This window comes from Lacrimispora sp. 210928-DFI.3.58 (assembly GCF_020554865.1).
In the GTDB taxonomy this organism is placed as follows: domain Bacteria; phylum Bacillota; class Clostridia; order Lachnospirales; family Lachnospiraceae; genus Enterocloster.
This window is the reverse complement of the sequence record NZ_JAJCIC010000012.1, coordinates 1-57,671: the sequence shown is the minus strand read 5'-3', so window position 1 is coordinate 57,671 and position 57,671 is coordinate 1. Positions and strand designations below refer to the sequence as shown.

At 50.5% G+C, this 57,671-nt stretch carries 48 protein-coding genes and 2 pseudogenes (1 of these 50 running past the window's edge); 38 read left to right on the top strand and 12 right to left on the bottom strand.

The window, feature by feature from the left end; translation table 11 throughout:
- The 4 genes in view from pstC to phoU are tightly spaced (at most 21 nt apart) and all read left to right on the top strand, a layout consistent with a single transcriptional unit that may run on beyond the window.
- Positions 1-924: the 3' portion of a phosphate ABC transporter permease subunit PstC gene (gene pstC, locus LIZ87_RS09525; protein ID WP_178316468.1), read on the top strand. The gene continues 15 nt to the left of window position 1, outside the view; the window shows 924 of its 939 coding nt (coding positions 16-939); the start codon falls outside the window, past its left edge; the stop codon is at positions 922-924.
- Entirely contained in the window at positions 914-1,816 is a 903-nt protein-coding gene (pstA, locus tag LIZ87_RS09520; protein ID WP_227146592.1) for a phosphate ABC transporter permease PstA, read from the top strand. The genes pstC and pstA overlap by 11 nt, the downstream gene beginning before the upstream one ends.
- A 14-nt stretch (positions 1,817-1,830) precedes the next feature.
- Complete coding sequence (pstB, locus tag LIZ87_RS09515; protein ID WP_178314363.1) at positions 1,831-2,592, top strand: phosphate ABC transporter ATP-binding protein PstB; 762 nt, start codon at positions 1,831-1,833, stop codon at positions 2,590-2,592.
- Positions 2,593-2,613: 21 nt separating this feature from the next.
- Positions 2,614-3,276: a phosphate signaling complex protein PhoU gene (gene phoU, locus LIZ87_RS09510; RefSeq protein WP_178314365.1), complete on the top strand. Its 663-nt coding sequence runs from the start codon at positions 2,614-2,616 to the stop codon at positions 3,274-3,276.
- Between the two features lie 193 nt (positions 3,277-3,469).
- Here the strand turns inward: phoU and LIZ87_RS09505 are convergent, their stop codons facing one another.
- The 5 genes from LIZ87_RS09505 to LIZ87_RS09485 form a co-directional block, all read right to left on the bottom strand.
- The gene (locus LIZ87_RS09505) at positions 3,470-5,068 is read right to left on the bottom strand and encodes an N-acyl-D-amino-acid deacylase family protein (RefSeq protein WP_178314367.1); all 1,599 of its coding nucleotides are present in this window, start codon (positions 5,066-5,068) and stop codon (positions 3,470-3,472) included.
- Between the two features lie 28 nt (positions 5,069-5,096).
- Positions 5,097-5,936 (bottom strand): carbohydrate ABC transporter permease, encoded by an 840-nt coding sequence (locus tag LIZ87_RS09500; protein WP_178314369.1) that lies wholly within the window; start codon positions 5,934-5,936, stop codon positions 5,097-5,099.
- Positions 5,923-6,792 carry a carbohydrate ABC transporter permease gene (locus tag LIZ87_RS09495; protein WP_178314371.1) on the bottom strand — a complete coding sequence of 290 codons (870 nt, stop codon included), beginning with the start codon at positions 6,790-6,792 and terminating at the stop codon, positions 5,923-5,925. The genes LIZ87_RS09500 and LIZ87_RS09495 overlap by 14 nt, the downstream gene beginning before the upstream one ends.
- 68 nt (positions 6,793-6,860) lie before the next feature.
- On the bottom strand, positions 6,861-8,189 hold the full coding sequence (locus tag LIZ87_RS09490) for an ABC transporter substrate-binding protein (RefSeq protein WP_178314373.1): 1,329 nt from the start codon (positions 8,187-8,189) through the stop codon (positions 6,861-6,863).
- Positions 8,190-8,228: 39 nt separating this feature from the next.
- Positions 8,229-9,371, bottom strand: coding sequence for a mandelate racemase/muconate lactonizing enzyme family protein (locus LIZ87_RS09485; protein WP_178314375.1), 1,143 nt, complete (start codon positions 9,369-9,371; stop codon positions 8,229-8,231).
- 235 nt (positions 9,372-9,606) lie between these two features.
- Between LIZ87_RS09485 and LIZ87_RS09480 the strand changes: the two genes are divergently transcribed.
- Both LIZ87_RS09480 and msrB read left to right on the top strand, forming a co-directional pair.
- Positions 9,607-10,242: a GntR family transcriptional regulator gene (locus LIZ87_RS09480; RefSeq protein ID WP_178314377.1), complete on the top strand. Its 636-nt coding sequence runs from the start codon at positions 9,607-9,609 to the stop codon at positions 10,240-10,242.
- A 368-nt stretch (positions 10,243-10,610) separates the two neighbouring features.
- Entirely contained in the window at positions 10,611-11,597 is a 987-nt protein-coding gene (gene msrB, locus LIZ87_RS09475) for a peptide-methionine (R)-S-oxide reductase MsrB (protein ID WP_227146658.1), read from the top strand.
- A 181-nt stretch (positions 11,598-11,778) separates the two neighbouring features.
- On the opposite strand, the gene fsa is transcribed toward msrB, so the two are convergent.
- From fsa to LIZ87_RS09455, 4 genes are all read right to left on the bottom strand, one after another.
- Entirely contained in the window at positions 11,779-12,432 is a 654-nt protein-coding gene (gene fsa / locus LIZ87_RS09470) for a fructose-6-phosphate aldolase (RefSeq protein ID WP_178315919.1), read from the bottom strand.
- A 235-nt stretch (positions 12,433-12,667) separates the two neighbouring features.
- Positions 12,668-13,417 (bottom strand): DeoR/GlpR family DNA-binding transcription regulator, encoded by a 750-nt coding sequence (locus LIZ87_RS09465; RefSeq protein ID WP_178315920.1) that lies wholly within the window; start codon positions 13,415-13,417, stop codon positions 12,668-12,670.
- A complete protein-coding gene (locus LIZ87_RS09460; protein ID WP_227146589.1) occupies positions 13,411-14,271 on the bottom strand; it encodes an alpha/beta hydrolase in 861 nt (286 codons plus the stop codon). The genes LIZ87_RS09465 and LIZ87_RS09460 overlap by 7 nt, the downstream gene beginning before the upstream one ends.
- A 159-nt stretch (positions 14,272-14,430) precedes the next feature.
- Positions 14,431-15,567: a glycoside hydrolase family 88/105 protein gene (locus LIZ87_RS09455; protein WP_178315922.1), complete on the bottom strand. Its 1,137-nt coding sequence runs from the start codon at positions 15,565-15,567 to the stop codon at positions 14,431-14,433.
- Between the two features lie 431 nt (positions 15,568-15,998).
- On the opposite strand from LIZ87_RS09455, the gene LIZ87_RS09450 reads away from it, so the two are divergent.
- The 32 genes from LIZ87_RS09450 to LIZ87_RS09295 all read left to right on the top strand — a co-directional run bounded on the left by LIZ87_RS09450 (position 15,999) and on the right by LIZ87_RS09295 (position 54,419).
- The gene (locus LIZ87_RS09450; RefSeq protein WP_227146586.1) at positions 15,999-17,390 is read left to right on the top strand and encodes an ABC transporter substrate-binding protein; all 1,392 of its coding nucleotides are present in this window, start codon (positions 15,999-16,001) and stop codon (positions 17,388-17,390) included.
- A gap of 122 nt (positions 17,391-17,512) precedes the next feature.
- The gene (locus LIZ87_RS09445) at positions 17,513-18,031 is read left to right on the top strand and encodes a hypothetical protein (RefSeq protein ID WP_178317034.1); all 519 of its coding nucleotides are present in this window, start codon (positions 17,513-17,515) and stop codon (positions 18,029-18,031) included.
- 74 nt (positions 18,032-18,105) lie between these two features.
- Positions 18,106-19,008, top strand: a complete 903-nt coding sequence (locus LIZ87_RS09440; protein ID WP_178317035.1) for a carbohydrate ABC transporter permease — start codon at positions 18,106-18,108, stop codon at positions 19,006-19,008.
- Positions 19,009-19,014: 6 nt separating this feature from the next.
- Positions 19,015-19,872 carry a carbohydrate ABC transporter permease gene (locus LIZ87_RS09435; RefSeq protein WP_178317036.1) on the top strand — a complete coding sequence of 286 codons (858 nt, stop codon included), beginning with the start codon at positions 19,015-19,017 and terminating at the stop codon, positions 19,870-19,872.
- A 96-nt stretch (positions 19,873-19,968) separates the two neighbouring features.
- Positions 19,969-21,534 carry a glycoside hydrolase family 28 protein gene (locus tag LIZ87_RS09430; RefSeq protein ID WP_227146584.1) on the top strand — a complete coding sequence of 522 codons (1,566 nt, stop codon included), beginning with the start codon at positions 19,969-19,971 and terminating at the stop codon, positions 21,532-21,534.
- A gap of 155 nt (positions 21,535-21,689) precedes the next feature.
- Positions 21,690-22,682 carry a LacI family DNA-binding transcriptional regulator gene (locus LIZ87_RS09425; protein WP_178316953.1) on the top strand — a complete coding sequence of 331 codons (993 nt, stop codon included), beginning with the start codon at positions 21,690-21,692 and terminating at the stop codon, positions 22,680-22,682.
- 141 nt (positions 22,683-22,823) lie between these two features.
- Positions 22,824-23,348 (top strand): adenine phosphoribosyltransferase, encoded by a 525-nt coding sequence (locus LIZ87_RS09420; protein WP_178316952.1) that lies wholly within the window; start codon positions 22,824-22,826, stop codon positions 23,346-23,348.
- A gap of 203 nt (positions 23,349-23,551) precedes the next feature.
- Positions 23,552-23,716 carry a YezD family protein gene (locus LIZ87_RS09415; RefSeq protein ID WP_178316951.1) on the top strand — a complete coding sequence of 55 codons (165 nt, stop codon included), beginning with the start codon at positions 23,552-23,554 and terminating at the stop codon, positions 23,714-23,716.
- 118 nt (positions 23,717-23,834) lie between these two features.
- On the top strand, positions 23,835-24,782 hold the full coding sequence (locus tag LIZ87_RS09410) for an ABC transporter permease (RefSeq protein ID WP_227146581.1): 948 nt from the start codon (positions 23,835-23,837) through the stop codon (positions 24,780-24,782).
- Complete coding sequence (locus LIZ87_RS09405; RefSeq protein WP_227146578.1) at positions 24,755-25,555, top strand: ABC transporter ATP-binding protein; 801 nt, start codon at positions 24,755-24,757, stop codon at positions 25,553-25,555. The genes LIZ87_RS09410 and LIZ87_RS09405 overlap by 28 nt, the downstream gene beginning before the upstream one ends.
- A 36-nt stretch (positions 25,556-25,591) precedes the next feature.
- Positions 25,592-26,746: an ABC transporter substrate-binding protein gene (locus LIZ87_RS09400; RefSeq protein ID WP_227146575.1), complete on the top strand. Its 1,155-nt coding sequence runs from the start codon at positions 25,592-25,594 to the stop codon at positions 26,744-26,746.
- Between the two features lie 20 nt (positions 26,747-26,766).
- Complete coding sequence (locus tag LIZ87_RS09395) at positions 26,767-27,426, top strand: DUF1847 domain-containing protein (RefSeq protein ID WP_178316241.1); 660 nt, start codon at positions 26,767-26,769, stop codon at positions 27,424-27,426.
- 375 nt (positions 27,427-27,801) lie between these two features.
- A complete protein-coding gene (locus tag LIZ87_RS09390) occupies positions 27,802-30,087 on the top strand; it encodes a RelA/SpoT family protein (protein WP_227146572.1) in 2,286 nt (761 codons plus the stop codon).
- A gap of 87 nt (positions 30,088-30,174) precedes the next feature.
- Positions 30,175-30,825 carry an MBL fold metallo-hydrolase gene (locus LIZ87_RS09385; RefSeq protein WP_178316243.1) on the top strand — a complete coding sequence of 217 codons (651 nt, stop codon included), beginning with the start codon at positions 30,175-30,177 and terminating at the stop codon, positions 30,823-30,825.
- Between the two features lie 49 nt (positions 30,826-30,874).
- Complete coding sequence (gene hemZ / locus LIZ87_RS09380) at positions 30,875-32,419, top strand: coproporphyrinogen dehydrogenase HemZ (RefSeq protein ID WP_227146569.1); 1,545 nt, start codon at positions 30,875-30,877, stop codon at positions 32,417-32,419.
- Positions 32,420-32,542: 123 nt separating this feature from the next.
- Positions 32,543-33,631 (top strand): sugar kinase, encoded by a 1,089-nt coding sequence (locus LIZ87_RS09375; protein ID WP_178316245.1) that lies wholly within the window; start codon positions 32,543-32,545, stop codon positions 33,629-33,631.
- A gap of 324 nt (positions 33,632-33,955) precedes the next feature.
- Entirely contained in the window at positions 33,956-35,221 is a 1,266-nt protein-coding gene (hisS, locus tag LIZ87_RS09370) for a histidine--tRNA ligase (protein WP_227146567.1), read from the top strand.
- 148 nt (positions 35,222-35,369) lie between these two features.
- Positions 35,370-37,163 carry an aspartate--tRNA ligase gene (gene aspS / locus LIZ87_RS09365; protein ID WP_178317001.1) on the top strand — a complete coding sequence of 598 codons (1,794 nt, stop codon included), beginning with the start codon at positions 35,370-35,372 and terminating at the stop codon, positions 37,161-37,163.
- Positions 37,164-37,527: 364 nt separating this feature from the next.
- The gene (locus LIZ87_RS09360; protein WP_178317002.1) at positions 37,528-38,292 is read left to right on the top strand and encodes an alpha/beta hydrolase; all 765 of its coding nucleotides are present in this window, start codon (positions 37,528-37,530) and stop codon (positions 38,290-38,292) included.
- On the top strand, positions 38,282-38,419 hold the full coding sequence (locus LIZ87_RS09355; RefSeq protein WP_227146565.1) for a hypothetical protein: 138 nt from the start codon (positions 38,282-38,284) through the stop codon (positions 38,417-38,419). The genes LIZ87_RS09360 and LIZ87_RS09355 overlap by 11 nt, the downstream gene beginning before the upstream one ends.
- Before the next feature lie 81 nt (positions 38,420-38,500).
- Positions 38,501-39,250 (top strand): esterase family protein, encoded by a 750-nt coding sequence (locus LIZ87_RS09350; protein ID WP_178317003.1) that lies wholly within the window; start codon positions 38,501-38,503, stop codon positions 39,248-39,250.
- A gap of 117 nt (positions 39,251-39,367) precedes the next feature.
- Entirely contained in the window at positions 39,368-40,564 is a 1,197-nt protein-coding gene (locus LIZ87_RS09345; protein ID WP_178317004.1) for an ATP-grasp domain-containing protein, read from the top strand.
- Positions 40,565-40,733: 169 nt separating this feature from the next.
- Positions 40,734-42,113, top strand: coding sequence for an ABC transporter substrate-binding protein (locus LIZ87_RS09340; RefSeq protein WP_227146563.1), 1,380 nt, complete (start codon positions 40,734-40,736; stop codon positions 42,111-42,113).
- 126 nt (positions 42,114-42,239) lie between these two features.
- Complete coding sequence (locus LIZ87_RS09335) at positions 42,240-43,163, top strand: carbohydrate ABC transporter permease (RefSeq protein ID WP_178317014.1); 924 nt, start codon at positions 42,240-42,242, stop codon at positions 43,161-43,163.
- Positions 43,150-44,022 carry a carbohydrate ABC transporter permease gene (locus LIZ87_RS09330; RefSeq protein WP_227146561.1) on the top strand — a complete coding sequence of 291 codons (873 nt, stop codon included), beginning with the start codon at positions 43,150-43,152 and terminating at the stop codon, positions 44,020-44,022. The genes LIZ87_RS09335 and LIZ87_RS09330 overlap by 14 nt, the downstream gene beginning before the upstream one ends.
- Before the next feature lie 11 nt (positions 44,023-44,033).
- Positions 44,034-45,752: a glycoside hydrolase family 3 protein gene (locus LIZ87_RS09325; protein WP_178317006.1), complete on the top strand. Its 1,719-nt coding sequence runs from the start codon at positions 44,034-44,036 to the stop codon at positions 45,750-45,752.
- Entirely contained in the window at positions 45,730-47,451 is a 1,722-nt protein-coding gene (locus tag LIZ87_RS09320; RefSeq protein WP_227146559.1) for a hypothetical protein, read from the top strand. The genes LIZ87_RS09325 and LIZ87_RS09320 overlap by 23 nt, the downstream gene beginning before the upstream one ends.
- 42 nt (positions 47,452-47,493) lie before the next feature.
- On the top strand, positions 47,494-49,173 hold the full coding sequence (locus LIZ87_RS22575) for a sensor histidine kinase (protein WP_178317008.1): 1,680 nt from the start codon (positions 47,494-47,496) through the stop codon (positions 49,171-49,173).
- 44 nt (positions 49,174-49,217) lie between these two features.
- Positions 49,218-50,837, top strand: coding sequence for a response regulator (locus LIZ87_RS09310; RefSeq protein WP_227146557.1), 1,620 nt, complete (start codon positions 49,218-49,220; stop codon positions 50,835-50,837).
- Positions 50,834-51,946 (top strand): glycoside hydrolase family 88 protein, encoded by a 1,113-nt coding sequence (locus LIZ87_RS09305; RefSeq protein WP_178317010.1) that lies wholly within the window; start codon positions 50,834-50,836, stop codon positions 51,944-51,946. The genes LIZ87_RS09310 and LIZ87_RS09305 overlap by 4 nt, the downstream gene beginning before the upstream one ends.
- Positions 51,940-52,779, top strand: coding sequence for an HAD family hydrolase (locus LIZ87_RS09300; RefSeq protein ID WP_178317011.1), 840 nt, complete (start codon positions 51,940-51,942; stop codon positions 52,777-52,779). Before LIZ87_RS09305 ends, LIZ87_RS09300 begins: the two co-directional genes overlap by 7 nt.
- Before the next feature lie 236 nt (positions 52,780-53,015).
- Positions 53,016-54,419 carry an alanine/glycine:cation symporter family protein gene (locus LIZ87_RS09295; RefSeq protein WP_227146555.1) on the top strand — a complete coding sequence of 468 codons (1,404 nt, stop codon included), beginning with the start codon at positions 53,016-53,018 and terminating at the stop codon, positions 54,417-54,419.
- Positions 54,420-54,432: 13 nt separating this feature from the next.
- Here LIZ87_RS09295 and LIZ87_RS09290 read toward each other — a convergent pair.
- The 3 genes and pseudogenes from LIZ87_RS09290 to LIZ87_RS22865 all read right to left on the bottom strand — a co-directional run.
- Positions 54,433-55,755, bottom strand: a pseudogene (locus LIZ87_RS09290) (uracil-xanthine permease family protein).
- Positions 55,756-55,843: 88 nt separating this feature from the next.
- Complete coding sequence (locus LIZ87_RS09285) at positions 55,844-57,202, bottom strand: 8-oxoguanine deaminase (protein WP_227146553.1); 1,359 nt, start codon at positions 57,200-57,202, stop codon at positions 55,844-55,846.
- 341 nt (positions 57,203-57,543) lie between these two features.
- Positions 57,544-57,671, bottom strand: a pseudogene (locus LIZ87_RS22865) (electron transfer flavoprotein subunit alpha); the annotation flags it as partial.

Genomic DNA, 57,671 nt, shown 5'->3' with positions numbered 1-57,671 from the left:
ACTTCTATTTACTCCCACCATGGAAGCAAGTCTGCCGTTGAAAAAGCTGCACAAGTGATCTTCACCGCCTGCGGCTTTTTCGCTGTGCTGGCTGTGGGCTCTATCACACTGTACATGCTGATCAGCGGCACCCCGGCCCTGTTTAAAGTGGGAATACTGGAAATACTGTTCGGAAGCGTATGGCAGCCGGCAGCTGCTTCCCCAAGCTTCGGCATTCTGTATGTTATCCTCACATCCATTGTGGGCACCTTCCTGGCGATCCTGATCGGAGTTCCGGTGGGAGTGATGACAGCAGTCTTCCTGGCAGAGACAGCTCCGAAAAGGCTGGCAGATATCGTCCGTCCTGCAGTTGAACTTCTTGCAGGGATCCCTTCTGTTATATACGGGCTTTTGGGAATACTGGTTTTAAATCCCCTTATGTATAAGCTGGAGCTGATCATTTTCAAAGGCTCTGAGACACATCAGTTTACGGGAGGCGCTAATCTGATCTCTGCGGTCCTGGTGCTGGCTCTTATGATCCTTCCAACGGTTATCAATATCAGCGAATCCGCTCTCCGGGCTGTTCCGGCGCATTTAAAGAGCGCATCCCTGGCCCTGGGAGCTACAAAGATACAGACCATTTTCCAGGTGATCATCCCGGCTGCCAAATCCGGTATTATCACAGCCATTGTCCTGGGCACAGGGCGTGCCATCGGCGAGGCCATGGCCATCAGCCTGGTATCGGGAAGCTCTGTGAACCTGCCCCTTCCTTTCCACTCTGTCCGTTTCCTCACAACGGCCATTGTATCGGAAATGGGCTACGCCTCAGGCCTTCACAGGCAGGTACTGTTTACCATAGGCCTGGTGCTGTTCGCATTTATCATGCTTATCAATTTGAGCCTTACAAAAATTTTGAAGAAGGGAGGAGCCTTAAATGACAAGTGATCTGGCAGTACAGATAAACGGAAGCTCCATCGTAAAGGAGAGCATTTACGGAAAACGGGTGCGTACCCAGGATGTGATCCTGACAGGGATCATATATGGCTGCGCGGGCCTTTCCCTCCTTTTGCTGGTAGGGATCCTGGGCTATACCTTTGTCCGGGGTATTCCCAATGTGACGTGGACATTTTTAAGCACGGCATCCAGCGCTACAAAGGGAACCTTCGGCATCCTGGGAAATATGATCAATACCCTGTATATTGTGGCGATCACCCTGGTCATCGCTACTCCCATCGGCGTGGGCTCCGCTGTTTATCTAAACGAATATGCAAAGCCGGGCAAGGGAGTCCGCATCATTGAATTTACTACGGAGATCCTTTCCGGAATCCCGTCCATTATCTTCGGCCTTTTCGGAATGGTGTTTTTTGGAAATACCTTAGGCCTGGGCTATTCCATTCTCACAGGAGCCTTGACCTTGACTCTCATGATCCTGCCCCTGATCACGAGAACAACCCAGGAGGCCCTGAAAACGGTACCTGACAGCTACCGTCACGGAGCCCTGGGGATCGGGGCCACCAAATGGTATATGATACGCACCATCCTTCTTCCCAGCGCCATGCCCGGCATCCTCACGGGAGTGATCCTGGCCATCGGGCGTATTGTGGGAGAGTCGGCAGCCTTGCTGTTCACAGCCGGAAGCGGGTATTACCTGCCAAAGAACCTGCTCGCAAAGATATTCGAATCAGGAGGGACCCTGACGATCCAGCTCTATCTGTTCATGCAGAAGGCAAAATACAACGAGGCCTTTGGAACGGCTGTGGTGCTCCTTGTGATCGTGTTGGGCATCAACGGGCTTGCAAAATATCTTTCCCACAAATTTAATGTGGAGACGAAATAAAGAGGAGAACAAAAGTGGAAACAAGGATCAAGATCTCAACCCAGAACTTAAACCTGTATTATGGGGAGAATCACGCCTTAAAGAATATCAATCTGGACTTGTACGAGAATAAGATAACAGCATTCATTGGGCCTTCCGGCTGTGGAAAGTCTACCTACTTAAAGACCTTAAACCGCATGAACGATCTGGTGCCCAATGTGAAGATAGAGGGAAAGGTCCTGCTGGACGACGAGGATATCTACGATCCCCAGGTAGATACCACCCTGCTTCGCAAAAAGATAGGAATGGTCTTCCAGCAGCCCAATCCCTTCCCTATGAGCATTTACGATAATGTGGCCTACGGTCCCAGAATCCATGGAATGAAGAACCGGGCGGAACTGGATGAAATCGTAGAACGCAGCTTAAAGGGAGCCGCCCTCTGGGATGAGGTCTCCGACAGGCTGAAAAAATCAGCCCTGGGCTTATCGGGAGGCCAGCAGCAGAGGCTGTGTATCGCAAGGGCCCTGGCTGTGGAGCCGGAGATCCTTCTCATGGATGAGCCAACCTCTGCCCTGGATCCCATTTCTACCTTAAAAATAGAGGATCTGATGGACAGCTTAAAGGAAAAATATACTGTGGCCATCGTCACCCATAACATGCAGCAGGCTACCCGTATTGCGGACTATACGGCCTTTTTCCTGGTGGGAGAGGCGGTGGAGTACGGAACCACAGACGAACTGTTCACAATGCCAAAGGATAAGAGGACAGAGGACTATATCACAGGCAGATTCGGGTGATAAGAAAGGATTTAGGCGAAAATGAGAACACGCATAACATATGAACACGAGTTGGGGGAGTTAAACCGCGACTTAAAGGAAATGGCCCATATGGTGGAGCACGCCATCGAACAGACCTTTGTGGCCTTTGAAGACCAGGATTACACCCTGGCAGAGGATATTATCAAGGGAGACAGGACTGTCAATGATATGGAGCGTGCCATTGAGTCAAGGTGCCTGTCATTGATCCTGCGCCAGCAGCCCGTAGCAGGGGATCTGCGCCTGGTATCCACTGCCCTGAAGGTAGTAACTGACTTAGAGCGCATCGGCGACCATGCCTCCGATATCGCAGAGCTGATCCTGCGCATCAGGGCAGAGCATGCGTACCATATTGTAAAACACCTGCCCACCATGGCGGCAGCAGCCGGAAATATGGTGCATGAAGCTATTGAGGCTTTCATAGGCCAGGATCTCACCAGAGCAGAGGAGATCATCAAAAAGGATGATGAGGTTGACACCTTGTTTAACCAGGTAAAAATAGATGTTATCGAGCTCTTAAAAACCTCCCCGGACCAGGCCGACCAGGGCATCGACCTTTTGATGGTTGCCAAATACCTGGAACGCATCGGCGACCATGCCGTCAATGTCTGCGAGTGGACCCAGTTTTCGAAAACCGGGGCGCTTAAGAATGTGCGGATCATGTAGAAACTGTCTGCGGATTATTTTTACGTATTTTGAATAGCCAATGCAAGTCTATGGATGGATGATCTGGAAAAGGCAGCAGAAAATGAGGATTTCAGGAGCAGCTTGTATCGTGAATATGGGATAAAAGATTGATTTAAAAATGGCTGAAAACAGAAGGCTCTGTTCTCAGCCATTTGAAATTTGCATTGCCCCTTTATGGCTGCCGGCGGATATTCCTGCCAGGCGTTGTATAGAGATGCTTTCCATCGCGAAGCACCGGTACGCCGTTCACCAGCACATGCTGGACTCCTCGTGCGTACTGTGCGGGATGCTGCAGGTCAAATGGGGTTTCCATATGTTCAAAATCGAATATGGTAATGTCGGCGATAGCGCCTTCCCGCAGCAGGCCGCGGTCCTTAAGACCAAAGTGGGATGCAGGCATGCTGGTCATCTTGCGCACAGCCTCCTCTAGACTGAGAATATGATTCTCGCGTACATGATGAGTCAGGAACCAGTCCATGCCGATGTAGTGAAGGGGAAATTGTGTGTGCTTGGCCACTTCTCCCTCCGTAGAGGTGCTGTATCCGTCCACAACCAGCATATACAGAGGATTGGAAATAGTCTCTGCCAGATGCTCATCTGTGAAAAGGCGGGATACGAGCACAACACTGTCAAGATCAGGTGCAACAGCAGCCAGAATATCAAAATAGCAATCCCAGGGATCCTTGTTCCAGAGCTTTGCAATTTCGGGAAAGGTCATACCGTTGATTTCCGGGAATGCGTTATTATTCTGCATGCGCACCCGTTCCCATTCTCCTCCGGCAATAAAACGCCAATAGCGGTCGCAGTCCTTGCGCAGCCGGGCTCTTGTATCAGGATCCAAGAGAGCAGGCTTAAGCTGGTCAGAGGGCATTCCGGTAAGCCAGGCGGGCAGGATACCGGCCATCTGTCCGATGCCATAGTTGAGAGGTGTCATATCTGTCAGGACCTCATAGCCATCTGCCCGTGCCTGGCTGATCTTTTCCATGCATTTTTGTACAGCCTGTTCCGGTGCATGGGTGTGATAGCGGATATTCATATGGGATACCTCGCCGCGGATATGGTGGTGACGGATGACCGCCAGAAATTCATCCAGAGCCTCCAGCACATAGGCGTCACGGTTTCGTATATGGCTGGTATAGATGGCATCATATTCCTTTACTACCGCAGCCAGGCGCATGAGCTCCTCCGGGCGGCTGGTCCTGCCGGGTTCAAATTCCAGGCCGCTGCTCATGCCGATGGCACCATCTTCAAATGCCTGGCGAAGAGCATTTTCCATCATCTGATACTGTTCTTCGGTGACATCAGCGCCCTTGACACCGGCTAATGTGCGCAGAGAATTATGTCCCACCAGCCATGCAAGGTTGCCGGACATGCCAATGCGCTCCAGCTCCTTCATGTGTTCCCCTAAGGTACGCCCATAAGGGATGGGTCCATTGTCAAAGCGGCCAAATCCTCCGCCTGTGCCATTTCCCTCCGGGGGAAATGGCGCAGTGCTGTCACCGCAGTTTCCCACGATTTCCGTAGTGACGCCCTGTCGAATAGTGCTTTCACAGTAGGGATTTGATTCAATGGTAACGTCAGAGTGACTGTGTGCATCAATAAAACCGGGGCTTACGATCAAGCCCTCAGCGCAGATCGTTTCCCTTGCAGGCTCCGCAATGCAGCGTTCCATAGACACGATACGCCCATCGAGGATACCCACATCGCAGCGGCGGCGCGGGTTTCCGGTGCCGTCTACTATCCAGCCGCCGCGGATCAGAATATCTAACATAAAAACACCTCCTAAATTCATGTGCCGGTCAGCCCTTTACTGCGCCGGATGTAAGCGTTGCAATAAATTGTTTCTGAAGGAAGAGGAAAACAATGATAAGAGGCAGGCTTGTCAATACGCTGGCTGCCATCATGTCATTCCACAATGTGCGGTATTCACCTACCATCTGGGCAATGCCGACAGTTAAGGTTTTCGAGGTCTCCGTCTTCATCAGAGTCTGTGAAAACATGTACTCATTCCATACCTGTATAAAGGAATAGATCGCAGTGGCAGCAACACCGGGCATTGTTAAGGGACAGATGACCCTGGCAAAGCTCTGGTATTTGTTGCAGCCGTCAATCTGGGCAGCCTGCTCCAGCTCGGAAGGGATCGTATTGAAATATCCCATCATCATCCAGGTGCAGAAGGGCATGGTGAAAGCAATATTTGGCAGGATCAGTCCGGGCAGTGTATCCACAAGGCGGTAGGCAGTGAGCATCTTATAGTAAGGTACCAGCAGCATGACTGCCGGGAACATCTGCAGTACCAGCAGGAAGGTCATAAAGGGTTTTTTAAACCTTGAACGGCTTCGGGAGGCAGCATAGCCTGCCAGACAGGAGACGATCACAGAAACAGCTGTTGTGACCACCACTACAATGACACTGTTCCGGAAATAGGCTGCAATGGGATATTTTACAAAAATATCTCCATAGGTTTTAAGAGACGGATGTTCAGGGAGCCATACGGGAGGGATCACAAAGGTTTCCTCCAGGGTCTTCAGGGATGTCAGGACCATCCAGGCAAGGGGATACAGCACAATGAGGGAGAAGAGTACCAGCACAATATAAGAGAGGATACTCACCTGATTGTGTTTTTTAATCTTTTTCATCGGTCAGCCTCCTATAAATCCAGCTCATCAGGTAGCAGATGAAGAATACGATCACAGCCATAGCTCCGGCTACTCCGAATTTGAATGAACCAAAGGCAGTTTTATAAATCGTAACGCTGACAAGGCTGGTGGAATTGGCAGGTCCTCCTCCTGTGAGGATATTCACCATTGTATAGTGCTTGAACCAGTTGACAGTATCAAGAATGAATGCAACAGTGAGAACCGGAAGGATAGAGGGAACGGTAATGCGCCAGAATGCCTTCATATCACTGCATCCGTCAACCTGTGCAGCCTCATAGATCTCTTCCGGCACTGTCTGCAGTGCAGATAACACCATGATCATCACAAACGGATAGCCTTTTATGATGCAGATAGCAGCTACGACAGGAAGCGCCAGATTTACATTTCCCAGCCAGGAGACAGTGTCTGACAGAAGCCCCATATCAATGAGGGAAAAGTTGATGATACCATACTGTGGGTTGAGGATCCATTTAAACAGCACTGCAAAGACAACCTCAGGGATCAGCCATGGCAGCATCAGGATGCAGCGGAAAAATACACGTCCCTTGATATTTTTATTTAAGATTGTCGCTAACATCGTGCCGATCATAAAATGACCGGCTACGACGATAAGAATAAACTTAAGATTTACAACAAGGCTGTTGCAAAAAGCCGTATTGGACAGCAGGCCTGTGTAATTCTTTAAACCAATAAAGTTCCATTTATTAACAAGGTTTGTATCGAAAAAACTGATATAAACCCCGTAGAGCATAGGATAAATAATCAACAGGATTGACAGGATGGCCGCCGGCAAAAAGAATATCAGCGTAAAATGCCTCTCAAGAAATTTACCCATATACGCCACCTCCTTCTTCCTTGAACTCCCATTTTCTTCCAAAACAGCTTTTATTTATGGGGCGCCTGTCAATTGTTGGCATCTAAAACAGCCTGTACAGCTTCTGCTGTGAGCTTAGCTGCTTCTTCCGGTGATTTGATGCTTCCGGCCAGCATGGCGTTCACATTTTCAGCTACAATATTAGCCTCTTCACCGCGGAAGGGAACAGCGGCATAATCAATATTGTATTGTGCGCAGTCCAGAATTGCTGCAACCTCAGGGGCTGCCTCCCTTGCAACCTCCTCCAGCTCGATCCTGGAAGGCGGACGCTTTGTCACACGTGTCATCTCCACAAAATTCTCAGATGCATATTTCAGGAATTCGATTGCGCCCTCCTTATTGGGAGCATCCTTGAACATGATCATTCCATAGGGGTTTAAATATGCTACAGTATTCTTATCCTTCAGCGGGACAGCGATGAATTTTCCCTCCATCTCCGGATTCTGTGCTACAATGCTGCCAATGGTGTGCGGGCCGCTGATTGCCATTGCTACCTGGTCAGTTGCAAGGAGGTTTATCATAGTCTTGTAGTCTACCTCTGTAGCCCCTGGAGGAACAGAGCCATCGCGGATCGCCAGATCATAGTAGAATTTGAATGTGCGGATGCCATCCTCAGAGTCGATCTTTGTCGCCCACTTGCCAGTCTCATCTGCATAAATGTCCGGGGCTCCTGCTGCAAATAATGCCAGGGTGAACCGCAGTGCATTGTTGCTGTCAGGGAAGCCCATGAGGCTCATGCCGTACCGGTTGATCTTTCCGTCTCCGTCTGTGTCTACAGTCAGCTTCTGAGCGGCCTCAACGATTTCATCAAAGCTTTCCGGCACATCCAGTCCGGCTTCTGTAAGCAGGTCGTTCCTCAGCAAAAGGACAAAGGGAGCGGCACAGGTGGGCAGTCCGAAAAGCTCATCGTTATAGGTAAATTCCTTTAACATTTCCGGGTAAAATCCATCTAAAAACTCCTGGTCAAATTCCTCTCTGATATCGCCTATAATGTCCATTTCCTTCCAGGCAGCATTATTTGCTCCGTTGGTGATGACTAAATCGGGAAGCGTGCTGGAGGCTGCCATGGATTGTACGGTTGTGAGAAGATCAGCAGATGGAACACCGATCAGCTCCACTTCATATTCCGGGTGCGCTGCCTCAAAGCCTTCCACTACATCTGCCAGGATCTTGTCCTCCGGGCTTTCCACAACCCAAGGCCCCATGACCTGGATTTTCGTTTTGCCTTCTTCTGCGGCAGCTTCTGACTGGGCAGGAGCGGTGGTACTGTCTGTGCCTGTTGGCTCCTTTGCTCCACAGCCTGTAAGAGAGGATGTGAGCAGAGCTGTTGCTAGGATAACAGAAAATATTTTTTTCATATGATTACCTCCTTTGTGTATTTGAGTGTAGTAACAGCATTAGAATACATCGCAGCGGTATTTTTCAATCGCTTCATCATCAATTTCGATTCCCAGGCCAGGTCCCTTAGGAACATCCACATAGCCGTCTTTCAGTGTGAAATCCTGCTTGAGCATTTCTTTGCGGATGGGAGTGTCCCAGACGCAGTATTCCAGCAGATCAGAGTTGGGCTGAGATGCAATGAAATGGAGAGAAGCGGCAATGACGATTCCGCTGCTCCATGCATGGGGAATAACGGTAGTATTATGGGCCAGTGCCATGGTCCCTATCCTTTTGGCCTCCGTCAGGCCGCCGCATCTTGTGATGTCGGGCTGCAGGATATCCAGTTTGCATTCTTCGATGAGCTGCTTAAAGCCATAACGTGTTGTCTCGTTTTCGCCGCCTGCGATCCGGACATCCGTACGCTCTGCCAGCATTTTGTAGCCCTCATAGTCATCCGGATAAACAGCCTCTTCGATCCAATATGGATTAAACTGCCGGATCTCATTGATGAGTAATAACCGGGAAGCAGCGGTAACAGGGAAATCGCTGGAGGGGATAAAGCCCACGTCAAGCATGAGATCCATGTCATCTCCAATAGCGTTTCTTGAAGCCTCCACCAGCTTTACACATTCTGACTGGGGCAGTTCAAAGCCTCCCCATCCCATCTTCACTGCGGTAAAGCCCTGTTCCTTCCATTTAAGGGCCTCCTCGGCAGCCTCCTCCGGGGTATAGGGCATCAGCGTGCTTCCGTAAGCCCTTACCTTATCTCTGTAGGTGCCGCCCAGGAGCTTACAGATCGGCATATTGAGAGCTTTTCCTTTGATATCCCACAGTGCAATATCGATACCGCTCATGGCATGGATAACAACGCCGCGGCGGCCGTAAAACATGCTGTAGAGAAACATTTTCTCCCAAATCTTTTCTGTCTCAAAGGGATCCTCGCCGATGATAGCCTGTCCCAGTCCCTGGCATATCCTGTGGGATACAGGAGAGTCAATAACTGCCTTTACTACCCATGGCGCGGAATCTACCTCGCCGTAGCCTACAATGCCCTCGTCCGTATAGACCTTGATAATGATCCCGTCCTGTGCACTGTCGTTGATCTTCTTGATTTCTCCCTTTTGGCGAACCGGGATCGCCTCCACTTTTGTTATCTTCACATCTCCACCTCTTATATTCTTATTTTGCTTAAAGTTTGTGCAACATGTCGCTTGATCTTGTGATTCCATCATACATTTTGTTTATTATTTTGTCAACTGTTTTTTGTTAACATTATACAAACTTTGTTTTTTTCTGTTGACAATGGGGGGATTATGTAGGAAAATAAGATACACAAACTTTTATGTTTACAAAAATAATGAATAACAAGAAGAATTATATGGTGGAGGAATTTAAATGGCAGAAGCTTTTACGTTTTCAAAAACGCCAAAGCAGTCTCTGAAAAATTTGGCATATGAATCAATTAAGACCGCTATTGTGAAGGGTGATCTACCTCCGGGAGAGCGTTTGCTGGAAACAGAAATTGCTTCACAGATGGGTATCAGCCGTGGTCCGGTGCGAGAGGCGATCAGGCAGCTTGATCAGGAAGGGCTGACATATTCTCATCCTCATCGGGGAACCATTGTCCTTGAAATGGACTCAGAGGAGACGGAAAAGGTATTTGTACCTACCCGGCGGATCATTGAAGGGTATGTTGCGCCGAACGCTTATTTATCCCTTAAGGATGAAGATTACAGCTATCTGGAGGATTTGATCAACCAGATGGAATCTGCTAATGAAAAGGACAATTTTTATCAGCTTACGGATCTGGATATGAGATTTCACTCTTACATCATTGAACGTGCAGCCAGCCCTACTATCTGTGCACTCTGGAATAATATCAAAACCAGGATCCACTCCCGCCTGCTGTTTCAGGGGATTGTAAAGGATTCACTGAATATTGTTGCGAATGAACACCGGGAATATTTGAATTGTATTAGAAATCATGATGTTGAGAAGATGAAGCTGCATCTTCAGTCACATATTTATTAGATTTCGGGGAGGCCTTTGAGTCCTCCCTTTTTCTTCTGCTTTTTAGAAGTTTTAGCTTGTCAGTTCAGGCAATGATTGAAATGGGTACTTAAAAAATGTATAATGGCAGTATATGATGAAAATAAAAGTAAGAGAGTCTCATAAAGACAGGCTAACAGGAGGAGCATTTTGAGGCCGGGAAGGCAGAAGGAGGACAGCCTATGAAACGAATATGGAAACCATTTGGATTTTTGGTTTTGGTCTGCTTAGTTTTGACATTTGCAGGGAGGATCCTCAGGCAGCATCATACGGGGGCTGGGGGGACTGATATGCCGGAAAAGAGCGGCAGTCCGATGCAAACCCAGGAGGAGACACAGAAAGCAGAAAAAATGCCGGAGGAAGTTATGGAGGGACTGCGGGAGATCTACTATGCCGGCGGGTGCTTCTGGGGCGTTGAGGCCTATTTTTCCAGAATTCCAGGGGTCTATGACGTGACATGCGGCTATGCCAACGGTTCTACGGAAAATCCTACTTATGAAGAGGTGTGCAGCCACATGACCGGGCATGCCGAGACAGTCCATGTGCTGTATGACCCGGACCGTGTCAGCCTCCGGACTCTGACAGAACATTTTTTCAAGATCGTAAATCCCCTCACGGTTGACCGTCAGGGCAATGATGTTGGAAACCAGTACCGCACTGGCATCTATTATACGGATGAAAGCGACCTTGAGACACTGAAAAGCGTCATGGATGCAGAACAGGAAAAATACGATTCTCCTATCGTAGTAGAGCTTCTCCCTCTTAGCTGCTATTATCTGGCGGAAGAATATCACCAGGATTATCTCGTGAAAAATCCGAACGGCTACTGCCATGTGGACTTTTCCGGGCTGGCTGAGTTTGAAAAGCCCCAAATGGCCGGGCTGGTGGATCTGTCTGCTTACACAGTGCCCTCAGATGAGGAGCTGCGGGAACGGCTGACGGATGAACAATACCGCGTTACCCAGAATGGAGACACTGAGCTGCCCGGAACAGGGGAATACGATGATTTCTTTGAACGGGGCATTTATGTAGATATTGTGACCGGGGAACCGCTGTTTCTGTCTACAGATAAATTTGATTCCGGCTGCGGCTGGCCCGCCTTTTCAAAGCCCATAGATCCTGAGGTGGTCGTGGAATACAGCGACACCAGCTTCGGCATGGTGCGGACGGAGGTGCGCAGCCGTGTTGGCGACACCCATCTGGGACACGTATTCAATGACGGCCCCAAGGAACTGGGCGGCATACGCTACTGCATCAACAGCGCTTCCCTGCGTTTTATCCCCTATGAAGATATGGAGGAGGAAGGATATGGGGAGTGGAAGGAGTTGATACCGTAAGCGCAGGACAATGGCCTGGGCCTGCGCGGGAGGGAAGAGGGCAAAATGATGAGCCCTGTTTTGAAACAAACATAATGAAAAAAGATAGGTACACGAAAAGGCAAGATCGGAAAAGCTGCTCTCCGGATATTTCCCGGAAAGCAGCTTTTCGATTTCTCATATTCACATATATCCGTTCGGATTATTCCCCAAATACAGCCTTATAGTCAGCCTGGAACTTTGCAATACCCTGGTCGGTCAGAGGATGCTTTGTCATCTGCTCCAGAACCTTGTAAGGAACGGTTGCGATGTCAGCGCCGGCCTTTGCGCAGTCGATCACGTGGATCGGGTTGCGTACGCTTGCTGCGATGATCTCAGTGCTGATGTTGTGCATCTGGAAGATCTCGGTGATGTCGCAGATCAGATCGATACCCGGCATGGAGATGTCATCCAGACGGCCCAGGAATGGGGATACATAGGTAGCGCCGGCTCTTGCAGCAAGCAGTGCCTGTGCAGCGGAGAATACCAGGGTCACGTTGGTCTTGATGCCCTCGGAAGCCAGAACCTTAACAGCCTTTAAGCCCTCTACGGTCATAGGGATCTTAACAACCATATTTGGATGGATGGCTGCGATCTCGCGGCCTTCTTTGATCATGCCCTCAGCATCGGTGGTGGTAGCCTTAACCTCGCCGCTGATCGGTCCGTCAACGATGGAGGTGATCTCCTTGATAACCTCGCCGAAGTCTCTGCCTTCCTTTGCGATCAGAGATGGGTTGGTGGTAACGCCGCAGATGATGCCCATATCATTGGCTTTTCTAATGTCTTCTACATTGGCTGTGTCAACAAAAAATTTCATTGTAAGTACCCTCCTGTGGATATATGGAACAGGTGTCTGTCCCTGTCTTTATTATTTCTAAATGTATTATAGCGCATCTCTATATGATGTCAAGCAAAATATTGCAAAAAATGCGGGAATTTGCGATTTTAAAAATCGAAATACCCAAAAAAGTAACAAACTCGCGCAAAAAAATGCATGAGTCGTGCAAATGTAGGGAACCCGGCTGCAGTGCAGGGCCAATGATCCGGCTGTTCTATAAAAAGTCCAGGCCCTTATTGCGGTAATCCGCTGCCATCTCCTCCGGCACATCATCATCGGTGATAAGAGTGGTGAAGGCCTCGATGCCGCTTACCCGGTATCTCGATACCGTATTGAGCTTAATAGGACTTACCAGGGAAATGACACGGCTGGAGGACTGGATGAGCTGCCGCTTGATGCTGACCTCCTCCGGGTAGGGGATGGTCATGCCGTATTCCGGGTGGATGGCGTATACGCCCATGAAGCACAGGTCCGGGTGATACTCCGCTGCCTGGGCAGCAGCTGCCTCTCCTACGTTCAGCATGGAATCCTTTAACAGCCTGCCTCCCAGCACGATGACATCCACCTGTTCCTTCATGGAGCAGGCGTGGGCAATACTGTAGCTGTTGGTGAGGACAGTGAGCTTCAGGCCGTTGGGGATGTTTTTTGCGAACTGCAGGTTGGAGCTGCTGCCGTCAATGGCTACCAGCTGTTCTGCCTCCAGAAAGCCCAGGGCCTTCTGGGCCATGCGCTGCTTTAGCTCCACATCGGCTGCCTCCCGGTCAAAGAAGTTGATCACAGGGCGCTCTAAGGGAATAGCCCCTCCGAATACCCGCTTAAGAAGGCCTTTCTGGTCCAGATCTAAGAGATCCCTGCGCACCGTATCTTCTGATACATTTAACTCCACTGCCAGCCTGCTGACTACCACCTTGCCGGAGGTATGGAGCTTGTTTAATATGATCGACTGCCGTTCTTCCTTTAACATAAAGTCTTATCCTTTCCGTCTTTGATCCACTCCACCGCCAGCTTGATCCAGCCCTGGCAGTGGGGAACAAGGCAATCACGCTCTGGTGTGGAGACCTCCTCTGTAGCAAGAGAAAGGCCGTGGATGCCACCCGGATAAAGATGCATTTCCACACTGACACCTGCTTTCCTTAGAGCCTGGGCCATGAGCAGGGAATTTTCCACAGGCACGCTTTTGTCCGACCATGTGTGCCACAGGAAGGTTCTGGGAGTATGGGGTCCTGCCAAAAGCTCCAGGGAGACAAGGCGCCGCGCATCGTCATTTCCGGCAGCCTCCCTGCCCAGGAGATGGAGAAAGGAGCCCCGATGGGCATATTCTCCTGAGGTGATGACGGGGTAGCACAGGAGCATTCCGTCCGGTCTCAGATCCGCTGCCTGCCTTCCAAGGGCCTGGGACAGGAAGGGCTGATTCCACATGGTCCCCAGGCAGCCGGCCAGATGGCCTCCTGCGGAGAAGCCGGATACGATCACCTGTTCCGGGTCAATGCTCCACTCCCCGGCGTGGTCCCTCACAAGGCAGACTGCCTTTGCCAGTTCCATGAGGGCTACGGGAAATAATTCGGGAAATGTGTGGTAATGGAGCACAAAAACCTGGCATCCGGCAGACAGATATTCCATGGCCACAGGCTGGTCTTCCCTGTCCGAGACAAAGCGGTAGCCGCCTCCCGGACAAAGGATAATGGCAGGACGCCTGTGCTGCGGATCGCAGGAAACAGGGGACAGCAGGTAAGCAGTCAGATCAGCTCCCTCCTCTGACACCCGTTCATGTCCGCATTCCCCGGACGTAACTGTGATTGTAAAATGTTTGATCTCCATAAATAAGCCCAGCCTTTCCGAAAGAAGCTGTACCTGTTTTGCAAAAGCAAAAAGGACAGCCTTCAGCAATGATGATTCCAGTTACTGTTCACAGCCGAGTAACTAATTCCATTATACTGAATGCTGCCCTGCTCTTCAAGCAAGAAATTTTACGGATCCTTATTTCCCGGTTCCATACCGGAACATGGTCTCAATATATGCCAGAATGAGAGGCGCCACGCCCTTTGCCTCATTCTTCACAATGGGCTCACGCATATAGTAATCAAAGGTGCCTTCCCGCATCTCCTTATTCCCCAATCCCGCTACAAGGCAGATGCCGTCCAGCTGGAGCTCCCCATCTTTTTCAGAAAGGTAGGTATCGCAGATCCCTAAAAAGGCCTTCTCGCCAAAGGCAAAATACCTGTCCTCCAGATATCCCAGCCGTACGCTCTTCATGATGGCATAGGCAAAAATGGCTGATCCCGATTCCTCCAGGTAGTTGGGCTTTATACCGCCGCGGTTTACTACCTGATACCACATGCCTGTGGCCTCGTCCTGGTAGGGGAGCATGGAGTCGATGAGCTCCTGATAGATCCTGCCCAGCTCCTTCTTTTCCTTTTCCATGGAAGCCGGCATTACCTCCATGGTATCAATGAGAGCCATGGCATACCAGCCCAATGCCCGCAGCCAGAAGTTGTCAGAAAGCCCCGTTACCTTGTCGCACCAGAACATCTGGCGGGAGTCATCGTAGGCATGGTAATACAGCCCATTGCGCGTGTCCCGCATCAGCTCATACACATGGAGAAACTGGCTGTAGGAATCCAGGCAGTTCTTTTCATTATTATATGCCACCTCATACTGCATGTAAAAGGGCTGCGCCATGTAAAGTCCGTCAAGCCATATCTGGTTGGGATAGATCATCTTGTGCCAGAAGTTGCCTGTGGAGGTCCTGGGCTGGCCTTTGAGCTGGCTGTATACGGTATCGATGGCCCGGCGGTATTTTTCCTTTCCCGTCAGCTTATACAGATCGAAGAGGGTCTTGCCGGCGTTTACATTGTCAAGGTTATACTCCTTTGGATCATAAGAATCAATGGAGCCGTCCTCTCTGACAAAGTAGTCGATAAATGCATCTGCAAATTCCAGATAATGGGAGTCCTGGGTGATGTGGTACAGCTCAATGATCGCCTTGATCATGCAGCCATCAATGTAATTCCAGGTGGATTTCTTGCCCTCTTTGATCTTCTCGATGTTCCATACGGGAGCCTGAGGGGTACTCTTTTCGAGCAGCTGGTTGATGTAACGGTCCAGAATCTTCATAATAGCAGCCTCTCCTTTTTAATAATGATGATGGTAAATAAAAGCCTGGGATCAATGTAAAAACGTTTGCAAACCAAAAGTGAGAAATTTAAGCTAAATGATCCCGGTTGAAAACCGCATTTACCAGTGCAAAATGCCCTTAAAAATAAAAAATACGCCGATTTTTAAATCCAAAACTATCTTATCACAAAACGAAGAAGAAAAGAATTGGCTAAGTTACACAAAAAATAATTTGCAAAATATACATTTTGTATAATTGACATATGATGCGATTGGTGTTACTATGGATTTACAAAGAAAAACGATGCATGTTTGCTTAAAATGAACCAAAAAACTTTCAGATAAGATGGCAAATATGCATAATTTTTTGAAAAACAATGCAAACCTTTGCAAAATGAACATGCAAAGGAAAAAGAAAGGGAGAAGAAGACATGAGAAAGAACTTCAAAAAAGCACTGTCACTTGTACTGGCATCCAGCATGGTTCTGTCCCTGGCAGCCTGCGGCGGCTCCGGCAGCAGCGAGACAAAAGCTGCAGCAGACACCACAGCGGCTGCTGCAGAGGCTGCTCCTGAGACAACAGCTGCTCCTGCAGAGGCAGAGGGTCTTGAGGTAAATACCACAGATCCCATCACCATCACCTTCAGCTGGTGGGGCGGTGATGCCAGACATGAGGCTACCCAGAAGGCTGTAGCGGCATTTATGGAAAAGTATCCAAACATCACTGTTGAGACACAGTACGCTGCATGGAGCGGCTGGGAGGACAAGATGAGCGCTTCCTTTGCTACCGCTACTGCTCCGGATGTAAACCAGATCAACTGGAACTGGATCACCTCCTTCAGCTCAGACGGCTCTGCCTTCTATGATCTGAACAAGGTATCCGATATCCTTGATCTGTCCCAGTTCCCGGAAAGCTCCTTAGCTGACTGTACTGTAGCAGGCGAGCTTCAGGGAGTTCCGATCTCCATGACAGGACGTATCTTCTACTGGAACAAGACCACCTTCGAGAAGGCCGGACTTGACACACCAAAGAGCCTGGCTGACCTGATGGCTGCAGGCCCCATTTTCCAGGAAAAGCTGGGCGATGACTACTATCCTCTGGCACTGGGCGAGTATGACCGTATGATCCTGATGGTATTCTATCTGGAGTCCAAGTACGGCAAGGCATGGGTTGAAAACAATGAGCTTCAGTATACAGCTGAGGAGATCCAGGATGGCCTTTCCTTTATCCAGTCTCTGGAGGATAACCATGTAACCAACACCATCAAGGGTATTGCAGGCGATGGCGCTGATTCCCTGGATAAGAATCCAAAGTGGATGGACGGAAGATATGCAGGCATCTTTGAGTGGGATTCCTCTGCATCCAAGTTTGAAGGAGCATTAAATGACGGACAGGAATTCGTAGTAGGTGAGGAGTTCACCGATATGGGCGATTCCAAGGGCGGCTATGCAAAGGTTTCCATGTGCTTCGCGATCTCTGAGTCCGCAGAGCATCCGGCAGAGTGCGCAGCTCTCATCAACTTCCTTCTGAACGAGGAAGAGGGCGTAAAGATCATGGGTTCTGAGCGCGGTATCCCATCCTCCGCAGCAGGATTAAAGATCTGCCAGGACAACAGCCTTCTGAATGAAAAGGTTGCAGAGGCTAACGGTAAGGTATTGGCTCATGTGGAGTTCCCCTTAGATCCGAAGTTTGAGGCAGCAGCCTTAAAGAACAGCGATGGCGTTTACTACGATGTAATGGCAGGCTTAAGCTATGGCGATTACGATGGAGAGGAAGCAGCTGATATCCTGATCGAAGGCGTTGAGGATGTTTTAAATAAGTAATAAGAAGAAGCGTCAGGCCTCTTCCCGATCCGGGACGAGGCCTATGATTAAGCCTATATCTAAGATGGAGAAAAACAATGGTCTGTCACTCATTCGATGATTCTTTTAGAAGCAAAATACTGATGGATGTACGGGCGGGTAAGGTCCCTTGTGAAGGAAGCCTTCTGCTTGCGCGAAGCAGAGAAGAGAAGGAAGCAGAAAGCCCAGAGGAGCTTTTAGAGCTTCTTCCTTTCCGCATGATGTGTGAGACGCTGTACGGCGGCAAGGAAGGGTATCAGGATATAGTAAGGCAGTTCAGACAGTTTAGAGACCGTGATTATGACAGAATGATGCAGGGAGCCTGCAGCGGTGATGCAGAGGCATGCCGGGGGATAGCCCTGTTTTTGACAGCTTGCACAGATACGCTGGAGTTTACATCTGCGGAGATTTATGAACATTACCGTTACCTGGCGGAGCTCATCCGGCAGACGGTAAGGCGGCTGGCAGGAAGATGCTGGCAGAGGGGCGGCATAGAGCTTATGGAGAGTGAAACAGCGGAAATGTTTGGAAATGCTGTGCTGAAGGCCTGCAGGATGAACGTGCTTCTGCAGGAAAAATATGAATATGACGGACTGGCGCTTTTGGCTCACAGCCGTTCATAGCCGGCCTTCCGGGACGTGCCCCGCTTCATGGCCCGGATGCCTGGCGTAAAATATCAATTAAGGAGGAGTAAGGTATGTCCAACAAAAAAGGCTTCAAGAAATGGCTCTCGGAGAACATAGGGCTGCTGTTTATTTTGCCCTGGTTCATCGGCTTTCTGGTATTCAAGGTATATCCCTTTGGTTCATCACTGGTATACAGCTTTACCGATTACCATTTGTTTGACGGTATCAAGGAATGGGGCCTCATGAACTATCAGGAGGTTTTGACGAAGACCAAGAATATCAGGGCATTTAAGGTAACATTCCAGTATGCATTTATGACAGTGCCCTTAAAGCTTGTGTTTGCCCTGTTTATCGCCTACATCCTGAATTTTAAGATCAAGGGTGTGAACCTGTTCCGCGTGGCTTATTACATCCCTTCCATTCTGGGCGGCTCCATCGCCATCGCAGTACTGTGGAAGGCCATTTTCAAGAGCGACGGTATCATCAACCAGATCTTAGGCATCTTTGGGATCGCAGGACTTGACTGGCTGTCTGAGCCGAAGTACGCACTGTTCATCATCTGTCTGCTGCGCGTATGGCAGTTCGGTTCCGCCATGGTTATCTTCCTTGCAGCCTTGAAGGGCGTTTCCCAGGATCTGTACGAGGCGGCATCCATTGACGGCGCAGGCAAGTGGAGACAGTTTTTCTCCATCACAGTGCCGATCATTACACCTGTTATTTTCTACAACCTGATCACACAGCTGTGTGAGGCATTCCAGGAATTCAACGGACCGTATGTTATCACTGCAGGCGGACCGAGAAATGCAACTACCCTGGTATCACTGCTCATTTACAACAATGCGTTTAAGAGCTACGAGATGGGTCTGGCCAGCGCCCAGGCATGGCTGCTGTTCATCATTGTATGCACATTGACCGTGATCGCATTTGCAAGCCAGAAGAAGTGGGTTTACTATTCAGACGAGGATGGGAGGTAAAGAGAGATGACGAGAGAGACAAGAAGAAAAATATCCACATTTTTCCGTTATTTTGTGTTGATCGCAGTAGGCTTTATCATGGTTTATCCTCTGATCTGGATGATAGGCGCTACCTTCAAGGACAATAATGAAATTTTCAGCAGCATCGGTTTCATACCGAAGAATCCCACCCTGTCAGGCTATCAGAATGCATTAAAGAGCTATGGCGGCGACATCAACCTGTTTAAGGCAATGATCAATACATACACCATCGTTATCCCGAAGGTGGTATTTACGATCATTTCCGCCACTCTTACTGCTTATGGCTTTGCAAGGTTTGATTTCAAGGGCAGAGGCGTTCTGTTCGCAGTGCTGATGTCCACACTGTTCCTGCCTCAGGTAGTGCTGAATGTTCCTCAGTACATCCTGTTCAACAAGTTCGGATGGATCGGTCATCCATGGTATCTTGCCCTTATTGTACCGACACTGTTCGCTACTGAGACGAGATTCGTATTCATGCTGAACCAGTTCCTGCGCGGGATTCCCAGGGAGCTTGAGGAGGCAGCTAAGATCGATGGCTGCAACAGCTTGAAGACACTTTGGTATGTGATCGTGCCAATGTTAAAGCCATCCATCATTTCCGTTGCCCTGTTCCAGTTTATGTGGTCTTCCAATGACTTTATGGGCCCATTGCTCTACGTGAACAGGCCGGCCAGATACCCTGCTTCCATTTTCGTAAAAATGTCCATGGATGCAGATTCCGGCTTTGATTGGAACAGAGTGCTTGCGTCTTCTCTGATTTCCATCGTTCCATCCCTGATCGTGTTCTTCCTTGCTCAGGATTCCTTTATTGATGGTATCGCAGCCGGAGGCGTTAAGGGTTAATCGTTTGTACATTTACAATGGGGATTCTCTTTCGGGGGTCCCCATTCTGTTATCAGAAAGAGATCATTAGATGAAGCAGAAAGGGGTTTTCCTTGAATGGAGTTAAAGCTTATTTATAAAAATGCGAGATGCGCTGTCATTGAGCTTGCGGACGGAGGCAGATACAACACAAAAGAATCCTGGAAGCTCTATCTGAACCAGGAACAGGTAATGGTGACAGACAAGGTGATCACCAGTCTCTATGGCTTAAAGCCGGACACCCAGTACCACATCATGGCGGAGAGTGAGAGCGGTGAAAGGGCGATGGCCTATTTTTCCACAGATTATGAGTTTGTCACCCTGAATGTCAGGGACTTCGGGGCAAAGGGAGATGGGGAGAGCGATGATACCCTGTTTATCCAGGCAGCGGTCATGGCCTGCCCTGCCAAAAGCCGGGTGCTGATCCCAAAGGGCGTTTACCGCATCGTATCCCTGTTCCTGAAGGATAATGTAAATATTGAGCTGGAAAAGGGAGCTGTCCTGTCGGCATTTACAGACAGGGAAAAATTCCCGGTGCTCCGGGGCATGGTACAGAGCTATGATGAGAAGAGCGAGTATAACATGGGAACCTGGGAGGGCAATCCGCTGCCCATGTTTACCGGCATCATTACCGGCATCGGGGTGAAGAACGCCGTCCTCTACGGGCAGGGGACCATTGATGGAAATGCAGGCTTTGAGGAGAGCAACTGGTGGTATCAGCCGAAGGTGATGCGCGGTGCCTTCCGGCCGCGTATGATCTTTTTGGAGCGCTGTGAAAATGTTGTGGTGCAGGGAATCAGGGTGCAGAACAGCCCCAGCTGGAATATCCATCCTTATTTCTCCGATCATCTGCGTTTTTTGGACTTAAAGGTACTGAATCCCAAGAATTCACCGAACACAGACGGCTTAGACCCGGAGTCCTGCCGGGATGTGGAGATCACAGGCGTGTATTTTTCTCTGGGGGATGACTGTATTGCGGTGAAATCGGGGAAAATATACACGGGCTCCACCTACAAGCGTCCGGCGGAGGATACGGTCATCCGCCAGTGCTGCATGAGGGACGGGCATGGCTCCATCACCATAGGCAGCGAGATGGCAGGAGGCGTGAAGAACCTGGCAGTGAGGGACTGCCTGTTCCTGCATACGGATAGGGGGCTGCGGATCAAGACGAGGCGCGGAAGAGGGAAGGATGCGGTGATCCAGGGCATTATTTTTGAAAATATCACCATGGATCATGTGATGACGCCCTTTGTCATCAACTGCTTCTACTTCTGCGATCCTGACGGCCACAGCCAGTATGTGCGCACAAAGGAAGCCCTTCCTGTGGATGACAGGACGCCTGAGATCAGGACGCTCACCTTCCGCAATATCGAGGCGAAAAACTGCCATGTGGCGGCAGCCTATATGTACGGACTTCCTGAACAGAAGATCCGGCGGGTGGAAATGGAGCATGTCCATATATCCTACGCAGAGGCACCCGGGGAGGGACAGCCGGCCATGATGGAGGGCTGCGATGAGCATATCAGCCGTATGGGAGTGTTTGCGGACAATATCGAAGAGCTGATTTTAAAGGATGTCAGGATAGAGGGACAGGAGGGGGATGCATTGATTCTTGACCACATTGACAGATTGGACAAAGATTAGACAAAAGGGAAAGACGGATTTGACAGAACCTGAAAAATGCGGTAGATTGTAGGTTGTATTGTTGATAAACAAAAAGGGGAGATATGTCAGTCTCAGGAAGCGGCAAGGGGAGGCCGGACCTGGGAAAGCGGGGCAAGCAGAATGGAGCGTATGTTATGGCAGTAACGATCAAGGATATCGCAAAACGGGCGGGGGTGTCCTATTCAACTGTTTCCAGGGCACTAAATGGAATCGGCACGGAAAATACAGAGAGCAGGAAGAATATCCTGCGTATTGCAGACGAGATGGGCTATGTGCCCAATCAGGCAGCCATTAATTTAAAAAAATCCAGATCCTATGTGATCGGCCTGTATTTCTCTACCATCAGTAAGATGTCCTCCCCCTTCGTACTTCATGATGTGCTGACGGGGGTTTACAGCATAACGGGAAGCAAGTATAATGTAGTGGTAAAAGGTATTGATATGCACGAGCGGGGAACCTTAAACCCCAGCTATTTTGACGGTATCATTGTGCTGACCCAGAGGAATGAGGACGAAGCTTTCATGAATGAGGTCCTGAGTAAGAAGATACCTATGGTGGCGATCTGCCGTGCGGTGGATGTGGATGCTCCCAATGTGACAACGGATGAGGCACTGGCCATGGAGCGCGCCATGGACTATCTTATTGAAAACGGCCACAGGAATATCGCTGTGATCGAGGGGAATCCGGGACTGGATTCCAGCCGCCTCCGCCACAGGGGCTGGCGAGCTTCCATGATGCGCCACGGCCTTGATCCTGACCGGCTTCCGGTGATGAGCGGGAATTACCGTTATGCCAGCGGTTATGTGGCGGCAAAGCAGCTTCTCTCCTACAGGCCCACAGCGATCCTCTGTTTTAACGATGAGATGGCCTTTGGGGCCAGGACTGCCATTGTGGAGGCAGGGCTTAAGGTGCCGGACGATGTTTCTCTGGTTGGCTTTGACAACTGGGATATGTCAGGCTATTCTGATATGCATCTGACTACAGTGGAGCGCAACATGGGAGAGATCGCAAAGGAGGGCACCAGAGTGCTCCTGCGCCGTCTGGATGAAGGGATCATCGATAACCGGAGGATCTATTTAAACAATAAGCTGATCATCAGGGAGACAGTCAAAAATATCAATCAATAAGTGTAACAGTTCAGACGGGGTATCTTCTTGCCCGGCTAGGCCGGACAAGAAGCATCGGATGTCCCCGCCGTCTGAACTGTTACCAATAAGTAATAGGGGCAGCCCTGTGCAGGAGCCCCAAGGAAAAGGAGAGGTAACGGAATGAAAAAACTGGAAGATTATATAAGAAGCATACCGGACTTCCCGGAGCCGGGTATTATTTTCAGGGATGTAACCACCATACTCCAGGATGCAGACGGCCTGAAGCTGGCTGTGGACAGCCTGCGGGACATGGTAAAGGATTTGGACTATGATGTGGTGGTGGGACCGGAATCACGCGGCTTTATCTTCGGTGTTCCTGTTGCCTATGCGGAGCACAAGAGCTTTGTGCCTGTGCGCAAAAAGGGCAAGCTTCCCTGCGAGACCGTATCCATGGAGTACGACTTAGAGTACGGCACTGCCGTTATCGAGATGCACAAGGATGCCATAAAGCCCGGCCAGAAGGTAGTGATCGTAGACGATCTGATCGCCACCGGCGGCACCACAGAGGCGATCATCAAGCTGATCGAGATGCTTGGCGGCGAAGTGGTGAAGATCTGCTTTGTCATGGAGTTAGCCGGACTGAAGGGGCGGGATCACTTGAAGGGGTATGATGTGGATTCTGTTATTATTTATGAGGGAAAATAGCGACACGCTGTAAGAAGGAACTGTCTCCTGCTGCAGGCTCGGCATGTGCTGCCGGGGAGCGGCAGGAGACAGTTTTTTAATTGCTCTGGTTTGTTTTTGTTTTAAAAAGCTGCATATTTCTATTGACAAATGAAAGAAAGGACACTATAATCCCTATAAACCAACTAAATTAATAGGTAATATAAAACGTATGGAGGATATCTATGGCTCATGAGAAAAGGGGGAGACAGGCGGTCACGGAAGAACAGCTGCTGCAGATAAAGCAGATGGCTGAGACGATGAGGTACGGTTCCATCAGCCTTATATTTCAGGATGGTATCCTTGTACAAATTGACCGAAGCGAAAAGATAAGAGTTACGAGCAGCTGAACAGGAAAGCTGACTGGATAGACCAGAGGCTTTGCACGGAGTATTTTTCACGTGCAGGGCCTCTTTTTTCGTCTCTGCGTGTCTTTAAGATCAAAATAACATAAAAAGAGGAGTGTTTATGAAAAATTTAAAGAATCTGCTGCCGTCCCTGGCTGCTTTGGCCGGGCTGTTCACGGCATACTATTTTCCGGACTCAGACGCTCATCCGGCAGCGGTCCGCCCCTATTTTGCCATTATTCTGCTGGTAGTGCTGGCAGTGACCCTTGTACTGTTTGCAGTGGGTGTGGTAATACCTTCCCTGAAAGAGCAGTATGAGCGAAAAGCCCCTTTCTATGCAGGAGTACTGCTTTTCTTAAGTATCCTGAATATCCTGACTGTCAAGACAGCAGTGCTTCCAGTGCTTTATTTCCCATCGCTTGACCGCGTATTCGGAGTTCTGGTGGAGGATGCCCCTTTTATTGGAAAATGCTTTCTCTACTCCTTGCGGCTTCAGCTTCTTGGCTGGTTTGGCGGGGCCGCTGCCGGTATTCTGACAGGGATCGCCATTGGTTTTAACCGTCATGCACGCTACTGGATCTACCCCCTGGTGCGGGTGCTGGGCCCTATCCCATCCACAGCATGGATCCCATTGGTGCTGGTAAGCTTTCCGACAGTGGTCTCCGCCAGTGCCTTTCTGATCGGGCTTGCAGTCTGGTTTCCAACCTCTGTGCTGACCAGCAGCGGAATTGCCAGCATTCAGAATTCCTATTTTGAGGCGGCGGCCACGCTGGGGGCATCAGGCCCCTATACGATACTGCGGGTAGGCATACCGGCCGCCATGCCCCATATGTTTATCGGCCTTTTCAATGGAACCACCTCCTCCTTCATCACCCTGGTGACAGCGGAAATGCTGGGAGCCAAATATGGAATCGGCTGGTACATAAACTGGCAAAAGGATATGATGGCCTATGCAAATGTGTATGCGGGACTGATCGTGATGAGTATTTCCTGTTACTGCATCATTACGCTTCTGTTCCGTGTGCGTGATAAGCTGTTAGTATGGCAGAAGGGAGTGATCAAATGGTAGGCGGCATCTCTATTACAGGTATTGAAAAACAGTTTATTAATCCACAGGGGGAAATGGTAAATGCACTGCGTGATATCAATCTGCAGATAAAGCCAGGCTCCTTTACCTCCTTCATCGGCCCCTCCGGCTGCGGAAAATCTACGCTTCTGCGGCTGATAGCAGGCCTGATCCGTCCTGACAGCGGAAGCCTGACTCTGGATGGCGATGTCATTGGAAAGCCTGGAAGCGACAGGGGCTTTATGTTCCAGGAGCACACCCTGTTTCCGTGGCTGACAATTTATGAGAACATTGCCTTTGGACTTCGCGCCAGAGGGATCTATAAAGAAAATGCAGGCAGCGTACAGGACTTTATAGAACTGGTGGGCCTTAAGGGCTTTGAAAAATACTATCCCCACCAGCTTTCAGGAGGAATGTGCCAGAGGGCGGCGCTGGCCCGTGTTCTGGTAGGCCATCCGAAGGTGCTCCTGCTCGACGAACCTTTGGGAGCACTGGACTCATTTACGCGAATGAATATGCAGGATGAGATCCTGCGTATCTGGAAGGAAAACAATATGACGATGATCATGGTGACTCACGATGTAGACGAGGCGATTTATCTGTCTGACCAGATCGTAGTCATGACACCGAGGCCCGGCCATATTACAGATATTGTAAATGTTGACCTCAGCCATCCGCGGGCCCGCAGCAGCAGCGATTTCCTGAAATATCATGGAAAGGTATTAAAGCTTCTGCATTTTGGCGGGACCATACAGGAACCGGATTATTACTTATAGCCATAAAAAAATATTAATATAAAAGGAGAAAAAATTATGAAAAAATCGACACGTACCCTGCTATTAACCTTATCCCTGACAGCACTCACAGCATGCTCCAGCCAGCCGGCCTCTTCCTCTTCAGAGAATAGCAGCGCCGTCTCAACATCAGCGGCTGCAGAACAGTCCGGCTCAGAGGAAGCCGGTGAGACATCCGATCCAGAGGCATCTGCCGGGAATGCGGCGGAAGAAACAGAAAAAGGAGCAGAAGGCGAGCTGTTCCATCTGAGAGTTGCGTACTCACCTTCCCTGTGCCAGGCGCCCCTCCATGTGGCAGTTGAAAAGGGCTTCTTCGCCGATGAGGGCATTGACGCAGAAAATATCCAGATCGATGCGGCCCACGTACAGGAGGCTATCGGAGCAGACCAGGTGGATGCCGGCTTTGGACTGATAGGAAAATTCTTACAGCCGGTTGAGAATGGCCTTCCCATCAAGTTTACGGCCGGTATCCATACAGGATGCACCAAGATAATCGTTCCAAAGGACTCCGGCATTCATTCCGTAGCGGATCTGAAGGGCAAGAGGATCGGCGTATCCGGTCTTGCAGGCGCTGAGACGATCGTTGCCAAACGTGCGCTGGCAGCAGAGGGCGTTCGCTTTGACGAGCGGGATCCTGAGGTGGAATTTGTTGTATTCTCCAAAAATGACCTGGGCCAGGCTCTGGAAAATGGAGCCATTGATGTGATCGCGATCGGCGATCCTACCGCAGCTCAGTTTGCCGAACAGTATGATCTTGATATATTGGTGGATACTGCTACTTCGGAGCAGTTTGCGGATGAATACTGCTGCGCTTCCTTTGTCAGCGCAAAGCTTGCCAAGGAGCATCCGGAGATCGCTGCAGCATTTACCCGTGCCGTGTTAAAGGCTTCTGTCTATGTAGACGAACATCCGGAGGAGACCGCAAAGATCCAGCTTGACAATAACTATGTAACAGGTGACCTGCAGTTCAACGCGGATTTGCTGAAATCTTATAACTATATCCCATCCGTTCAGGGCGGATATGACGCCATTGAGCTGAGCGTGTCCCAGCTGGCGGATATCGGCGTCCTGAAAGAAGGTACGGATGCAAAGAAGTTTACAGAGAATGTGTATGAATTCTATGACGATGTTCCCGACTCCTATACAGTAGCGGACATTGCAGACAAGGAATGAGGATAGGAGGATGACAGAAAATGGCTGCAAAATGCACACATACCTGCTCTGACTGCGCGGTTCTGGCCTGCCGGAGCCGCGATGAGAGCAAATATCCCACCTTTTGTTTGACAGAGCATGTAGATGAGAAGCTGTTAAAGGATGTTGTGGAGATATACAAGGAGGATGAGGAGCAGGGCAATATTGCCAGGGTGTCCGCCGGGATCGAGGGCGAATTCTACGGGAAGCTCACAAGAGTGGAGGAGACCATTGAGTTTATCAAGCGCATGGGCTATAAGAAGATCGGCATTGCATCCTGCGTGGGATTGATGAATGAGACGAGGATCTTTGCAAAGATCCTCAAGGCCAACAAGATCCGGTATTATACCGTAGGATGTAAGATCGGAGCAGTTGACAAGACGGAGATCGGGGTGCCAAACGAGAAAAAGCTGAACCGGGGCTGCGGACATGAGTCCATGTGCAATCCTATCATGCAGGCGAAGGTCCTGGCGGCCCAGGGAACAGACTTTAACATTGTCATAGGCCTTTGTGTGGGCCACGATACGTTGTTTTTAAAAAATACAGAGGCACCCACAACCGTGATGATCGTTAAGGACCGCGTGCTGGGCCACAATCCTGTGGCAGCTCTTTACACGGCCAACTCCATGTACTCCCGGTTTAAAAAGGAATTGAAATTATAAATTAAGATGTTTTCAGAGAAGAGGCGTTGCAGCGCAGGGCGGAAAGAGGCCAGGCGTACAGCGCCCTTTACTGTTAAAATGCATCATATCCGGCAAAGGAACGTAAGGCCGCCGTGCCAGATACTATTAACTGTTAAATTTTATATCAGCAGTATTGATATCCATTGCCCGGGGCCTGTGATCTAAAAGAAGGAAGAGAAAAGACAGGTCCTACGCACTCATAGACAGAAAAAAATGATGCCATCACTCAGTACAAAGAGGATGGCGTTTTTGACATACAATGATAGACGGTCATTTTTCCATGCTCCCCCTTGCAATTTGCATCAAAAAAAATTATAATGTATTTTGATTATCCATAGGAAAAGGTGACCGCACATGGTAAATGAGGGAACAAAAGAAAAACTGGATATCGAGCTGGAGGCTCCTGCGGACTTTACGAGCCCGGAGGTGCTGTACCAGGATCTGATCAATGCCATCCGGAAGTATCATCCTTCGGATGATATTACTATGATTGAAAAGGCGTATCTTATTGCAAAGGAGGCTCACAAAGAGCAAAAGCGTAAGTCGGGCGAGCCCTATATCATCCATCCTCTCTGCGTGGCAATCATCCTTGCAGATCTGGAGATGGATAAGGAGACCATTGCAGCAGGGCTTCTCCATGACGTGGTGGAGGACACCATCATGACGCTGGATGAGCTGACAAAGGAATTTGGCTCTGAGGTATCCTTCCTGGTTGACGGCGTTACAAAGCTGACACAGTTAAACTGGGACAAGGACAAGGTAGAGATCCAGGCAGAAAACCTGAGGAAGATGTTCCTTGCTATGGCAAAGGACATCCGCGTTATCATCATCAAGCTGGCTGACCGCCTTCACAATATGCGTACGGGCCAGTACTGGAAGCCGGAGAAGCAGAAGGAAAAGGCCAGGGAGACCATGGAGATCTATGCCCCTATCGCTGACAGGCTGGGCATTTCCAAGATCAAGATCGAGCTGGACGATCTGTCTCTCAAATTTCTGAATCCTGAGGTCTACTACGACTTAGTAGAAAAGGTGGACCTGCGCAAGGATGCCAGGGAGGCCTTTGTCCAGTCCATTGTGGATGAAGTAAAGCAGCATATGAAGGATGCCGGTATTGACGCTACCGTTGGCGGAAGAGTGAAGCATTTCTTCAGTATATATAAAAAGATGGTGAAGCAGAACAAGACCCTTGACCAGATCTATGATCTGTTTGCTGTCCGCATTATGGTGGAGACAGTAAAGGACTGTTATGCGGCTTTGGGTGTGATCCATGAGCTCTATAAGCCCATTCCGGGCCGGTTCAAGGATTATATCGCGATGCCGAAGCCGAACATGTACCAGTCCCTTCACACGACCCTGATCGGAAGCACGGGCCGTCCCTTTGAGATACAGATACGTACCTATGAGATGCACCGCACGGCAGAGTACGGTATCGCCGCACACTGGAAATATAAGGAAAGCGGCAGCGGACAGGTGGCGGCAGGCAAGGAGGAAGAAAAGTTAAGCTGGCTGCGCCAGATACTGGAATGGCAGAAGGATACGGACGATTCCAAAGAATTTTTAAATATGGTAAAGGGTGATCTGGATCTGTTTTCCGACAGCGTATATTGCTTTACGCCTTCGGGAGACGTAAAGACTCTGCCCAGCGGCTCCACTCCCATTGATTTTGCCTATTCCATCCACAGTGCCGTAGGCAACAAGATGGTAGGCGCCAGGGTCAACGGCAAGCTGGTTCCCATCGAGTATGTGATCCAGAACGGCGACCAGCTGGAGATCGTTACCTCTCAGAACTCCAAGGGCCCCAGCCGTGACTGGCTAAAGATCGTAAAGAGCACCCAGGCAAAGAATAAGATCAATCAGTGGTTCAAGACCCAGATGAAGGAGGACAATATAGTCCGGGGCCGTGACGCCATTGAGCGCTACTGCAAGACAAAGGGCATCAGCTGGCCGGATCTTGGCAAGCAGGAGTTCATGGAAAAGGTGATGCACCGCTATGCCTTTAAGGACTGGGATTCTGTTCTGGCATCCATTGGACACGGCGGCCTGAAGGAAGGCCAGGTCATCAATAAGATGTTAGAGGAGCGGGAAAAGAAGCGGAAGCGTGAGATCACAGACGCCGATGTACTGGGCGGCATTGCCGATACCGAAGGACGCTCCGGGGAAGCTACCATAAGGAAGAACAAGAGCGGTATCGTGGTAAAGGGGATCCATGACCTGGCTGTCCGCTTTTCCAAATGCTGTAATCCTGTTCCGGGAGATGAGATCGTGGGCTTTGTCACAAGAGGACGGGGCGTTTCCATCCACCGCACAGACTGCATCAATATCATCAATCTGCCTGAGGATGAGCGCGGCAGAATGATCGATGCGGAGTGGCAGGTAACAGAGTCGGCAGGCAGCAATGAGCAGTATTCCACAGAGATACAGATTTTTGCCAATAACAGGATCGGCATGTTTGCAGATATATCAAAGGTATTTACAGAGAAGCAGATCGATATCACCTCTATGAACGTAAGAACCAGCAAGCAGGGCAAGGCCACCATTATCATGACATTTGATATCCATGGTACGGAGGAGCTGAACCGGCTGACAGAAAAGATACGGCAGATAGAAGGAGTTCTCGATATCCAGAGAACAACAGGGTGATCAATGCCGGGATATCGGCAGCTATCTGCGGGCCGGGCAAAAGGCATGACGCGCTGCCGGACGGTCATATAGAAAGGGGAATGTGCTATGAGCGATTTCAGGATAAAGACATACGTGTTGGGACCTGTCAGCACCAACTGCTATATTGTATACAATGAGCGCACAAAGGAGGCAGTGGTGGTAGACCCTGCTGATAATGGTCCCTATATCCTTAATAAATGCAATGAGCTTGGGGTTAAGCCCTCAGCAGTCCTTCTGACCCATGGACATGGCGATCATATCATGGCTTCCCAGGACATTAAGCGGGCCTTCCATGTGAATATTTACGCGGCGGAAGCAGAGGACGGCCTTTTGGCGGATGCTGCGAAAAATCTGACAGGAGGATTCTTAAATACTCCCCTTACCTTCCATGCAGATGTGCTCCTTCATGACGGAGAGGAGCTGGGCCTTTTGGGCTTCCAGTGGAAGGTGATCGAGACACCGGGGCATACGGCAGGCTCTGTGTGCTACTATATTCCGGCAGAAGATGTGCTGATCGCAGGAGATACCTTGTTCCAGGAGTCCTACGGACGCACAGATCTGCCCACAGGAAGCAGCAGGCAGCTGATCGATTCGATCTTAAAAAAGCTGTTCATACTGCCGGAGGATACCATGGTGTATCCAGGGCATGGAGATCCGACTACCATAGGCCATGAGAAGAAATATAATCCCATTTCCTATTACAATAGATTAGGATAACGGTGAAGGCACTGAATAGTTACAGGTTGGGATAGAAAGCAGGACTGCAATGATTGGTTTGCTGATACAGAATAATGCATATGAGCAGGACATCAGAGAGCTTCTGATGTCCTTTTATCCGGGTGAGGTTTATGCCCATGAGGTGAAGGAAGGCGTGGACTTCTATGTGGAGACCAGGCTGGGAGAGGGAGAGGCAGAGGTACTTATATGGGATGAAGAGAAGGAAGCTTTGGCAGTGCGGGCTGCCGGAGAGCCTTCAGATGGCCCGGATTCCGGTGCAGATACGGAGTCTGGCCATGAAGCGGGGATCCGGCTTCTTCCGGCAAATTGGAATGTCACCGCACGGGAACACCGCCCTTCGGACCTTTTAGACCACTCCGCCACAAAGAATGTGATCAAGAAAATGTTCTATCAGATGCTGGTAAACCGCACCGGAAAGGAACTTCCCTGGGGCTCCCTGACAGGGATCCGTCCCACAAAGATCGCCCTCACCAGGCTCTATGAGGGCTGGCAGGAGGAGGACATCCGCGCCTACATGAAGGATACCTACATGGCAAGTGATGAGAAGATCGATCTGAGCATCGACATTGCTGCCAGGGAAAAGCAGCTTCTTAAGCCTCTGGACTACGAGAGGGGGTACAGCTTATATGTAGGGATCCCCTTCTGTCCAACCACCTGCCTTTACTGCTCCTTTACCTCCTATCCCATCAGCAAATGGAAGGGCCGCACAGGCCTTTACCTGGAGGCCTTGTTCCGGGAGCTGGAGTATACCGCAGGAAAGATGGAGGGGCGTCCCCTGGATACGATCTATTTTGGCGGAGGGACCCCAACATCTCTGGAGGCCGGGGATATTGACGCCATCCTGTGTAAGCTGGAGCAGCTTTTTGATACAAAGAATGCCCTGGAATTTACGGTGGAGGCAGGCCGCCCTGACAGCATCACAGAGGAAAAGCTGCAGGTTCTGCGTGCCCATGGCATAACCCGCATTTCCATCAATCCCCAGACCATGAACCAGAAGACGCTGGATCTGATCGGCCGCCGCCATACAGTGGAGATGGTGAAGGAAAAGTTTCATATGGCCAGGGAACTGGGCTTTGACAATATCAATATGGATCTGATCATGGGACTGCCGGAGGAGAACCTGGATGATGTGCGCCGCACCTTAGAGGAGATAAAGCGCCTGTCTCCGGATTCCCTTACAGTCCATTCCCTGGCGATCAAGCGGGCAGCCCGCCTGAATATGTTCAAAGAGGAATACGGAGATCTTAAGATCAGCAACACTCCGGAGATGATCGCCTTAAGCGCCGAATGCGCCCATGAGCTGGGCATGGAGCCCTACTATCTCTACCGTCAGAAGAACATGGCAGGAAACTTTGAGAATGTGGGCTACTCCCTTCCTGGAAAGGCCTGTATCTACAACATCCTTATCATGGAGGAGATGCAGACCATCGCAGCCTGCGGCGCCGGGACCACCACAAAGGTGGTCTACCCTGCTGAGAACCGCAGAGAGCGGTGCGAGAATGTAAAGGAAGTAGAGCAGTATATTAGCAGGATCGATGAGATGATCGGGCGGAAGGAACGGATCCTGTATTAACAGCTCATTAATGTGACAGGAAGCCTTTCTTTTTATCCGGAATTTTGTTATAATGAAAAATGGTTGAGCCGCCTGGTGAAACTATTTGCAACGAAATAAACCTTACGAAACGGGGGACACAGTATGGAACATTTTAACCCATTATTACAGAATTACAGCAGCTCTAAGAAATTTTTCACTATTGGCGAGATCATGCTCCGCCTGACACCGCCAAACTATGAGAAGATCCGCATGACCAACAATTTTGAGGCAAGCTACGGCGGAAGTGAGGCGAACATCGCGCTGGCATTAGCGAATCTGGGCGTGGACAGCACCTTTTTCAGCGTAGTCCCCAACAACAGCCTGGGCAAGAGCGCGGTGCGTATGCTGCGCAGTAATGACGTACACTGCACCCCCATGATTTTAAGCAGTCCGGAGGAAACTCCTACCCACCGTCTGGGAACCTATTATCTTGAGACCGGCTATGGGATCCGTCCAAGCAAGGTTACATATGACCGCCAGCACAGTGCATTTACAGAGTATGATTACAGCAAGGTCGACCTCCACTCCATGCTGGAGGGCTTTGACTGGCTCCACTTAAGCGGGATCACCCCGGCACTGGGCATGAACTGCCGCAGGCTCATCTTAGACAGCTTAAAGGCAGCAAAGGAGCTGGGCCTTACGGTCAGCTTTGACGGCAATTTCCGCAGCACCCTTTGGACCTGGGAGGAGGCAAGGGATTTCTGTACGGAATGCCTTCCTTATGTGGATGTCCTCTTAGGCATTGAGCCCTACCACCTGTGGAGGGACGAGGAGGATCACAGCAAGGGCGATTACAAGGACGGCGTGCCGCTTCAGCCAAGCTATGAGCAGCAGGATGAGATCTTTAATGCCTTTGTGAGACGCTACCCCAACTTAAAGTGCATTGCCCGCCATGTGAGATATGCTCACAGCGGAAGCGAGAACAGCTTAAAGGCCTTTATGTGGTTTGAGGGGCACACCTTTGAGAGCCGCCTCTTTACCTTTACGATCCTGGACCGCGTAGGCGGCGGCGATGCCTTTGCCAGCGGACTGATCTATGCCATGATCCATAACTACCGTCCAATGGATATGGTAAACTTCGCAGTGGCTTCCAGTGCCATCAAGCACACGATCCACGGAGATGCGAACATCACGGATGATGTACAGACCATCCGTAATTTGATGAATATGAATTACGATATCAAGAGATAAAGAGCCTATATTTGGGCATTCAGTATTAGGAGGGCAAAGCGTTTCCGGCTTTGCCCTTTTGAGACTCTGTCCAAACTTCATCAAGAAATTCCCTTAAAACACTTGCAAAATCATAAAACTTATTTAAAATAGAGATATTGAGTAGAGGTATCTGTTCAGTAGGTCTGCGCACTTGCTGCGCTGACCGTAAGATAACCTGGGCCAGAAGGCAAAAATCCCATCGGCGAAGCCGATTTTAAATGGATTTTTGCTCGTAACTGTGAGGGTACTGAACAGTTACGAGTAGAGAGAGAAAATACGTGTTAGAGAGATAGGAGAGCACATATGGCATTGGCAAAAAAGCCGGTAACAGGCATGAAGGATATCACACCTGCGGAGATGCAGATCCGTGAGTATGTGATGAACCAGATCAAGGAGACATATAAGAGCTTTGGATTTTCGCAGATCGAGACTCCCTGTGTGGAGCATATTGAAAACCTGACCAGCAAGCAGGGCGGGGACAATGAGAAGCTGATCTTTAAGATCTTAAAGAGAGGGGACAAGCTGAACCTGGAGACTGCCAGCGGGGAGAATGACCTGGTGGACAGCGGTCTGCGCTATGACCTGACACTTCCGCTGTCACGCTACTATGCAAATAATGCTGCCAACCTGCCCAGTCCCTTCAAGGCTCTGCAGATGGGAAGCGTTTGGAGGGCTGACAGGCCCCAGAAGGGACGCTTCCGCCAGTTTGTGCAGTGTGACATTGACATTTTAGGAGACCCCACTTCTTTGGCGGAGATCGAGCTGATCCTTGCCACCACCACAGCTCTGGGAAAGATCTGCCCGAACAATGGGTTTACGGTGCGCATCAATGACAGAGGCATCCTGCGGGGCATGGCCCTTTACTGCGGTTTCCCGGAGGAGTCCATGGACCAGGTCTTCATTACCCTGGACAAGATGGACAAGATCGGCTTTGAGGGAGTGGAGAAGGAGCTTTTGGCATCCGGCTATGAGAAGGAGTCTGTGGACAAATATATGGACCTGCTGCGCAATGTGACAAAGGATGCAGCCGGTGTCCGGGCACTGGGAGAGCAGCTTTCCGGCGTTCTTCCGGCTGAAGTGAGCGGAAACCTGGCCCACATTATGGACACTGTCACAGAGGTGGCAGAGGCAGAATTTGGTCTGGAGTTTGATCCGACTCTGGTGCGGGGCATGTCCTATTATACAGGAACGATTTTTGAGATCTCCATGGAGGGCTTTGGCGGCTCCGTGGCAGGCGGCGGGCGCTATGACAAGATGATCGGCAAATTCACGGGCATGGAGACACCGGCCTGCGGCTTTTCCATCGGTTTTGAGCGCATTGTCACCATACTGTTGGACAACGGCTTCACTGTTCCGGGAAGCACTGAAAAGAAGGCCTACCTCTTTGAGAAGGGCGTGGATTCCTCCACCCTTGCAGAGGTGATCCGCCAGGCAATGGAGGAGAGAAAGAAGGGTGTTCAGGTCCTGGTAGCCCAGATGAACAAGAATAAGAAGTTCCAGAAGGAGCAGCTGACAAAGGAAGGCTACACGGAGTTCAGGGAATTTTACCGGGAGAGCCTAAAAAAATAAAAAAGAGCGAAGCTTTCATAGTAAACCTACATGCGTCCAGCGGGATACGCGCCACCGCACCATGAAAATCTGGTGGGCGCATTGGGTATACCTGAACTTAGTGCCGCCTATACGGCGGCGGGACTTTCATAGTAAAAGGAGAAAAGATATGGCAGAATCAATGGTTGGGATGAAGCGATCCCACAGATGTACAGAAGTAACCACCTCATGCATCGGCCAGAATGTCACCGTCATGGGTTGGGTCCAGAAGAGCAGGAATAAGGGCGGCATCATTTTCGTGGATCTTCGCGACCGTTCCGGCATCTTACAGATCATATTTGAGGAAAATGACTGCGGGGCAGAGAATTTTGCAAAGGCGGAAAAGCTGAGAAGTGAATTTGTCATCGCAGTAGAAGGACGTGTGGAGGCCCGCTCCGGCGCAGCCAATGAAAACCTGGCAACCGGTGCCATTGAGGTAAGGGCGCTTTCCATCAGGATCCTCTCTGAGTCCGCCACGCCGCCATTCCCAATTGAGGAAAATTCAAAGACAAAGGAAGAGCTCCGCTTAAAGTACCGCTTCCTTGATTTGAGAAGGCCTGATATCCAGCGCAACCTCATGACGAGAAGCCGCGTGGCCACTCTGACCAGAGCATTCCTGGCGGAGGAGGGCTTTCTGGAGATCGAGACACCTACTCTGATCAAGAGCACCCCGGAGGGCGCGCGCGACTACCTGGTGCCCAGCCGTGTTCATCCAGGCTCCTTCTATGCGCTGCCCCAGTCTCCCCAGCTCTTTAAGCAGCTTTTAATGTGCTCCGGATATGACCGCTATTTCCAGCTGGCACGCTGCTACCGCGATGAGGACCTGCGTGCAGACCGCCAGCCGGAGTTTACCCAGATTGATATGGAGCTGTCCTTTGTGGATGTGGATGATGTCCTTGACGTTAATGAGCGCCTGTTAAAGAAGCTTTTTAAGGAGATCTGCAATATTGACATTGAGCTTCCGCTTAAACGTATGACATGGCAGGAGGCCATGGACCGTTTTGGCTCCGACAAGCCGGACCTGCGCTTTGGCATGGAGCTTAAAAATGTATCTGAGGTGGTAAAGGGCTGTGAGTTTGCCGTATTTAAGGGAGCCATCGAAAACGGCGGTTCCGTCCGCGGCATCAACGCCGAGGGTCAGGGCCATATGCCGCGTAAGAAGATCGACGCCCTTGTAGAGTACGCAAAGGGCTTTGGCGCAAAGGGCCTTGCCTATGCGGCTGTCAATGAAGACGGCACTGTAAAATCCTCCTTTGCAAAGTTCATGAAGGAAGAGGAAATGGCAGCGCTCATCGCAGCCATGGACGGAAAGCCCGGAGACCTTCTGCTCTTTGCAGCCGACAGGGACAAGGTGGTATTTGACGTGCTGGGCAACCTCCGCCTGGAGCTGGCAAGACAGCTGGGGCTGCTTAGAAAGGATGATTACAAATTCCTGTGGGTAACCGAGTTCCCGCTGCTTGAATATTCTGAGGAGGAGAACCGCTACGTGGCCATGCACCATCCATTCACCATGCCCATGGATGAGGACCTGCAGTATATTGACAGCGATCCGGGACGCGTCCGCGCAAAGGCATATGATATTGTCCTGAACGGCGTGGAAATGGGCGGAGGCTCTGTCCGTATCCACCAGGCGGATATCCAGTCTAAGATGTTTGAGGTGCTGGGTTTCACACCGGAGCGGGCAAATGAGCAGTTCGGCTTCCTGTTAGAAGCCTTTAAGTACGGTGTTCCGCCTCACGCAGGTCTTGCATACGGCCTGGACCGTATGGTAATGCTGATGGTAGGCGCAGACAGCATCCGCGATGTGATCGCATTCCCGAAGGTGAAGGATGCATCCTGCCTTATGACAGAGGCTCCTGCTCCTGTTGATGAGAAGCAGCTTTTGGAGCTGGGCATCGAGGTGGCAAAGCCAGAGGAGAAATAACAAAAATAAGAATAGATGGCAGGCAGAGCTTTGAAACGGTTTTGCCTGCTGTTTTTAAGTATGTACCGGTCATGTCACTGCTGTAATACTTTAAAAGGACAAAGGATTTTCTTGCCATTTTCCTATCTCTGTGATATATTTACAATGAAAGTGTTGCCAAGCCGGTATGAGGAAGTAGGCCGACAGGCCGGATTCCGAATATCGGCGGCGATTACGGAAGCACCAAGGGTGCGTAGCAATCGACTTTCAAAGTGTTGCCAAGCGGCTGTGCGGACTGCGTGCTCGCACGCAGGGAGGTACAGACATTTGGCAGGGATAAGTGTATGACGGCAGATGATCGGACATGTACAGGATGGAGGATACCATGGTAATCAAATGGGATGTTACCATTCCGGAGCTGACAGGTGATGAGACGAGAAAGGCTTATCTCTATCTGCCGGAATCATATGACCGGGAACCTCATAAACGTTATCCGGTCCTTTATATGTTTGACGGACACAATGTTTTTTTTGATTCTGACGCCACCTACGGCAAGTGCTGGGGCATGAAGGAATACATGGATGCCACAGGCACAGAACTGCTGATCGCGGCAGTGGAATGCAATCACAGCCCTGACAATGGGCGTTTAAAAGAATATTCCCCTTTTCCCTTCAATGATCCGAAGTTCGGCCGTTTTCCCGGCTGGGGCCGAAAGACCATGGAATGGATGAGCCGCATATTTAAGAGCGATATTGACAGGCATTTCCGCACCATTCCCGACAGGGAGCACACCTTTATCGCAGGAAGCTCCATGGGAGGCCTTATGAGCCTTTACGCGGTGCTGGAATTTAACAGGATATATTCCAGAGCAGCCGCCCTTTCTCCTTCCCTCTGGGTAGGACCGGAGCGTCTGGAGCGTCTGATCCAGAGGACTTCCCTAAAGCCTGGGACCGTGGTCTACATGGACTATGGTGCAAAGGAGCTGGACAACCACACCAACATGGTACGGCAGTTTGGCCGGATATCCTCATTGCTGATGGATCGGGGCGTTTTGGTAAACAGCCGCATTGTGCCGGGAGGGACCCACTGTGAGGCCAGCTGGGAAAAGCAGCTGCCCTTCTTTATGAATACGCTGCTGTATGAGGGCTGAGCACATGGGCTTTGCAGGAGCCGGAAAAGGCAGCGGGTATCACAACAATAAGCCTGCAAGCGCCCGGCAGGCGGACGCGCCGCCGCACCATAAAAAGCTGGCGGACGGATGCGCCGCCGCACCATGAAAGTCTGGTGGACGCATTGGGCATACCTGAATATATGCTGCCTGTCGGCGGCGGAACTTTCATAAGTAAGGAGTATGTAAGATGGAAACACAATATCATAAATGGTACAGCCCCTCCCTGAACCGGGATATGGAGTGTAAGGTATACGGCCACGCAGGCCGCCCTGTGATCTTCGTTCCCTGCCAGGATGGACGGTTCTTTGATTTTGAAAATTATCATATGACAGATGTATGGGCTCCCTGGATCGAGTCCGGCCAGGTGATGGTGTGCGCAATTGACACCATTGACAAGGAAACCTGGTCAAATAAGAACGGAGATCCCAGATGGCGCAGTGTGCGCCATGAGAACTGGATGAAGTATATCACCGGGGAGGTGGTTCCATTTATCAGGAACCTTGCAAATGAGCGCAACGGCTGGACAGGCTATCCCGGAGTGATCGCATTTGGATGCAGCCTGGGTGCTACCCATGCAGCCAACCTCTATTTCCAGTATCCGGACCTGTTTGACGGCCTTCTGGCTTTAAGCGGCATTTATACGGCAGACTACGGCTTTGACGGCTATATGGACGACCTGGTGTACCGCAATTCACCGGTGCACTATCTGGCGAATATGCCGGCGGATCATCCCTATATTGCACAGTACAATCAGAAAAAGGCAGTGATCTGTGTGGGACAGGGCCCCTGGGAGATACCTGATTCCACAAGGCAGCTTCAGTCCATTCTCCAGAGCAAGGGCATATCCGTCTGGGTGGATTACTGGGGCTATGACTGTGCCCATGACTGGGACTGGTGGTATAAGCAAGTAACATATTTTGTACCCCATCTGCTGTAAACCTACATGCGTCCGGCGGGCGCATTTGGCATACCTGAATATCTGCCGCCTATTGGGCGGCGGAATGTTCACAGTAACTATACACAAAATAAAACCCATGCTTCAGGGAGGAGCAGTATGAAAAACTTTATTTTTATTTCCCCTAATTTCCCAACAAACTACTGGATGTTTTGCCGCGAGTTAAAGAAGAACGGCCTGAATGTACTGGGGATCGGGGATCAGCCCTATGATGAGCTGAGCAGTGATTTGAAGAACAGCTTAAACGAGTACTACAAGGTGAGCAACCTGGAAAATGACGATGAGGTATACCGTGCAGTGGCTTTTCTGGCATATAAGCACGGGCGCATCGACTGGCTGGAGTCCAACAATGAATACTGGCTGGAGCGGGATGCAAGGCTCCGCACAGATTTCAATATCCGCAGCGGCTTCCAGGAGTGGGATATCCCCCACATCAAGTTCAAATCCAAAATGAAGGAATTCTACATAAAGGCAGGTATCCCGGTAGCACGCTATCATATGGTAGATAAATTAGAGGGCGCTCTGGATTTCGTGAAGGAAGTGGGCTACCCTGTTGTGGCAAAGCCGGACAACGGAGTAGGAGCATCCCACACCTTTAAGATCGAGGATGAGGCCCAGATGAAGGAGTTCTTTCAGCTGAAATGGCCGGATACCCCTTACATCATGGAGGAGTTCGTAAACGGTGAGGTGAACTCCTACGATGCCATCATTGACTCCAAGGGCGAGCCCATGTTTGAGACAGGCAATGTGACCCCGATGTCCATTATGGATATTGTAAATAATGCGGACAACTCTATTTATTATATTTTAAAGGATCTCCCGGAGGATACAAGGGCTGCCGGACGCGCTACGGTAAAGAGCTTTGGCGTGAGAAGCCGTTTTGTTCACTTTGAATTCTTCCGTCTGACAAAGGATCAGGAGGGGCTGGGAAAGAAGGGCGATATCGTTGCCCTGGAGGTAAATATGCGCCCCTGCGGCGGCTTTACCCCGGATATGATCGACTTTGCCCACAGCACGGACGTGTACAAGATCTGGGCGGATATGATCGCCTTTGACCGTTCCACCATGCCCATCGGAGAGCACTCCTACTGCGCATTTGCAGGGCGCAGGGACGGCAAGGACTTCGTGATGAGCCATGCGGATATTCTGGAAAAGTACGGCGCTAACATGAAGATGGTAGAGCGTATCCCGGATGTCCTGTCAGGGGCCATGGGCAACCAGATGTATGTGGCGATCTTCCCGTCGAAAAAGGAGCTGGATGCATTTTACCAGGATATTTTACAGTGCAACGAATAAATGCATCGAAAAAAGGGTGACAAATTTTGAAAAACAGCAGGGGATAGAAAAATTATCCCCTGTTTTTTTGCGGAAAAATATCCCCCCAGAACAAAAATCTGCCCAATTGAGAAGAAAAGAAGTGGTTGCTATAATTAAGCCATAAAAATTAAGGGAGGGAACCTAAAAAATGAGAAGGTTATACGTAGGTACCATTGGCATTATGATGGCAGCAGCTATGGCATTAAGCGGATGCGGCCCCACTGCATCAACAGAGAATACTACGGGCGCAGGAGCCCAGGCAGCAGGCACACAGGCAGAGGCTCAGGATGGAGAGAAGATCAAGCTGGTGTACTGGTCCAACCAGCGCCATGACATGGAGTATGTGCAGAAGAAGATCGATGAGTTCAACTCCACCAATGACATGAACATTGAAGTCTCCTATGAGGCTATGACAGAAAACTATGACAACAACTTAGAGCTGTCCTTCCAGTCCAACCAGGCGCCGGATATTTTCCGCGCAAAGAGTGAGATCACTCCTTATATCAAGAAGGATATGATCATCCCCTTAGATGAATACCTCACTGACGAGGACAGGGAGAAGTACGGCGATACCCTGGGAGTTCAGAATATCAACATGTATGACGGGAAGATCTATTCCCTTCCCCAGTTCGGCAATACCTTCCGTCTGATCTACAACAAGGACGTGTTTGAGAAGGCCGGCTTAGACCCGGAGGCTCCGCCAAAGAGCATGGAGGAACTGAGAGAGTATGCAAAGATCATCACAGAGAAGCTGAGCTCTGAGGGCGTATACGGCTTTGCCATGAACTTAAAGAACTCCTACAGTGCTCTTTACCGCTCCTTAGATGAGGTGGCAAGACTCTCCGATATGTTCTACTATGACTTTGAGGAAGGCAAGTACAACTTTGACGAGTATGCAAAGATCGCACAGGTATTTGCAGATATGTACCAGGACGGCTCCTTCTTCCCCGGCTGTGAGTCTCTTGACATTGATCCCCTTCGTGCACAGTTTGCACTGGGCAACATCGGTATGTACATGTCCGGCTACTGGGAGGTTGCAGTGTATGATTCCCAGTTCCCGACAGAGCAGAATTGGGCAGCATCCGTTCTTCCCACCTATGACGGCGTAGTGGACGGCGTGAACACCATGAACTCCGCAGGAAGAAGCTTCGTGATCTCCAGCCAGACAAAGCACCCCAAGGAAGCATATGAGTTCATGAAATTCATGACCTCTGACGACTACATGATCGGTTATCACGAGCAGGGCTACGGTATCATCGTTGTGCCCAGCGTAGCAGAGAAGGCAAAGCCTGCTACTGCATACGGCGCTGAGTACTTTACCTTAAATGACACAGATACCATTGCTCCTCTTGCACCTGAGATGGCAGGACTGGTGATTGAAGGAAAGACCTTCTATGATGCATTTGCCTCTGTTATCTTCGGAGAAATGTCTGTGGAGGATGCGGTAGCGCAGATGACAGAGAGCTACAATGGCGCACTGGAGGAAGCAATATCTTCAGGAGATCTGGAGCCGATCATCGTAAAGTAAGGAAGGAAAGGCCGGAAGGCTGAAAAGATATGGGCCCTTCGATGGAATCCGGAAGGAATACATGGTACAGACATCGGAGGGCTCTTTTTGCGCTCAAAAACAGGAGTAAATAGAAAGGTAAAGGCTATGGAAAGGAAAAAAACAGGGCTTTGGGAACAGGTCAAAAAAAATAAAGTTGTGTATCTTATGCTTCTGCCGGGATTGTTCTTCCTGGTAATATTCGCCCTCTATCCGATTGGGTGGATCTTAAAAAATATGTTTTTCCACTACACCTCCTTTGGTGATTACAAATTCAACGGACTTGCCAATTTCGGTAAGCTTTTTCAGGATGAAATGTTCTTCAATGCGCTGAAAAATACCATCATTTACGCAGCAGGAAAGCTGGTGCTGACCATCCCCATTTCCTTTGTGCTGGCATTTATCCTGAATACAAAGCTGAAGGGGCGTATGATCTTCCGTACCGTATTCTTTATGCCCACCATCATCAGCGTGTCTGTTATGAGTATGGTATTTTACCTGATCTTCAATCCCTATAACGGCACGGTAAACCAGATCCTTATGGCCACAGGCCTTATAAGCAAGCCGATCAACTGGTTCGGAAGCAAGTTTTCCATGCTGACCGTGCTCTTTGTGGCAGTGTGGGGTGCTGTTGGTAACTACATGATCTATTTCCTGTCCGGTCTTCAGACCATCCCGGCTGATATCTATGAGAGTGCCGAGATCGACGGAGCCACAGGCTGGAAGAAGCTGCGCTATATCACCATCCCCATGATGGCTCCCATAAGCCAGATGGTGATCATGCTGGCTCTCACGCAGGCCTTTAAGGATTACGAAAATATCATGGTGCTGACCTCCGGCGGTCCTGACAACAAGACAGAGGTGCTCTACCTCTATATCTACCGCCTCATGTTCCCTATGGGCGATGCCGGCGGCAATATCGTACTCCAGTACGGATACGGCGCAACAGTAGCCTTTGCAACAGCCATCCTGGTAGGCGTTATCACGATTATCTACCTGCGCTGGAGCAAGAGCATGAATGAGACATATTAAAGGAGGAGAAACCATGGGTGCAAAGGGAAAACGCATTGTCACAAAAACCATTTTATATATCGTTCTTGCCATTGTGGCGCTTATCACCATATATCCCGTTGTCTACGCTGTGTTCGGCAGCTTAAAGACCAACATGGAAATGCTCTCAGGCGGGAGCCTCCTTCCAAAGGCGCCTCAGTTTAAGAACTTCGCAGAGGTGTGGGAAAAGGCCAACTTCGCAAGCTACACCTTCAACAGTATTTTCATCTGCTTCTTCTCCACCATCGGAGCAGTGATCCTGTCAGCTCTCACAGCCTACTGCTTAGAGCGCAGGGAGTTCCCCGGAAAGAAGCTGATCTACAGCCTGTATATGGCTACCATGTTCATCGCATTGGGCTCCGTTACCTTAAGGCCCTTATACCTTCTGGCAGTAAAATGCCATATCCACAATACATTGTGGCCCATCATCCTCATTGGGATCGGCGCCCAGGGTACCAACATTTTCCTGATCACCCGCTTTATCGCAGGCCTGCCAAAGGAGCTTGACGAGGCAGCTATGCTGGACGGCTGCGGACCTTTTCGGACCTTCAGCCTGGTGCTTCTGCCTCTCTTAAAGCCGATCCTGGCAGTGGTGGCCCTGTTCCAGTTCCGCCATTCCTGGAATGACTATATTACATCCTCTGTATTTACCATGACGATGCCGGAGCTGCGTCCTCTGACCGTGGGCGTTGTACAGTTAAAGTACGGTGCTTCCGCTGCTGCTGAGTGGCATCTGATGATGGCAGGAGCGGCCATCTCCATCCTGCCAATGCTGATCGTATACTTATTCTGCAACAAATATTTCATGAACGGCGTGACAGACGGCGCTGTAAAGGGTTAAGGAGGAAGAAGATGCTGAAACGGACAAACGGCTATATCAACCATCTGATCGAGCAGATGACACTGGATGAAAAGATCGGCGCTGTGCTGACCCTGGGCTTTGCCGGGGCAGTTCCCCGCCGCCATATCTATGAGTTTATTGAAAAATATCACTGCGGCGGCCTTCGCCTCTCCTGCGATATGAGGACCTTCGGCAGCTATGTGGATCCGAAGAGCAACAAAAAGGTGGTGTCTGTAGAGGGAGAATCCGGCTGCAAGTACAAGGACGAAGCCCCCATCTGTACGGCCTCCGAGTACAAGGAGGTGCTGGACGGGCTCCAGGCAGCAGCCAGAAGGCGCAGGCTTTCCATCCCCTTACATTTTTCCTACGACCAGGAGGGAGGAAGCAGCGCAGACTTCTGCTTTGGAGGGGTAAACCTGTTCCCAAAGCCTATGGGTATCCGCGCCACCAATGACCCGTCTATGGCCTATGAGGTTGCAAAGGCCGTGGCAAAGCAGAGCAAGGTCGTGGGCTTTAACTGGGTGCACTCCCCTGTGCTGGATGTCAACTCCGACCCCAGAAACCCGGAGATCTACACCAGGGCTTACTCTGATAATGCGGAGGATGTGGCAGAATATGCGTTAGAGAGCTGCCGGGGCTTTGCAGAAGGGAAAATGATCGCAACAGGAAAGCATTTCCCGGGAAGAGGCCATTCTGACATTGACGCCCATTTCCAGGTGCCTGTGATCGATGTGGACTATGATACCATGATGAAGAGGGAGCTTCTTCCCTATAAGAGGCTGATCAAGGCGGGAGTCCTGCCGTCTATCATGATCGCCCACAGTATTTTCCCGGCTATTGACCCGGACAATATTGCTACCGTGTCCAAAAAGGTAGTGACAGGGCTTCTTCGGGAGAAGCTGGGCTTTGAGGGCGTGATCACCACAGACAGCATGACAATGGGAGCCATTGCCACGAGATACGGTGTGGCCCATGCCTGCGCCATGGCCCTGGAGGCAGGAGCCGATCTGGTGCTCATGAAGGCAGAAAACCAGCTGGTGGAAGAGACCGTGGCGGAGATACGCCGCTTTGTGACAGAAGGGATCCTGCCGGAGAGCTCCCTGGATGAAAAGGTATACCGTGTGCTGGAGTTAAAGTACCGTTACGGCCTGTTCTTTGACAGTGAGGATCACGGGATCAGTCCTGAGGCAGTGATCGGCGACAGCGCTATCCGCAGGCTGGCAGGAACTGTTGCAAGGCGCTCCGTTCTGATCGGCAGGCAGGAGGAGGGCGCTCTTCCTCTAAAGAAGGAGGAGAAGGTCCTGGTGGTAGAGCAGAAGGTAAAGAACTACAATACCATGCAGTGGCACTCCGGCATCCTGTTTGAAAACTGCATTGCTTATGGAGAGAATGTAGCTTACCTGGAGACGGATTACACCTATGATGAGAAGGATAAGGAGCGGATCTGGAAGGCAGCGGAAGGCTTTGACACCATTGTATTTACCAGCTATTTTATCCGCGGAAAGCTTGCCAACAGGGAGTGGCTGGAGCAGTTTATCGGGCTGACAGATAAAAAGATCATCGTGGTGTCCAATACGCCCTATGAGGAGCTTACCATCCCGAAAAATGCAGAAAACGTGGTGGTCACCTTTGCCACCTCGCCGGAGAATATCAAGGTGACAGCAGGAGTCCTGTTTGGCGGGATCGTACCGGAAGGAGTGTGGCCTCTTGAAAAACCATTATGCAGATGAATACGAAGAACTGTTAAAGACCTGGGCCGACAGGCTTTTAGAGCTCCAGGTACATGATACAGGCAACAAAAGGCTGGACGGAGGGATCCTCTGTCCGGCCTGCATGACGATCCATGGGCGTTGTACGGATTTCATCTATCCTTTGCTCTATCTGGAGGACCGCTATGGAGGCGGAAGCTATCAGAAGGCGGCGCTCAGGCTCTTTGACTGGGGGGAAAACCTGCTGTGCGATGATGGTAGCATGTACAATGATGCCCAGAGCCCATGGAACGGGATCACAGTCTTTTCTGTTATCAGCCTGTGTGAGGCCCTGGAAAATCATGGACACTTGTTAAAAGAGGCGGACAGGAAGCGCTTTGAGGAGCGCCTTGACCGGATGGGAGGCTGGATCTACCAAAATCTCACCATGGAGTTTGTGACGAATATCAACTACCATGCAGCCACAGCTGCAGCCATGGCGCTGCTGGGAAGCTACAGAGGCCGGGAGGATTACAAGGCGAGAGCCAGGCAGATGGCAAAGGCCTGCCTTTCCCATATCACAGAGGACGGCTTCCTCTATGGGGAAGGAAAGCCCATGGAGCACGTCACAAAGAGAGGCTGCCGTCCGGTAGATATCGGCTACAATGTGGAGGAGTCCATACCGGAGCTTCTCATGTATGCCAGGGTGATGGAGGATGAGGAAGCTCTTAGGAAGGTGAGAGGGCTTCTTAAGACCCATCTGGACTTTATGCTTCCTGACGGAGGCTGGGACAACAGCTTTGGAACAAGGAATTTTAAATGGACCTACTGGGGGAGCAGAACCTCTGACGGATGTCAGGAGGGCTACGGGATGTGGGGACAGGAGGAGCCCCAGTTTTCCGAGGCTGCCTACAGAAATCTGCTTCTCTATAAGGCCTGTACACATGAGGGATTTCTCTATGGAGGGCCTGATTATCACTCCCACGGGGAGACGCCCTGTATCCATCACGCATTCAGCCATGCAAAATCCCTGACCTCTGTGCTGGATCACGGGGTAGAGCCCTGGGAGAGGTGCAGCCTTCCGGCAGAGGAGAAGCAGGGGATGGCATATTATCCTACCATCGACACCTGGCGCATTTACAAGGGGCCATGGATCGGTACGGTGACAGCCTATGATTTTGAATATCTGAAGGGCGGCCATACCTCCGGAGGAACACTTTCCATGCTGTGGCACAGAAAGATGGGGCCGGTGATCGCCTCGTCCATGACAGAATACTCCCTGTTTGAAGCTCACAATATGCAGCAGAGTGTGAGGAAGGCAGAGCACAGGCCGCTGACTCCCAGAATCGAGATGACAGTGGGAAAGACCGTATATGCCACCTGCTTTGACACCGATGGGGTAATGGATGCCGATCAGGGGGCATGGACCGTCAAGACAGATGCATCCCTGGTTTCCGCAGGACATGAGCGTATGCAGCAGTCCCGGTGCAGCATACAGTGGAAATTTGAGGATGAGCGTATCCTGATCACAGGCCGGGTTCCGGACTGCCTAAAGGATCAGGCGGAATTTGTCCTGCCTCTCATCGGCCAGAGGGTTTTCCTGCAATGTGAGGCTGAGTACAAGGCAGAATGTAAGGCAGAGGACATCTTTTTCCTGGCAGGAGGCTTTAAGGCCAGGGAGTACCGGTTAAGGCCGGACCGTGACGGAAGGTTTGCAATTTCTATTGTTTGCGGCTGCTGATTCGTGTAAAATGAAAGAAAAGCCGCGAAAGGGGTAGGGATCGTGTTCCGAAAGCTGTTTAAGAATCTGAAGCTGTTTCAAAAAATCCTGCTGGTTGCACTGGCTACGATCGTGCTGATGTGGGGAGGGCTGGTGTATGTTGCCGTCTCCAGCATCCAGGATATTTATGATAAAAAGATCGACCGCATTATCAGCCAGACAGTGGAGCAGACCTCGAAATATGTCAGTACAGAGCTTTCCAATATCATTAACCTGATCCATTACAGCGCAGTGGGGGAGGAGATACAGGAGGCTATCCGCCTGGACGTGACCGGAAGCAACAGGGAATATCTTCTGGCCCAGTCCAGGATCAGCCCCGTGCTGACCCAGCTGCAGATCCAAAACGAATTTATTGAGTCCACAGGCATGATATTAAAGGGAAAATGGTTCTATGGCGATAATTACCCCATGAGCTATGACGCAGAGGAAATGATCCGGGAGACAAAGCTTCGCAGGCTCATCTACTGGTCCGATGTCCCGGTCATGAACAGGAGATCGGGGAAGGAAGTCCTTCCTGTTATCCTCCGTGTTCCTAACGGAAGCTTCAGTGCAGAGCATGAGGCTTATATGGTGGTGAACATCGAGGCGGAAAAGCTTTTTGGCTATATGGAAGACCTGGAGAAAAATCTGGAATGCAGCCTGATCCTCCACAACGGAGATAAGATCATTTATGGAGATGAAGAGCTGTGGAAGGAGCGGGAGGCATCCAGGTATTTTCTCAATGATACTAAGATCCGGATCAATGGCTGGACCATCAGCTGTATTATGGACAAGGAAGCCATGTACGCAGACAGAAATGCGGCTGTGCGCCAGATGTTTGCCATATCAGCGGGGATCGCTGTGATCTGCTTTGGCCTGGCTTACTACATTTCACGCTCCATGGTAATTCCCCTGGCAAAGCTCAGAGACAATGCAAAGGCAGTGGAGCGGGGAGAGCTCTCTGTGCGGAACCATTTTAGCGGCCTGGATGAGATCGGGGATCTGGGGAGGAGCTTTGACTCCATGTGTATGAGGCTGGAGGAGTACATTGCCATGCTGGAGGAGGAGAAGCGCCAGGTGCAGATAAGCGAAAAGCAGAAGCGCCAGGCGGAGATGCGTGTGCTCCAGGCCCAGATCAACCCACATTTTCTATACAATACACTGGATTCCCTTTACTGGTATTCCCTGTCAGGGAAAAAGGCAGAGATCGGGCAGATCGTGGTGGATCTGTCTGATATGCTGCGGATCGGTCTCAGTAAGGGGGCGGAGACCATACCGGTGGAGCATGAGGTGCGCCATGTGGAGGACTATCTGAAGATCCAGAAGACCATATTCAGCGACAAATTTGATTATGAGATGGACATTTCTACGAAGATAAACGGCTACCGCATTATCAAGATCCTGCTTCAGCCGCTGGCGGAAAACAGCCTGGTCCATGGCTTTGGAAATATGGAGCAGGGCGGCTTTATCCGCATCTACGGAGGCATTGAGGACGGGGAAATGGTATTCCGTGTGACAGATAACGGCTGCGGCTTCGAAGGAGCTGCGGCAGATAAGAAAACGGAATTTTCCGGCTATGCCCTGGGAAATATTGAGGACAGGCTGCGGCTCCACTATGAGGAGGATGCAAGCCTTCATGTGTCCAGCAGGGCTTATGAGGAAACCACAGTGGAGATACGCATTGCGCTGAAGCGTCTGAAGTGAAATGTCCCGCGGCAAGCCGGGCACATTTTGGAAAGGGGAAGAAAATGGGGGATTACTTTCAGCTTGTTTTGGTAGATGATAAAAAAGATATTGTACAGGGGATCGCTGCCGGTGTGGACTGGCGGGAAAAAGGGGTGGAGGTCACCTGCTTTTACAATGGGCGTGATGCTCTTGCCCATATATTGGAGCATCACCCGGACATGGTGATCACCGATATCCGCATGCCCTATCTGGATGGGCTGGAACTGGCAAAGGAAGCTACAAAGGTGTATGGAGATATCCGTTTCATTATCCTGACAGGATATGATGATTTCTCTTATGCCAGGGAGGCCCTGCGCCTAGGGGTGGTGGAATACCTCTCAAAACCGGTGAGGCTGGAGGCCATCGAGGAGCTGGTGGATAAGGGGCTGGAGCTGGCAAGGAAGAAGCGGCAGGAAAAGCAGGGGCAGGCAGCCATCAAAAGGCAGTATAAAAAGAGCCTTCCCTCCCTGCGCAGCCAATGGTTTACCGCCTTTCTGCGCCGCAGCCAGGATGCCGGGAAAAAGGAACTGGAGGAAAAGTTTAAGGAGCTTGAGATCTCCCTGTCTCTTGAAAATTTTGTGGCGGCTGTAGTGGAGCTGGACGTAATGGAGCGTGATGACCAGTCTGAGACAGAGGAAGATGTGAGTCTGATACATTACGCCATTGAGAATATCGGAAAAGAGCTTTTGGAGAAGGAGTTTCCCTGTGAGGCTTTCCGCTGCAGTGCCAGGAGAACGGTTCTTCTCATGAACTATGAGGAGGAAAAGAACCCTATTGTCAGCCAGTATGAGCTCTATTCCCTTCTGGCCCGCCTTCAAAAGATGATAGAGAGCTATTTCCATGTCTCGCTGTCTGTAGGAATCGGAGGCAGGTATCCTTCCATATCCGATATCAGCCGTTCTTATACCCAGGCAGTGGAGGCCCTGGAGCAGAAGTTTTACAGCGGGCGGGGGTCCATTCTCTCTATATTTGACATGCCGGATCAGATGAAGGAGAGCGCAGACGGCTATCCCTATGAGTGTCAGGATGAGCTGATCGCCGCAGTGAGGAAGGGAAGCCTGGAGGAAGGACTGGGGGTGCTGGGGGCCTATTTTCAGGTCCTGCGGAAGCTGACAAGTACCCGCCCGGCGGTTATCCGGGATAAGATGGCTCATTTCCTCCTCCGGATCTGCCATGAATGTGAAAACGGGGAAGAGATCAAGATCGCGGACCTGCTGAATGAATTTGAAAAGCGCAAGACCCTGGATGGGATCGAGGAGTGGATGACAGGCTTTATCACCTATCTGACAAACCAGGCAGAGGAGCAGGCTGTCTCCGATATCCGAAGGAATATCCTGAAGGTGAAGGCATACATTGATGAGAATTTTGCAGAGAATGTGTCCTTAAAAAAAATGTCGGAGTTTGTGTACATCAGCCAGTCTTACCTTTCTTTTTCCTTTAAGGAGATTGTGGGGACGAATTTTAATGATTACGTTACCAGAGTGAGGATGGAGCGGGCAAAGGAGCTTCTTTGCTCCTCCGACTACAAGGTCTACGAGGTCTGCGAGATGGTGGGCTATCGTGACAAGAAATATTTTTCAGATCTGTTTAAGAAATATACCGGTATGCTTCCAAAAGAGTGGAGCAGGAAGGAGAGCCAATGAAGGAATGGGCAGAGAATGTCCTGAAAAAGCTGGATAACAAGCTTACGGCAGAATGTGGCCGTATGGGGGAGAAGATACCCTATATTGCAGAAAAGGGCGTTTATAAGAAAAACATGATAGAAGAGAACCTTTCCTGGTGGACAAACGGCTTCTGGGCAGGAATGCTGTGGCAGATGTACCACGCAACGGGTAAGGAAGTATATAAGGAGACAGCAGAGAAGTCCGAGCAGTGGCTGGACGAGGCTTTGGTGCGGTATGAGGGGCTTCACCACGATGTGGGTTTTATGTGGCTCCACACAGCGGTGGCGGACTACCGGCTGACAGGGAATCCTGACAGCAGAAGGCGGGCCCTTCACGCAGCGAACCTCCTGGCAGGCCGCTACAATCCGGCAGGACGGTTTATCCGAGCCTGGAACCTGGATAAGACAGGCTGGATGATCATTGACTGTATGATGAACATTTCTCTGCTTTACTGGGCAGCGGAGGAGACAAAGGATCCAAGGTATTCCTATATTGCCGGCAGCCATGCGGATACGGCCATGGAAAAGCTTATGAGGCCGGACGGGTCCTGCAACCACATTGCAGTGATGGATCCCAGATCAGGAGAGCTTTTGGAGCTTCCTGAGGGCCAGGGCTATGCCTCCGGTTCCTCCTGGTCCAGAGGCCAGGCCTGGGCAGTGTATGGTTTTGCACTGGCATTCCGCCATACAGGAGATGTGAGATATCTGGATACGGCAAAGCGGGCAGCCCATTACTTTATTGCAAATGTAGCCCTGACAGAGGGGATCGCCCTGGTGGATTTCAGGGCGCCGAAGGAGCCTGTCCAGTGGGATACAACAGCCTCAGCCTGTGCAGCCTGCGGCCTTCTTGAGATCGCAGAGGCAGTGCCGGAGCTGGAGAAGGAGCTTTACCGGCGCCATGGGGAGCAGATATTAAAGAAGCTGGAGGAGAAGTACTGCAACTGGAAGGAAGAGGAGGACGGTATCCTTCAGTTTGGCACTGCTGCCTATCACAGGCAGGAGGACACCCATGTGCCGATCATTTACGGAGATTATTTCTTTACAGAAGGCGTGCTTAGGCTGGCCGGCAAGGAGTTTGGAATATGGTGAGAAAAGAATATCTTATCTGTATTGATTCAGATGGCTGTGCCATGGATACCATGAACAGCAAGCATGAGCAGTGCTTTGGCCCTGCCATGATCGAGATATGGGGCTTAGAGGACCGGAGAGAGGAGGCCATGAGGTGCTGGAACAGGGTGAACCTCTTTTCAAAGACAAGGGGGATCAACCGGTTTCCGGCGCTGTGTATGGTGCTGGAGGAGCTGTTGGGGGGCAGTGCTGCTGGCATGGAAGGCTTTGAGGAGTTAAAGGCCTGGGTGACCGGGACAAAGGAGCTTTCACTGCGTTCCCTGGAGGAGTGGACAGAAAGCCATGATTCCCGGTGCTGCCGCCTGGCCTGCCGCTGGTCTGCTCTTGTAAATGAAAAGATCAGCCTTATGCCGAAGGCAGGCAATAAAGCCTTTCCCGGAGTCCGCGAAGCGCTCTCCAGGATACACGAAAAGGCAGACATTGCCGTTGTCTCCTCTGCCAACCGCGGGGCCGTAAAGGAGGAATGGGAGAGAGAGGGCCTTCTTCCCTGGGTGGATGTCCTCATGACCCAGGAGAACGGCAGCAAAAGGGCCTGCATTGCCAGACTTTTGGAAACCGGATATCCTGCCTCTCATGTCCTGATGGCAGGGGATGCACCGGGGGATCTAAAGGCTGCAAAGGACAATGGCGTATTGTTTTATCCCATCCTTGCAGGCCATGAGAAGGAGTCCTGGGAGGCCTTTGAACAGCAGGCTCTGGAGCCTCTTTTGCGTGGAGAGTATGGAGACGGAAGGGCACAGGAGGAGGCTTTTTGGAATAATTTAAGAGAGCTTGAGAAGCATATGATGCTCTGACAGCAGCTGGAGGCTGGTTTTCTTAGGAGAACCAGCCCTTTTTGGGGCCAGCCCCATTTTGCGTGATTTGTTTTACGCTCTATTTTACCTGGATGAAGGTATTTACAATTTGCTTTCATTGTTATTATAATATACTTACCAAATAATCAGGGAATAACAAAAGCATAGTCTAATAAATTCTGCGGAATAATGGAATTAAATTAGAGTAGGGCAATTCATTTACTGGGAGGAAGCGCATGATTTCAAATGTCATCTCACTGATCAACAACTTCATGTACGGAAAACTGCTGATCATTCTGTTATTATTAGGAGGTATTTATTTTACGTTCCGTACCCGTTTTGTACAATTTCGTCTCATGGGACGGGCCTTTGATTCCTTGATGGAAAAGCCGGAGGATGGAGATGGAAATGTTTCCAGCTTTCAGGCTCTTATGGTCTCTACCGCTTCCCGCGTAGGGACCGGAAATATTGTGGGCGTTTCCACCGCCATATGTTTAGGCGGCTTTGGATCCGTTTTCTGGATGTGGGTGATCGCCATTATCGGCGGTGCTTCCGCATTTATTGAGAGTACCCTGGCACAGATCTATAAGAAACGCGGCCTTTCAGGCAGCTATGGAGGTCCTGCCTATTATATCGAGGCAGCTCTGCATAACCGTCCGCTGGCGCTGGCATTTTCTGCGTTCCTGATCTTGACATATGGGTTCGGATTCAATATGCTGGCTTCTTATAACCTCCAGTCTACTTTTTCATCCTACCGTTTTTATGACCCGGCCTGGTCTCCGTGGATCATCGGCCTGATCCTGGCAGTGATCGTGGGATATTGCCTGCTGGGAGGAGGACGCCGTATCCTGAAGGTTACCAGTGTTATGGTTCCGGTTATGGGAGTTCTCTATATTTTGGTAGCCCTGGCAGTGATCGTACTGAATGTGAGATTTCTTCCGGCCGTCCTCCAGCGCATATTCAGCGAGGCGTTCAACGTTCAGGCGATATTTTCCGGCTTCAGCGGCTCCTGCGTGATGTACGGCATCAAACGCGGCTTGTTCAGCAATGAGGCAGGCGTCGGCTCTGCGCCGAATGCGTCTGCCTCCGCTGATGTCACCCACCCGGTGGCCCAGGGATTAGTCCAGGTCCTGTCCGTCTTTATTGACACACTGCTGCTCTGTTCCGCCACTGCATTCATGTGCATGTGCTCCGGTATCGAGCCCTCCGAAGCGCTTTCCGGGGCTCCCTATGTCCAGGCTGCCCTGCAGCAGACCTTTGGAGCAGTCGGTCCTGTCTTCATCACATTATCCATGATCCTGTTTGCGTTCACTACGCTCCTTGGGAACTTGTATTATGTGGATAATGTTTTGGCCTATATGTTTGGACATGTTCCCGGCAGGCGGTTTATGACAGTTTACCGCATGATCGCATCCCTTGTTATTTTTATTGGCGCAGGTTTAAATGCGGGGCTGCTGTGGGATATTGCGGATGTGACCATGGGATGTATGACCATTATCAATATGCCGGTTATTCTGATCCTCAGCAAATATGCAATGAAGGCCTTGAAGGATTATGAGCAGCAGGCGGAAAATGGCAGGAAGCCTGTGTTTCACGTGAGGGATATTGGATTGCCCCACGAGGTGGATTATTGGGACTAGGAAGAGGACAGCTCTATTCTTCTTCTCCATCCATATTCCGGGGCAGCGTCAGGTTCAGGATCACGGAAGTGATCGTTGCCACCACTACGGGAGAGGTTCCCAGTATGGTCTGAGCCCAGCCTGGGAAGAGATCAAAGCAGCCGGCAGTCTGGCTGACGCCTGTTCCGAGAGCAACGGATAAGCCTACGATAGCTGTATTTCTGGTGTTTAAGCTCTCCTTTGCCACCAGCTTGATGCCTGTCATGGCGATCATGGCGAACACGGATACGGTTGCTCCGCCCAATACGCTGGATGGTATGGTGGAGAGCAGGGAGGCAAAGTTGGGGATCAGTCCGGCTACGATGATGATAATGGCAGCCAGCCCCAGCACAAAGCGGTTTACCACCTTATTCATGATGACGATGCCCACATTCTAGCTGAAGGTGGCTGTGGGAAGGCCGCCAAGGAAGGCGCCGATGATGCTGATGATTCCATTCCCAGCGATCCCGCCGCACATTTCGCGCTCTGTCACCTCACGGTTTAAGCCGCCTCCTGCGGTGGAGGTAAAGTCCCCCATGATCTCAAGTGAGCCAACTACATACATGATCGCCATGGAGATAATGGAGGTGGCCTCAAATCTCAGGCTAAAATACAGAGGCATGGAAAACTGGAACCATCCGGCTGATCCAACGCCGTCAAAGGAAACCATACCCATTACCAGTGCAATGATATAACCGGCGGCGATCCCGATCAGGATAGAGGCCAGCTTGCAGATGCCCTTTGTAAAGTAGTTAAAGACAGTTACGATGATCAATGTCACGATCGCCAGGAACCAGTGCCTCGGGCTGCCGAAGTCCTGGGCTCCGGAGCCGCCTGCCATATAGGCCACGGCTACGGGATACAGTGACAAGCCGATAGTAAATACCACAGTTCCCGTTACCAGAGGGGTAAACAGTTTCCTGAGCTTCATATAGAAGAGCCCTACCAGGATGGCTACAATACCTCCCGCCAGCTGTGCGCCCAGGACAGTGGGAAGGCCAAACTGGCCGCCCAGGGCAATGAGCATGGGCACATGAGCGAAGCTGGCACCCATGATCACAGGAAGGCCGGAGCCGCATAAAGGCCCCAGAGGGTAAAGCTGAATCAGGGTGGCAATGCCTGATATTAAAAGAGATGCCTGTATCAGGCGTATCTGGTCTCCATAGTCAAGTCCGCAGACACCGGAAAGGATGATGGCGGGGGCCACACAGCCCACGATCATAGCTACTACATGCTGCAGAGCCAGGGGAATGGCTTCTGCCAAATGGGGGATACCATTTAAATCAGTGACCTTAGCGTACTGCTTTTTATTATTCATCTTTATCTTCTACCTTTCATTTTATTTTCCCCGTACAAGATAAAGCAGCGCGTGATCCTCCGCCGCTTTATCAAGCGGTCGGGAGGGATTATTGCCGGATATAATTTCTGACCAGAGTATTTGCCTTTTCTATGGTCATATCCTCGTCAATGCCAGTAAGCCGTCCTTTTTTTACAACGATTTTTCCGTTTGCCACGGTATAGTCTACGCTTCCCTTTAGGCCAACTGTGCACAGCATGGATTTTACGTCAAACTGAGCGCCGATGAGCTCGATCCTGTTTAGATCCACAAGGAAGAAATCGGCAGCCATACCGGGAGCGATACATCCCAGCTCCTCCCTGCCCAGAAGCTTTGCGCTGCCTCTGGTGGCCATTTTCAGGATATCGTAGCCCTTTGGAGCACCCTGGCTTGATTTCAGGCGGTGGAGCAGATAGGCAACACGCATTTCCTCTAACAGGTTGGAGCCGTCATTGCTGGCGGAGCCGTCCACAGCCAGACCTACGGGAACTCCCAGATCAAGCATTTGAGGGATTTTTGCAATGCCGGAGGAGAGCTTCATGTTGGAAATGGGGCAGTGGGCCACACCTGTCTGTGTCTTTGCAAGATAGGCAAGTTCCTCATCGGTAAAGTGGATGCCATGGGCATACCATACATCAGGTCCGGTCCATCCCAGGCTTTCCATATATTCCAGAGGACGCATATGGAAATTGGACAGAGTGAAATTCTCCTCATCAATGGTCTCTGCCAGATGGGTATGAAGCCGTACATGGAGCCTGCGGGCCAGCTTTGCGGACTCCTTGAGCAGTTCCCCTGTGACACTGAAGGGAGAGCAGGGAGCCAGGGCTACCTGGTGCATGGAATATTTGCTGCTATCATGAAATTTTGCCACGGCATCCTCACAGTCAGCCAGGATCTCATCCACTGTCTGCACAACGCTGTCAGGGGGCAGGCCGCCGTCCTTTTTGCTGAGATCCATGCTTCCACGGGTGGCGTGGAACCGCATTCCCAGAGTGTCCGCAGCAGCAAACTGGGCCTCTAATATGCCGTGCTCATGGCCCTTTGGAAAGACATAGTGATGGTCCAGGCAGGTGGTACATCCTGTTTTCAGCAGCTCTCCCATTCCAGTGAGAGAACTGTAGTAGGTGATGTCCTCATCTACATTTTTCCAAATCTCATATAAAGTTTTAAGCCATGGAAATAATTCCATGTTCTGAACCTGTGGTAAATTGCGACTAAATGTCTGATATAAATGATGGTGTGTATTGATAAGTCCCGGATACATCACCATATGAGATGCGTCAATCACATCTTCAGCTGTTTTTTCCTCCTGGCCGATATAGGCCACGGCGCCATCCTGTACAAACACGTTCACATTATCCAGTACCCGGTCATCGCTGTCACATGTCACAAGATGTTTTACATTCTTTACAAGCAGAGTTCCTTTCATCTGTTGCCCTCCTCTAAGTAAACTTAAGCATCTTTAACCATAAGACTATACGACTGGTGTACTGCCGGCGGTGCAGGTGGTCACGAGGCACCTTCATACGCCGGTATATATGATACCTGCAGTATGCCGCGTGTTCCCAGCTACGTTTTAAACAGCTATATAGATATGATTTTGTCAAAGAACAATGATTACAGAGCAAAGTATAACAAAACGTCAATTTTTTCGCAATGTTCAAATCTGCATATTTTTAAACAAAAATTTTGTTAATATCTAACAAAAAATTAGACCTCTGTGCTAGGCAGATGCCCCGGCTGGATGATCTGGCCGGGGCGGTAAATAGTTTAAGGCAGCTTATCCATCTCTTCCATGATAGCAGGGATCACCTTGTACAGGTCACCTACAATACCGATATCCGCGATATCAAAGATCGGCGCATTCTCGTTGGTGTTGATGGCAACGATCAGGCCGG

Excerpts from the sequence above, each read along its gene's own strand:
- pstA (WP_227146592.1), top strand. The coding sequence starts at position 914 with ATGACAAGTGATCTGGCAGTACAGATAAACGGAAGCTCCATCGTAAAG.
- phoU (WP_178314365.1), top strand. The coding sequence starts at position 2,614 with ATGAGAACACGCATAACATATGAACACGAGTTGGGGGAGTTAAACCGC.
- LIZ87_RS09505 (WP_178314367.1), bottom strand. The coding sequence starts at position 5,068 with ATGTTAGATATTCTGATCCGCGGCGGCTGGATAGTAGACGGCACCGGA.
- LIZ87_RS09500 (WP_178314369.1), bottom strand. The coding sequence starts at position 5,936 with ATGAAAAAGATTAAAAAACACAATCAGGTGAGTATCCTCTCTTATATT.
- LIZ87_RS09495 (WP_178314371.1), bottom strand. The coding sequence starts at position 6,792 with ATGGGTAAATTTCTTGAGAGGCATTTTACGCTGATATTCTTTTTGCCG.
- LIZ87_RS09490 (WP_178314373.1), bottom strand. The coding sequence starts at position 8,189 with ATGAAAAAAATATTTTCTGTTATCCTAGCAACAGCTCTGCTCACATCC.
- LIZ87_RS09480 (WP_178314377.1), top strand. The coding sequence starts at position 9,607 with ATGGCAGAAGCTTTTACGTTTTCAAAAACGCCAAAGCAGTCTCTGAAA.
- msrB (WP_227146658.1), top strand. The coding sequence starts at position 10,611 with ATGCCGGAGGAAGTTATGGAGGGACTGCGGGAGATCTACTATGCCGGC.
- fsa (WP_178315919.1), bottom strand. The coding sequence starts at position 12,432 with ATGAAATTTTTTGTTGACACAGCCAATGTAGAAGACATTAGAAAAGCC.
- LIZ87_RS09465 (WP_178315920.1), bottom strand. The coding sequence starts at position 13,417 with ATGTTAAAGGAAGAACGGCAGTCGATCATATTAAACAAGCTCCATACC.
- LIZ87_RS09460 (WP_227146589.1), bottom strand. The coding sequence starts at position 14,271 with ATGGAGATCAAACATTTTACAATCACAGTTACGTCCGGGGAATGCGGA.
- LIZ87_RS09455 (WP_178315922.1), bottom strand. The coding sequence starts at position 15,567 with ATGAAGATTCTGGACCGTTACATCAACCAGCTGCTCGAAAAGAGTACC.
- LIZ87_RS09450 (WP_227146586.1), top strand. The coding sequence starts at position 15,999 with ATGAGAAAGAACTTCAAAAAAGCACTGTCACTTGTACTGGCATCCAGC.
- LIZ87_RS09445 (WP_178317034.1), top strand. The coding sequence starts at position 17,513 with ATGGATGTACGGGCGGGTAAGGTCCCTTGTGAAGGAAGCCTTCTGCTT.
- LIZ87_RS09440 (WP_178317035.1), top strand. The coding sequence starts at position 18,106 with ATGTCCAACAAAAAAGGCTTCAAGAAATGGCTCTCGGAGAACATAGGG.
- LIZ87_RS09435 (WP_178317036.1), top strand. The coding sequence starts at position 19,015 with ATGACGAGAGAGACAAGAAGAAAAATATCCACATTTTTCCGTTATTTT.
- LIZ87_RS09430 (WP_227146584.1), top strand. The coding sequence starts at position 19,969 with ATGGAGTTAAAGCTTATTTATAAAAATGCGAGATGCGCTGTCATTGAG.
- LIZ87_RS09425 (WP_178316953.1), top strand. The coding sequence starts at position 21,690 with ATGGCAGTAACGATCAAGGATATCGCAAAACGGGCGGGGGTGTCCTAT.
- LIZ87_RS09420 (WP_178316952.1), top strand. The coding sequence starts at position 22,824 with ATGAAAAAACTGGAAGATTATATAAGAAGCATACCGGACTTCCCGGAG.
- LIZ87_RS09415 (WP_178316951.1), top strand. The coding sequence starts at position 23,552 with ATGGCTCATGAGAAAAGGGGGAGACAGGCGGTCACGGAAGAACAGCTG.
- LIZ87_RS09410 (WP_227146581.1), top strand. The coding sequence starts at position 23,835 with ATGAAAAATTTAAAGAATCTGCTGCCGTCCCTGGCTGCTTTGGCCGGG.
- LIZ87_RS09405 (WP_227146578.1), top strand. The coding sequence starts at position 24,755 with ATGGCAGAAGGGAGTGATCAAATGGTAGGCGGCATCTCTATTACAGGT.
- LIZ87_RS09400 (WP_227146575.1), top strand. The coding sequence starts at position 25,592 with ATGAAAAAATCGACACGTACCCTGCTATTAACCTTATCCCTGACAGCA.
- LIZ87_RS09395 (WP_178316241.1), top strand. The coding sequence starts at position 26,767 with ATGGCTGCAAAATGCACACATACCTGCTCTGACTGCGCGGTTCTGGCC.
- LIZ87_RS09390 (WP_227146572.1), top strand. The coding sequence starts at position 27,802 with ATGGTAAATGAGGGAACAAAAGAAAAACTGGATATCGAGCTGGAGGCT.
- LIZ87_RS09385 (WP_178316243.1), top strand. The coding sequence starts at position 30,175 with ATGAGCGATTTCAGGATAAAGACATACGTGTTGGGACCTGTCAGCACC.
- hemZ (WP_227146569.1), top strand. The coding sequence starts at position 30,875 with ATGATTGGTTTGCTGATACAGAATAATGCATATGAGCAGGACATCAGA.
- LIZ87_RS09375 (WP_178316245.1), top strand. The coding sequence starts at position 32,543 with ATGGAACATTTTAACCCATTATTACAGAATTACAGCAGCTCTAAGAAA.
- hisS (WP_227146567.1), top strand. The coding sequence starts at position 33,956 with ATGGCATTGGCAAAAAAGCCGGTAACAGGCATGAAGGATATCACACCT.
- aspS (WP_178317001.1), top strand. The coding sequence starts at position 35,370 with ATGGCAGAATCAATGGTTGGGATGAAGCGATCCCACAGATGTACAGAA.
- LIZ87_RS09360 (WP_178317002.1), top strand. The coding sequence starts at position 37,528 with ATGGTAATCAAATGGGATGTTACCATTCCGGAGCTGACAGGTGATGAG.
- LIZ87_RS09355 (WP_227146565.1), top strand. The coding sequence starts at position 38,282 with ATGAGGGCTGAGCACATGGGCTTTGCAGGAGCCGGAAAAGGCAGCGGG.
- LIZ87_RS09350 (WP_178317003.1), top strand. The coding sequence starts at position 38,501 with ATGGAAACACAATATCATAAATGGTACAGCCCCTCCCTGAACCGGGAT.
- LIZ87_RS09345 (WP_178317004.1), top strand. The coding sequence starts at position 39,368 with ATGAAAAACTTTATTTTTATTTCCCCTAATTTCCCAACAAACTACTGG.
- LIZ87_RS09340 (WP_227146563.1), top strand. The coding sequence starts at position 40,734 with ATGAGAAGGTTATACGTAGGTACCATTGGCATTATGATGGCAGCAGCT.
- LIZ87_RS09335 (WP_178317014.1), top strand. The coding sequence starts at position 42,240 with ATGGAAAGGAAAAAAACAGGGCTTTGGGAACAGGTCAAAAAAAATAAA.
- LIZ87_RS09330 (WP_227146561.1), top strand. The coding sequence starts at position 43,150 with ATGAGACATATTAAAGGAGGAGAAACCATGGGTGCAAAGGGAAAACGC.
- LIZ87_RS09325 (WP_178317006.1), top strand. The coding sequence starts at position 44,034 with ATGCTGAAACGGACAAACGGCTATATCAACCATCTGATCGAGCAGATG.
- LIZ87_RS09310 (WP_227146557.1), top strand. The coding sequence starts at position 49,218 with ATGGGGGATTACTTTCAGCTTGTTTTGGTAGATGATAAAAAAGATATT.
- LIZ87_RS09305 (WP_178317010.1), top strand. The coding sequence starts at position 50,834 with ATGAAGGAATGGGCAGAGAATGTCCTGAAAAAGCTGGATAACAAGCTT.
- LIZ87_RS09300 (WP_178317011.1), top strand. The coding sequence starts at position 51,940 with ATGGTGAGAAAAGAATATCTTATCTGTATTGATTCAGATGGCTGTGCC.
- LIZ87_RS09295 (WP_227146555.1), top strand. The coding sequence starts at position 53,016 with ATGATTTCAAATGTCATCTCACTGATCAACAACTTCATGTACGGAAAA.
- LIZ87_RS09285 (WP_227146553.1), bottom strand. The coding sequence starts at position 57,202 with ATGAAAGGAACTCTGCTTGTAAAGAATGTAAAACATCTTGTGACATGT.